Origin of the sequence: Streptomyces sp. MUSC 14 (genome assembly GCF_001866675.1) — a bacterium.
Lineage (GTDB): Bacteria > Actinomycetota > Actinomycetes > Streptomycetales > Streptomycetaceae > Streptomyces.
The window spans coordinates 1-57,671 of sequence record NZ_MLYN01000042.1 but is presented as its reverse complement, the minus strand read 5'-3'; the positions used below and the strand labels follow the sequence as shown (position 1 = coordinate 57,671).

Below are 57,671 nucleotides of genomic sequence, written 5' to 3'. Positions count from 1 at the left end.
ATTTCCACAGACGGTGTACGGGCGACCGTGGTCTGTGGATCCTCCCGGTTCACCCTGCACACCCTGCCGGTGGAGGAGTACCCGGCGCTGCCGCAGATGCCGAACGCCACCGGCACCGTCCCCGGCGAGGTCTTCGCGGCCGCCGCGTCCCAGGTGGCCATCGCCGCCGGCCGGGACGACACGCTGCCCGTCCTCACCGGTGTGCGCATCGAGATCGAGGGCGACACGGTCACCCTGGCCTCCACCGACCGCTACCGCTTCGCGGTCCGCGAGTTCCTGTGGAAGCCGGAGAACCCCGAGGCCTCCGCGGTCGCCCTGGTCCCGGCCAAGACGCTGCTGGACACCGCCAAGTCGCTCGGCGCCGGTGACACCGTCACGCTGGCGCTGTCCGGCTCGGGTGCGGGCGAGGGCCTGATCGGTTTCGAGGGCGCGGGGCGGCGTACGACGACGCGGCTGCTCGAGGGCGACCTGCCGAAGTACCGCACGCTGTTCCCGACCGAGTTCAACTCCGTCGCCGTGATCGAGACCGCGCCCTTCGTGGAGGCCGTCAAGCGTGTGGCGCTGGTGGCCGAGCGCAACACCCCGGTGCGGCTGAGCTTCGAGCAGGGCGTGCTGATCCTGGAGGCGGGCTCCAGCGACGACGCACAGGCTGTGGAAAGGGTCGACGCGCAGCTGGAGGGCGACGACATCTCGATCGCCTTCAACCCGACCTTCCTGCTGGACGGTCTGAGCGCGATCGACTCCCCGGTGGCCCAGCTGTCGTTCACGACGTCCACGAAGCCGGCACTGCTCAGCGGCAAGCCGGCGCTGGACGCCGAGGCGGACGACGCGTACAAGTACCTGATCATGCCGGTGCGGCTGAGCGGCTGACCGTCGTCCACAGCGCCGGGTGCCCCTGTGGGTACCCGGCGTTTGCGACCGCTGGCGGCAGCGTCCGGGGTTTCCGCAGGTGAGCGCGTATGCCCACAGCTGTGCACGAGGGGCCGGGACTAGGCTCGGACCGGGTACGCAGGTGCCCCTCACGCCACACAGCAACCTAAGGAACCAACTGATGGAGCTCGGTCTCGTCGGCCTCGGCAAGATGGGCGGCAACATGCGCGAGCGGATTCGTCGCGCGGGCCACACCGTCATCGGATACGACCGCAACGCGGACCTCGCGGACGTCCACAGCCTGGAAGAGCTTGTGGGCAAGCTCAGCGGGCCGCGCGTGGTCTGGGTGATGGTGCCGGCCGGTGAGCCGACCCAGTCGACCGTCGACCAGCTCGCCGAGCTGCTGGAGCCGGGCGACGTGGTCGTGGACGGCGGCAACTCCCGCTGGACCGACGACGAGAAGCACGCCGAGGAGCTGGCGGCCAGGGGCATAGGTTTCGTCGACTGCGGCGTCTCCGGCGGCGTCTGGGGCCTGGAGAACGGCTACGCGCTGATGTACGGCGGCGACGCCGAGCACGTCGCGAAGGTGCAGCCGGTCTTCGACGCGCTCAAGCCCGAGGGCGACTTCGGCTCGGTGCACGCCGGCAAGGTCGGCGCGGGCCATTTCGCGAAGATGGTCCACAACGGCATCGAGTACGCGATGATGCAGGCCTACGCCGAGGGCTGGGAGCTGCTGGAGAAGGTCGACTCCGTCACGGACGTCCGTGAGGTCTTCCGCTCCTGGCAGGAGGGCACGGTCATCCGTTCCTGGCTGCTCGACCTCGCCGTGAACGCGCTCGACGAGGACGAGCACCTTCAGGGCCTGCGCGGTTATGCACAGGACTCCGGTGAGGGACGCTGGACTGTGGAAGCCGCGATCGACCACGCGGTGCCGCTGCCCGCGATCACCGCGTCGCTGTTCGCGCGCTTCGCCTCCCGTCAGGAGGACTCGCCGCAGATGAAGATGATCGCCGCGCTGCGCAACCAGTTCGGCGGTCACGCCGTAGAGAAGAAGTAGTCCAGGGATCCAGGTACCGGGAAGGCCGGCGGAACGATCATGCACGTCACGCATCTTTCGCTGGCCGACTTCCGCTCGTACGTCCGGGCCGAGGTTCCGCTCGACCCGGGCGTCACCGCCTTCGTCGGCCCCAACGGCCAGGGCAAGACGAACCTGGTCGAGGCCGTCGGGTATCTGGCGACGCTGGGCAGCCACCGGGTCGCCTCCGACGCGCCCCTGGTCCGCATGGGGGCCGAGCGGGCCGTCGTACGGGCACAGGTCCGCCAGGGCGAGCGGCAGCAGCTGGTGGAGCTGGAGCTGAACCCCGGCAAGGCCAACCGCGCCCGCATCAACCGGTCCTCGCAGGTCAGACCCCGCGACATCCTCGGCATCGTCCGCACGGTCCTGTTCGCGCCCGAGGACCTCGCGCTCGTCAAGGGCGACCCGGGTGAGCGGCGGCGCTTCCTCGACGAGCTGATCACCGCCCGGTCGCCGAGGATGGCGGGTGTGCGGTCCGACTACGAGCGGGTGCTCAAGCAGCGCAACACGCTGCTGAAGAGCGCCGCCCTCGCGAGGCGGCACGGCGGCAGGTCCATGGACCTGTCCACACTCGATGTGTGGGACCAGCATCTGGCGCACGCGGGCGCCGAGTTGCTCGCCCGGCGGCTCGATCTCATCACCGCGCTCCAGCCGCTCGCGGACAAGGCGTACGAGCAGCTCGCCCCCGGCGGCGGGCCGCTCGCGCTGGAGTACCGGCCGTCAGCGCCCGGTGAGGCGCACGCGCGCGAGGAGCTGTACGCCCAGCTGATGGCGGCGCTGGCCGACGCCCGCAAGCAGGAGATCGAGCGCGGGGTGACCCTGGTGGGGCCCCATCGCGACGACCTCGTCCTCAAGCTCGGCCAGCTGCCCGCGAAGGGGTACGCCTCGCACGGCGAGTCCTGGTCGTACGCGCTCGCCCTGCGGCTGGCCTCCTACGACCTGCTGCGCGCCGAGGGCAACGAGCCGGTGCTGGTGCTGGACGACGTCTTCGCCGAGCTGGACGCGCGCCGGCGGGAGCGGCTGGCCGAGCTGGTCGCGCCCGGCGAGCAGGTGCTGGTGACGGCGGCCGTGGACGACGACGTACCGGATGTCCTGGTGGGCGCGCGGTACACGGTGTCCGGCGGGGCGGTGGAGCGCGTATGAGCGCCGAGGAGCCCGGCCCCAAGGCCCCGAAGAAGAGCACCGAGGAACCCTCCGGTGTCGACCTCGCGCGCGTGGCGTTGCGCGCGGCCAAGGAACAGGCACGCGCGCGGGGGGACGCGGCCCGGCAGAAGAAGCAGGCCCGGCGCGGCGGCGGGCTGCGCTCCGGCGCGCGTGCGGACGGCCGGGACCCGATGGCGCTGGGCGCCGCGATCAACCGGCTGCTGACCGAGCGCGGCTGGGAGACCCCGGCGGCGGTGGGCGGGGTGATGGGCCGCTGGCCGCAGATCGTCGGCGAGGACCTGGCCAAGCACTGCGTTCCGCAGCGCTACGACGAGGACGAGCGCGTGCTGGTCGTGGCCTGTGACTCGACGGCCTGGGCGACCCAGCTGCGCCATCTCGCACCCGCGCTGGTCGCGCGGCTCAACGAGGATCTGGGGCACGGCACCGTACGGATGATCAAAGTGCTCAATCCGGGCGGTCCGGCCCGCCGCTACGGGCCGCTGAGGGCTCCGGGGAGCACCGGACCCGGCGATACGTACGGGTGACGTACCTCACGTCTTGAGGTCCTGCGGCGGGGCGGTCGTACCCCTGTCGTACCCCTTGTCGTGCCTCCACGCGCGTGTGTGCCGCGCCTTCTGACCCCCCAGTAGCCAAGGGTTGACGGCCCGAAGCGCTGAGTGCCGCTGTGAGCCGCTTGGAGCCCCCATCCGTATATCGGGACCCGGCCGAGGACGGTTGAGGGCGGCACATGGGGACTCAGGTACCGGCAAACCCCCATCGATGTCGGCGCTACCGGTAGACTGGAAGCCAATCCCGCCCCAACGTGGGGACCGCCCGGGAAAAGCTGAGCAACGCTGATCAAGGCTTACCAACGCAACATGCCGCAGCCGCTCCGGCAACCCGCCGACGAGCTTGGCTCGTGCTGTGCCAGAAAGGGCGCTTCGTGGCCGATTCCGGCAACCCCAACGAGAACATCCCGTCCACCGACGCCGGCGTGCACGGCGAGGCCCCCGAGGCCCCTGTGAGCGGGGAGGCCACCGACTCCGGTGCGGCCTCCGCCTCCTACGACGCCAGCGCCATCACCGTGCTCGAAGGGCTGGACGCGGTCCGCAAGCGACCCGGTATGTACATCGGCTCGACCGGCGAGCGCGGTCTGCACCACCTGGTGTACGAGGTCGTCGACAACTCGGTCGACGAGGCGCTGGCGGGCTACGCGGACACCATCGACGTCACGATCCTGCCCGACGGCGGCGTGCGCGTCGTCGACAACGGCCGCGGCATCCCGGTCGGCATCGTGGCCTCCGAGGGCAAGCCGGCCGTCGAGGTCGTGCTGACCGTGCTGCACGCGGGCGGCAAGTTCGGCGGCGGCGGCTACGCGGTCTCCGGCGGTCTGCACGGCGTCGGCGTCTCCGTCGTGAACGCCCTGTCGACCAAGGTCTCCGTCGAGATCAGGACCGACGGCCACCGCTGGACGCAGGACTACAAGCTCGGCGTCCCGACGGCCCCCCTCGTCCAGCACGAGGCCACGGACGAGACCGGCACCTCGGTCACCTTCTGGGCCGACCCGGACATCTTCGAGACCACCGAGTACTCCTTCGAGACGCTGTCCCGGCGCTTCCAGGAGATGGCCTTCCTCAACAAGGGCCTGACGCTCCGGCTCACCGACGAGCGCGAGTCGGCGAAGGCCACGTCCGGCGCGGACGAGGCGGGCGCGGACGAGAAGGCCGAGGTCAAGTCGGTCACGTACCACTACGAGGGCGGCATCGTCGACTTCGTGAAGTACCTCAACTCCCGCAAGGGAGAGGTGGTGCACAACACCGTCATCGACCTGGAGGCGGAGGACAAGGACAAGAGCCTGTCCCTCGAGGTCGCGATGCAGTGGAACAGCGGCTACAGCGAGGGCGTGTACTCGTTCGCCAACATCATCCACACGCACGAGGGCGGTACCCACGAGGAGGGCTTCCGCGCCGCGCTGACGTCGCTGATCAACAAGTACGCGCGCGACAAGAAGCTGCTCCGCGAGAAGGACGACAACCTCACCGGTGACGACATCCGCGAGGGTCTGACCGCGATCATCTCGGTCAAGCTGAGCGAGCCGCAGTTCGAGGGCCAGACGAAGACCAAGCTGGGTAACACGGAGGCCAAGACCTTCGTGCAGAAGGCGGTCTACGAGCACCTCAACGACTGGCTGGACCGCAACCCGGTCGAGGCCGCGGACATCGTCCGCAAGGGCATCCAGGCGGCCACCGCGCGCGTGGCGGCCCGCAAGGCCCGCGACCTGACCCGCCGCAAGGGCCTGCTGGAGTCGGCGTCCCTGCCGGGCAAGCTGTCGGACTGCCAGTCCAACGACCCCACCAAGTGCGAGATCTTCATCGTCGAGGGTGACTCCGCCGGCGGCTCGGCCAAGTCCGGCCGCAACCCGCAGTACCAGGCGATCCTCCCGATCCGCGGCAAGATCCTCAACGTGGAGAAGGCCAGGATCGACAAGATCCTGCAGAACCAGGAGATCCAGGCGCTGATCTCGGCGTTCGGCACGGGTGTGCACGAGGACTTCGACATCGAGAAGCTCCGCTATCACAAGATCATTCTGATGGCGGACGCCGACGTCGACGGCCAGCACATCAACACCCTGCTGCTGACCTTCCTGTTCCGCTTCATGCGGCCGCTGGTCGAGGCCGGGCACGTGTTCCTCTCCCGTCCCCCGCTCTACAAGATCAAGTGGGGCCGGGACGAGATCGACTACGCCTACTCCGACCGCGAGCGCGACGCGCTGCTGGAGATGGGCCGCCAGCGCGGCAAGCGCGTGCGCGAGGACTCGATCCAGCGCTTCAAGGGTCTCGGCGAGATGAACGCCGAGGAACTGCGCGTGACCACGATGGACCAGGAGCACCGGGTCCTCGGCCAGGTCACCCTGGACGACGCCGCGCAGGCCGACGACCTGTTCTCCGTCCTGATGGGCGAGGACGTGGAAGCCCGCCGCCAGTTCATCCAGCGCAACGCCAAGGACGTCCGCTTCCTCGACATCTGAGTCGGTCTCAGCTGACCGCACCAGGAAGGATCTTCACCAGCAATGGCCGACGAGAACACTCCGCAAACCCCTGAGACCGAGGGCGGCGAGATCGTCATGCGCGTCGAGCCCGTCGGGCTCGAGACGGAGATGCAGCGCTCGTACCTCGACTACGCGATGTCCGTCATCGTCTCGCGCGCGCTGCCCGACGTCCGGGACGGCCTCAAGCCCGTCCACCGGCGCGTGCTGTACGCGATGTACGACGGCGGCTACCGCCCCGAGCGTGGCTTCTACAAGTGCGCGCGCGTGGTCGGCGACGTCATGGGCAACTACCACCCGCACGGCGACAGTTCGATCTACGACGCCCTGGTGCGTCTCGCCCAGCCGTGGTCGATGCGGATGCCGCTCGTCGACTCCAACGGCAACTTCGGCTCCCCGGGCAACGACCCGGCGGCCGCCATGCGCTACACCGAGTGCAAGATGGCGCCGCTGTCGATGGAGATGGTCCGCGACATCGACGAGGAGACCGTCGACTTCACGGACAACTACGACGGCCGCTCCCAGGAGCCGACCGTCCTGCCCTCGCGTTTCCCGAACCTGCTGATCAACGGCTCGGCCGGCATCGCGGTCGGCATGGCGACCAACATCCCGCCGCACAACCTGCGCGAGGTCGCGGCCGGCGCCCAGTGGTGCCTGGAGAACCCGGACGCCTCGCACGAGGAGCTGCTGGACGCCCTCATCGAGCGCATCAAGGGCCCGGACTTCCCGACCGGTGCGCTGGTCGTGGGCCGCAAGGGCATCGAGGAGGCGTACCGCACCGGGCGCGGCTCGATCACGATGCGCGCGGTGGTCGAGGTCGAGGAGATCCAGGGCCGCCAGTGCCTGGTCGTGACCGAACTGCCGTACCAGGTCAACCCGGACAACCTGGCGCAGAAGATCGCCGACCTGGTCAAGGACGGCAAGATCGGCGGCATCGCGGACGTCCGTGACGAGACCTCGTCGCGTACGGGCCAGCGGCTCGTCATCGTCCTCAAGCGGGACGCGGTCGCCAAGGTCGTGCTGAACAACCTCTACAAGCACACGGACCTGCAGACGAACTTCGGCGCCAACATGCTGGCGCTGGTCGACGGCGTGCCGCGCACCCTGTCGCTGGACGCGTTCATCCGGCACTGGGTGACGCACCAGATCGAGGTCATCGTCCGCCGCACCCGCTTCCGGCTGCGCAAGGCCGAGGAGCGCGCGCACATCCTGCGCGGTCTGCTGAAGGCGCTGGACGCGATCGACGAGGTCATCGCGCTGATCCGGCGCAGCGAGACCGTCGAGGTCGCGCGCACGGGCCTGATGGGCCTGCTGGAGATCGACGAGATCCAGGCCAACGCGATCCTGGAGATGCAGCTGCGGCGCCTCGCGGCCCTGGAGCGGCAGAAGATCGTCCAGGAGCACGACGAACTCCAGGCGAAGATCACCGAGTACAACGAGATCCTGGCCTCGCCGGTCCGCCAGCGCGGGATCGTCAGCGAGGAACTGGCCGCGATCGTCGAGAAGTACGGCGACGACCGCAAGACCATGCTGGTGCCCTACGACGGTGACATGTCCATCGAGGACCTGATCGCCGAGGAGGACATCGTCGTCACCGTCTCGCGCGGCGGCTACGTGAAGCGGACCAAGACGGACGACTACCGGGCGCAGAAGCGCGGCGGCAAGGGCGTGCGGGGCACGAAGCTGAAGGAAGACGACATCGTCGACCACTTCTTCGTCTCCACCACCCACCACTGGCTGCTGTTCTTCACCAACAAGGGCCGGGTGTACCGGGCGAAGGCGTACGAGCTGCCCGAGGCCGGCCGGGATGCGCGCGGCCAGCACGTGGCGAACCTCCTCGCCTTCCAGCCGGACGAGGCGATCGCCGAGATCCTGGCCATCCGGGACTACGAGGCGGCGCCGTACCTGGTGCTGGCCACCAAGTCCGGTCTGGTCAAGAAGACGCCTCTGAAGGATTACGATTCGCCCCGCTCCGGCGGCGTGATCGCGATCAACCTGCGCGAGCGCGAGGACGGCGGCGACGACGAACTGATCGGCGCGGAGCTGGTCTCGGCCGACGACGATCTGCTTCTGATCAGCAAGAAGGCGCAGTCGATCCGCTTCACCGCCACCGACGACTCGCTGCGCCCGATGGGCCGCGCCACCTCCGGCGTCAAGGGCATGAGTTTCCGTGAGGGCGACGAACTTCTCTCGATGAATGTGGTGCGACCCGGTACGTTCGTGTTCACTGCCACCGACGGCGGGTACGCGAAGCGGACCGCCGTCGACGAGTACCGCGTCCAGGGCCGCGGCGGCCTCGGCATCAAGGCCGCCAAGATCGTGGAGGACCGCGGCTCGCTCGTCGGGGCGCTGGTCGTCGAGGAGAGCGACGAGATCCTCGCGATCACGCTCTCCGGCGGTGTGATTCGTACGCGAGTCAGCGAGGTCAGGGAGACGGGCCGTGACACCATGGGCGTCCAACTGATCAACCTGGGCAAGCGCGATGCCGTGGTCGGTATCGCACGTAACGCCGAGGCCGGACGCGAGGCGGAGGAGGTCGACGGTGAGGACACCGTCGACGAGACCGCCGAGGGTGCCGAGGCCACCGGCACGGACGAGGGTGAGGCGCCCTCGGCCGAGTAGGCACGAGGAGTGAGTCATCGTGAGCGGAGCCACGGGCGCCGGATCGGCTGGTACCTCCACGGGTACGGAATCGGACGGCGGCGGCCGTGGCTCCGCCGCGCGTGCGGGGAGCGCGAGTGACCCGCACACGACCAACCTGAAGCCGGTGAAGGACTCCGAGGTCCCGGGCCGGGCTTCTTCCGGCACGTCGGCATCCCAGGGGGGAACTGTGACGGACACCCGAGGCCCGGTCCCGGTCGGCGAGCCGCAGCCCTCGTCGCCGCTCCCCCACGAGCGCACCCCGGAGCAGCCCTCGGGGCCGTACCACCCGCCGCAGGCCTACCCGGCGCAGGCGCCCGCCGGCGCGGTGCGCCGGCCGCGCACCGGGGTGCGGACGACGCCGCGCACCCGCAAGGCGCGGCTGCGGGTCGCCAAGGCCGACCCGTGGTCGGTGATGAAGGTCAGCTTCCTGCTCTCCATCGCGCTCGGCATCTGCACGATCGTCGCCTCGGCGGTGCTGTGGATGGTCATGGACGCGATGGGCGTGTTCTCGACGGTGGGCGGCACGATCTCGGAGGCGACCGGGTCGAACGAGGCGAACGGCTTCGACCTGCAGTCCTTCCTGTCCCTCCCGCACGTCCTGACGTTCACGACGATCATCGCGGTCATCGACGTGGTGCTGGCCACGGCGCTCGCGACGCTCGGCGCGTTCATCTACAACCTCTCCGCGGGCTTCGTGGGCGGCATCGAGCTGACCCTCGCAGAGGACGAGTGATCCGCCCGGCAGCGCGCTGGTGAGGGGCCCCCGACAACCGATTTTGGGACTGACGTGGTCGTGCGCTAATCTTCAGGAGTCAGCGCGCGGGAGACACACCGCAAAGCGCGGCGGGGCTATAGCTCAGTTGGTTAGAGCGCATCCCTGATAAGGATGAGGCCACAGGTTCAAATCCTGTTAGCCCCACTTCGTATGAAGACCCCCGGTCCGGTGGACCAGGGGTCTTCGTCGTTTCCGGGCCTGGTGGGCGGCAGGCCGTGTGGGTGGGCTGGATGCGCGGGCGCGGATGCAAAAGACCCGATCGCTGGCGACGGGGGATGCACCAGCGATCGGGTTATGGCCAAGGGTAACAAGGTTGAGCGGATTGTGGGGCCAAGTCGGCCGGAAATCGGGGAGGTTGGCCGATCAGCGACTGCACGGGGGGTCGTAGGACAGGCGCGGGAGGTACTCGTGCCACTTCTGCGGGGTCAGGACGCCCCGGGTGACCGCACAGATGTGGCTGATCGCCGCGGCGTCGTCCAGGCTCCACAGACGGAGCGTGTCGGTGCCGCTGGAGAGCCCGAGGACGTTGCCCCGGGCGCTGAACGACAGGAACGTGCCCGATCTGGCGTTGGGGCTCATCGACTGGCCCACGGGGGTCGCCGAGGCGGGGTCGGTGACGTTCCACAGCCGGATCGTGTTGTCGTTGCCGCCGCTGGCCAGGGTATGGCCGCTCGGGCTGAACGTCAGTGACTTGACCGCCTCGGTGTGGCCGATGAGCGGCGGGCCCAGCTCGGCCGCCGAGGCGGGGTGGGTGACGTTCCACAGCCGGACCGTGTCGTCGTCGCTGCCGCTGGCCAGAACATGTCCGTCCGGGCTGAAGGCGAGCGTGTTGACCGGCCCGGTGTGCTCCGTGAGCCGGGTGAGCGCGGTCGCGCGGGCGGGGTCGGTGACGTCCCAGAGCCGGACGGTGCTGTCCGAGCTGCCGCTGGCCAGGGTGTGCCCGTCGGGGCTGAAGGCGAGCGCGTTGAGAAAGCCCCGGTGACCGACGAGCGGCCTGCCGAGAGCCACCGGGTGCAAGGGGTCGGCGACGTTCCACAGCTGGATGGTGTCGTCCTGGTAGGCGGTGGCCAGGGTGTGGCCGTCCGGGCTGAAGGCGAGCGAGGGCCCGGCGAAACGCGTTCGCAGGTGGATGGGCTCGCCGGTGACCGGGTGGGACGGGTCGCCGACCTTCCACAGATACACCGAGTGGTTGTCGGTGAGGACGGCGAGGGTGTGGCCGTCGGGAGAGAACAGCAGGGGCGCGCGATGGCCGCCGTCGGCCTGCATGAAGGGTTCGCTCAGCGGCACGGGGCGCCCGGGCCGCGTCACGTTCCACAGCCGGAGCCTGCCGTCCCGTGCCGCCGTGGCCAGTACCCGCCCGTCCGGCCGGAATCCGCCGGTGCGGCCGGTGATGTCCGAGGCCGGCAGCGACCACAGGCGCACGATGCTGTCCCCGCTGCCGGTGGCGAGGGTGTGCCCGTCGGGGCTGAATCCCAGGGCGTACATCTCCCCGCTGCTGCCCGCGAGCGGGCCGCCGATCTGGGAGGGGGACGTCGGGTCGGCCACGTTCCACAGGCTGGCCGTGCTGTCCGCGCTCGCGGCGGCGAGCTGGCCACCGTCCGGGCTGAAGGCCACCGACCAGATCGGGCCGGTGTGTCCGGTCAGCGGCGAGCCGAGCGCGGCGGGGCGGGCGGGGTCGGCGACGTTCCACAGCCGGATCGTGTCGTCCGCGCTGCCGGAGGCGAGGGTGCGGCCGTCGGGGCTGAACGCCACCGAGTGCACGAGGTCGGTGTGGCCCTTCAGCACGGAGGCGTACCGCTGCGCGTGGCGGGGGTCGGTCACGTTCCACAACATGATCGTGTCGTCGTCGCCGCCTGCCGCCAGGGTGTGTCCGTCGGGGCTCCAGGCCACGCTGCGCACGGCGGCGCTGTGCCCGCGCAGGACGTCGATCTGCCGCGGCCGGCGCGGGTCGGCCACGTCCCACAGCCGTACGGTGTGGTCCTCGCCCGCGCTGGCCAGGGTGCGGCCGTCGGGGCTGAAGGCGATCAGGTAGATCGTGCCCTTGTGCCCGCTCAGCGGGGCGCCCAGGGAGACCGGATGGGCGGGGTCGGCGACGTTCCACAGCCGGATCGTGGCGTCGTCGCCGGCGCTGGCCAGCGTCCTGCCGTCGGGGCTGAAGACCGCGCTGCTGACCCAGCTGGTGTGCCCGGTCAGCGGCTTGCCCAGCGGCTTCGGGCGGCTCGGGTCGGCCACGTTCCACAGCCGGACCGTGCGGTCGTAGCTGGCGGTGGCCAGGGTCCTGCCGTCGGGGCTGAAGGTGGTGAGGTAGACGGCGCCGGTGTGCCCGGTCAGCGGGGTGGCCAGCGGGGCGTTCACGATCGAGATCAGCCTGCTGTACGTCCCCTCGTCGCCCGGGCGCAGCCGGTGCGCGACCAGGTCGAGCTGGGCGGACAGGGACGGGTCGGTGCTCTGGACCCGGTCGGCCTCGGCGAGTACCTGCTCGAAGACGGCGTCGTCCCGCTGCTGCCGGGCGATCACCGCCGACCCGCCGGCCACCAGGGCCAGCACGACCAGCGCGGCCACCGCGGCCCGGCTCAGCCACACCGAGCGCCGGCGCAGCCGGACCGAGGCGGCCAGGAACTCCACCGCGCTGCGGGTGAGGACGGTGTCACCGGCGGATCTGGCCCAGGCGCGGGCCTGCTCCAGCCGGGAGCCCCGGTAGAGCAGCGAGTTGTCCCGGTCCGAGTCCTCCCAGGAGCGGCCGTCCTCCTCCAGCCGCTGGCGCAGCAGATGGTCGTTGCGGTTGTCGTCGATCCAGTGCCGCAGCCGGGGCCAGGCGTGCAGCAGCGCCTCGTGGGTGATCTCCACGGTGTCCGCGTCCAGCGTCACCAGCCGGGCCCGGACCAGGGCCTCCAGCGACTCCTCCGTCTTGCCGGGGTCGGCCGACTCCGCCGCGAGCTGGCGCCGGGTGCCGCGCCGGCGCGTGGCCTGGGTGTCCTCGCCGAGCCGGACCAGGCGCAGCAGGAGCAGCCGGGCCGCCGTACGGGCCGCGGGGTCGAGCCCGGACCAGGCGCGCTCGGCCGTCGCCGCGACCGCGCCCTGGATCCCGCCGGCCGCGCGGTAGCCGGCCAGGGTCAGCTTTCCGGCCTTGCGGCGCTGCCAGGTGGCGAGCAGGGCGTGCGAGAGCAGCGGGAGCACGCCCGCGTCGTGCGCTCCGCGCGGGCCGTCGGCGCTCACCTCGCGCACGATCAGCTCGGCGAGCCCCGGCTCCAGCTCCAGGCCGACCGCCTTGGCCGGACCGGTCACCGCGTCGCGCAGCTCGCCGCTGGTCAGCGGGCCGAGCACCATGTGCCGGTGCTGGAGGGCGTCGGCGAGTTCCGGATAGCCGAGGCACTGCTCGTAGAAGTCGGCCCGTATGCCGAGCACGACGACGACCGGGGCGGGGCCGTCCGCCCCGACGGGCGGGGTGCAGACGGCGTGCAGCAACTGGATGAACGTACGGCGGTCCGCCTCGTCGGGGCAGAGGGTGAACGCCTCCTCGAACTGGTCGATGATGACGACCGGCCGGGGGCCCGGGGCCGCGGCGCCCGAGGGTTCGCCGTCGGCGGGCAGGCCCTCGCCGTGCGTCTCCCGGCGTGCCCAGGCCGCGGCCGCCTCGCGTGCCGCCCGGGCGATCCGGGGTGTCTCGGAGCCGGGGGCGGCGGGGTTCCGTGTCGCCTCCCGCTCGGCCTCGCGCGCGGCGGCGGCGACCTGGCCCAGCTCGGGGATGCGGTCGACCAGCTCGCCCAGCGGGTCGGCGCCCGGGACCAGCTGGAGCACGGGGCCCGCCGTGCCGGGCCGTGCGGTGCCGGTCCGGCCCGCCACCAGGGACCCGTCCCGCAGCGCGGGCACCAGACCGGCGTTGAGCAGTGACGACTTGCCCGCGCCCGAGGCACCCACGAGCATCACCAGGCCGCCGGTGCGCTCGGCGTCGTTCAGCTGCTCGACGAGCGCGCCGGTGCTGCGCTCCCGGCCGAAGAACCAGCGGGCGTCCTCCCGGCGGTACGGGGCCAGCCCGCGGTAGGGGCAGACGCCACCGGTGACGGGCGGGGCCGGGGCCGGTGGTTGCCGGTCCTCCTCGGCGGGCGGGACGGGCCGGTCACCGACCGGGTCGGCCAGCGCGCGCTCCCACAGGCGCTGCCAGTGCGCGAGGTCGTACAGACCGGTGGAGACCGGTGTGGGCCGCAGCCGGCGCGCCTCCGGGATCAGGATGTGGAGCACGGCCGCGAGGGCGGTGAACTGGGCCGGTACGTTCCTGGCCCGGCGCCAGTCGCTGATCCGCTGTGCGGACACGCGCACGGGCCGGCCGCGCTCGTCGACCCGCTGGAGCCGTACGACCGCCTCGGCGACGCTCTTGAGGGGAGGGTTTCCGGCCTCCTTGTACAGCAGCGCGAGGCGCTCGGCGAAAGCTGTGCGTGTCCCTGAGTCGGAACTCAAGGTCCCTCCCCTTTTCTTTCCCCCCGCATCTGGATGTCCGGACCGGAAAACTCACCCTATACGCCTGACCTGCGCGGAAGCACTGCACCGGACGCCGCGGCCTCCTCCCCGGCGACAACAGATGGCAGGATCCGGACCGGGTAGTGGAGCCGTCACACACCGTCCTGACAGGCCATCGGGCTGATATCCGGAGATGCGGCTCAGGTCACCGAAGGATCTCGGCCAACTTCCGCCGAGAGCAGGCGAGCGGGCTCCACAGCAGGCAGGGGGCGGCTGCGGGGCGTCGCGTGTTTCCGCGACCGGTCCGGCAGCCGGCTCCCCTTCCGCGGCCCGTGGCGAGCCGACGCGCCACGGGCCGGCAGCCCCGCACCGCTCGGCACCGGTCCCCACGAGGGGAGGGACCGGTGCCGGGTGGGCGGCGGACTCATACCGGACTCACACGCTTCGCTGTTGTACGGACATGCCCGCAGATCACCTGAATCGGGACCACTGTCCGACCCGGACGCGGCGGGGTGCGGACGGGCATGGATATCTGACGCTCCGTCAGATACGGTGCGCTCCGCCGGCTGTTCCCGAAGGGGTGAGAGTCATGGAGAAACGTCCCCCGTGCCCGCCCGGTGCTCCGCGCTGGGTCGCGCTGTTCCGTCCGTCCGCACAGGACTCCTGGACCGTGGGGGCCGAGTCCCCGGACCGGGCGCCCGTGCTCTATGCCGTCGCGGAGATGACCCGGACCGTGCGGGCGCGTGGCGAGGAGGTGATGGTCGCGCTGTGGGGGCCGGAGGACGGCGCCTGGCGCCTCTTCGACACCCTGGCCGACCGGACACCCACCGCCTCCGCCGCCTCCACCGATGGGCCCGCGCCCGGTGCCGCCGCACCGACCGTGCTCGCGCAACGCATGACGGGCCGCCGTCACCAGGTGCTGATGGCCGGCCTGGGCAAGGCGGGCCTGCACGACCTGAGCGCCGAGGACGGCGAGGCGGTCCGGGTGCTGGCCGACCGGCTCGACGAGCCGACGGTGCGCCGGGTGGCCCACTGGCTCTCGGTCGCGGGTGGCAGGTCGTAGTCCGCTCCGGTCGTCGCCCTGAGGGCCGTGGCCCGGAATGGGACGGCTCGGGGCGGGGCAGCCGGTTCGGGGTGCGGTCCGCGGGGCAGGGACGTCCTGGAAGCCAGCCGACGTCTGGAGGACGCATGAAGGTCTCCGTCGACCGCTCCCTGTGCTACGGCTCCGCCGAGTGCGCGTACCGGGCGCCGGACGTGTTCGCGTTCGAGGACGGGTACGGCACCGTACGGCCCGGCCGTGCGCAGGCCGCAGACGCCCCGGAGGTCCGGGAGGCGGCCGAGCGGTGCCCCTCGCAGGCGATCACGCTCCAAGAAGGGGCGTGACAGCGGGACTTACCGGGCCGAGGGTTCGGCGGACGCGGAAGGTGGCCGGGCGGGCGGAAGCCGCCCCGCCTCCAGTGGTCGAGCACGACACCGCGTTCGAGCGGGCCGGGGATCCGGGAAGTGGTCCGGGCGACGGCGTCCGGCGGGAACCGGGCGGACGGCCGTGGACAACGGTGACAGCGGTGGCAGCGGTGACAACGGCGTTGTGCCGGCCGTCCTCGTACGAGGCGCGGATGACGACAGCGCTGTACCCCCGGCCTGCCCGGCCGGGGGTTTTCCGTCTCGACTGACTGCTTGGGGTACGCAAGTCGCCCTGGTGTCGTCGAGACGGCTGCGGTGCTGGTGCGCCGCGTCGAGCGGCGGGAGGAACGGAGGGTCAGCAGTCGAGGGGCGCCGACGAGGGATGGTCGGGGGCCGCGTTCTCCGCTTCCGTCGTGTCGAGGGGCCGGTGCCGGCAGGCGGGGGTCTTGCCGTGGGCCTCCGCCCGGATCCGTTGCTTCATCGTGGGGGGGCAGTGCCCTGCCGTAGGACCAGGCCCAGTGGGTTTGCGCCGGGATCGTCGGGACGTTCTGTTCCGCGCTGTCCTTGCTCGGGGTCTCGGTGCGGGGAGCGGCCGAGGCGGTCGTGGCGGTCGCGGTGGTGACGAGTCCGAGCGCCGTGCACAGCGCGAGGAAGGCGGTGACGAAGGCGGTCCACAGCTTCATGACCTTGTTCTGGGTCATGGCCCCTCACTTTCAGGTTGGGCGATTTGCGTACTTTCCTCATGATGTGTATGAGCGTCGCGAAGTGGTGGACCTGCGCCCGTGGCGCGTCGATGTTCCGATGAACACCACCCGGATGGCGGCAAGAGGGTCGGAAACTCCCAAAAGCCGGTGAGGACGAGCGAAGAGGGAGCAAAGTAACGGACCGTGGAGGTGTGATCACCCTCCGATCGGACAGGCCCCGGACCTGGTCTATTGCGGCTCCGGGGGCGGCAGTTGAGCTCCGACGCAGGTCACCGATCGATATCGGCCGGTGTGTATAGTCGGGCGCCAGAGGTCCCCTACGTCAAGGAAAGACGAGGTCGCGCGGTGAAGAAGCTGCTCCTGGTCGCACTGGCCGCCATCGGCGGGCTCCTCGTGTACCGCCAGATCCAGGCGGATCGCGCCGAGCAGGACCTGTGGACGGAGGCGACTGACTCCGTGCCCACGGGTTCGTGAGTGTCGAAACCAGAATCTGAACAGACCCCGGTCGCCGAAGCGGCCGGGGTTCTGCGTTTGCGGGGGTGCATGGGGTGCGGTAGGCGTTCCCTGCACCCCGTCGCGCCGTCGTACGCCGCCCGCCGGGCGATGCGGGGCGTTTCGGACGGCCACCCGCGTTCCCCGGATGGCGCAGGGCCGTGCGGGGCAGGATGGGCCACGGTCCGGTACGGCGAGCGATGACGGGGAGGCCGGGACGTGCGGGGGCGAACGCGACGGACGGTGTGGCGGACGGCGCTGCTGCCGGGGCTGTGCACCCTGCTCGCCCTGTGCGCCCTGTTCGCGTCGCCCGGTGTGCCGACGGCCGCCGCCGCGGGCGACGCGTCGTACGGCTTCGCGCCCGGCGCCCGCACGGTGGAGGGCGGCCAGGGCACCGCGGACGCAGGCCGGCTGGCGCCCGGCGGGGTCTACCGCAGCTCCCTGCCGGGTGCCGGCAGCCTCTCCTACCGGATCCGGCTGACGGCCGGCGACACGGCGTACGTCTCTGTCACCGCCGTACCTCCGGCGGACGCCGCCGTCTCCAGCACCGACGGCATCAGCGTGACGGTCCAGGACGCGACGGGCCTGCGCTGCTCCTTCGCCTCCGCCCGCTTCGGCGCCGCGCTCAGCCCGCACCCGGTCACGGCAGTGGGGGAGCGCGAGACCGGCAGGTCGCTGTGCCAGGGCGGCGGCACGTACTACGTGATCGTCCAGCGCCTCGGCGCCGACGGCTCCGGTACGACGCCCACGGCCGGCTCGGAGCGGCCCTGGGACCTGGAGATCGCGCCCGCGACGGAACCGCGCACGGCGCGCGCCGGGGCCACCGCCGCGCCGCGGACCTGGGACTCCGCCACCCCCGAGCCGCTCGGCGGCACCCCGCGGGAGCGGTCCGGCGGGACGGGCTTCGCCTCCGCCCGTGCGCTCGGCCAAGGCGTCTGGCGCACCGAACTGGTGCCGGGCGAGACCCGGTTCTACAAGGTGCCGCTCGACTGGGGCCGGCAGCTGCACGCCTCCGCCGAACTGGGCGCCGCCGCGGGCCAGGGCTATGTCGGCGGCGCCCTGGACCTCTCCCTCCACAACCCTGTGCGCGACACCGTCGAGGACACCGCCCTCGGCTACACCGGCACCGCCCGGCCCGCCGTCCTCGCCCCGGTCCCGCCGGTGGAGTACGCCAACCGCTATGCCGTCCAGGCCGCGGTGACCTCCGTCCGCTTCGCCGGCGACTACTACCTGGTGCTGCACCTCAGCGAGCGGCTGACCGGCCCCTTCGGGCGGGGGCCGTTCGCCGTGACCCTGCGGGTCCAGGTGTCCGGTCAGGCACACGCGGGCCCGCGGTACGCCGGCCGGCCGGTACCGGCGGACGTCTTCACGGCCACGGGCCAGGACCCGGTGGCCGCGCTCACCGGGGACACCGGGGCCACCGGGGGTGCGGGCGGCGGGGGCGGTGATCCCGTGCTGAAGCTGGTCGCGGCCGGTGGGATCGGCACGGGGACCCTGCTGCTCGCGGTGCTCGGCGGCTGGACGCTGGTGGCCCGCCGCTCTCAGACGCGGGCCAGCGCCCAGAAGCCCACCGCGTAACAGGCCAGCGCCAGCAGCAGGATCGGTACCGCCACCCTGGCCGACGGCCCGGGCCGCGGCCGGCTGCGCCGCGCCCGGCGCCCACGACGACCGTGCCCGGGGACGGGAGCGGTGGCCGGAGCAGGGGCGGGCACCGGCGGTGCCGGGTCCCGGGCGGTGTACGAGGCGGTGACCGACGGATCGGCGGCGTACGGCTCGGGATCCGTAGCCGGGCTTGCGTACGGGTGCGGGTACGCGTGCGCGTACGGCTGCGGGGTGCGGGACTCGGGCCGGACCTGCGGAGGAAGGGGCGGGGGCGCCGGAGTCGGAGTGCGGGGAGAGACGGCGTACGGCTGAGGCGTGGGGGGCACCGGAGGTTCCGGGGTGTCCGGGGTCTCCTGGGGCGGGGGCAGCCGGAAGCTTCCGGTGTCCGACAGGGAGCCGGTGCCCGTGGCCGGACCGTCGGTGGTGCCGGTGCCGGTGCCGGTGCCGGTGCCGGTGTCCGTGGCGGGCTCGACGGCTACTCCGGAGGCCCTGGTGAGCGGGCCGTCGGGGCCGAACCCCGGGGGCAGCGGGCCGAGTTGGTCGAAGATCTCGATCAACTCGTCGTCGAGGTCCGGCTCCGGCAGGAGTTCGATGGCCGAGGCGAGCGCCTTGCGGGCCCCTGTGGCGGTGCGGAAGCGGGTGGCCGGGTCGGGCTGGAGCAGGCCCGCGACGACCTGCCAGAGCGGTTCCGGTACGCCCTTGGGGGGGCCCGGCGTCCCGTGCTCGGCGAAGTACTGCACGAGCGCCTTGGCGTCCGGCTTGGCGCCTTCGAGGAGGTACAGGGCGACCAGGCCGGCGGCGAACAGATCGGCCGGGAAGTCGGGGTCGCAGCCGAGGAGTTGCTCGGGCGCGAGGTAACCGGGCGTGCCCACCACGAGGTTGGTCTCGGTCAGCCGGGGTTCGCCGAGCCGCATGGCGATGCCGAAGTCGGACAGCCGCAGCCGGGGCCGGCCGGTGCCGGTGGCTTCGAGGAGGAGGTTGGCGGGCTTGATGTCCCGGTGGACGACCCCTTCGCCGTGGACGGCGGCGAGACCGGACAGCAGCTGGTCGAGCAGGGTGCACACGTAGGCCGGCGGCAGGGGGCCGTAGTCGCCGACCAGGTGGACCAGGGACCCGCCGGCGACCAGGTCCATGGTGAACAGCACCTTGTCGTCGTCGGCGGCCCAGCTGGCCGGGGCGAGGACATGGGGATGGTCGATCCGCAGGGCCTGCTCGCGCACGAAGCGCAGCAGGGAGTGGGCGTCGCGCTGCTGGAGCACCTTGGCGGCCACATAGCGCCGCCGGCGGTGGTCCCAGGCACGCCAGACGGCGCCCACGCCGCCGCGTCCGATCGGGTCGGCCAGCTCGTACCGGCCGGCGAAGACCTCACCCATGGCAGCCCGCCGCTCCTCCCCCTGGCTCCGCGATGTCCCCCCGCCCGGTCTCCTCGCCCGGTGTTACGCCCCCACTACCCCCCTGCCGCGCCCGCTATCCCCCGCCCCGCCCGTCTCTGTGCCCGCGGCTCAGTTCTGGTGGGACTGGTAGTGGGCGACGGCGTCGGAGGTGCGGCCGGCGCCGTAGACACGGAGGAACTCCGCGAGTTCGGGGTGGGCCGGGGCGAGGCTGTCCGCGGCGTCGATGATGTCGCCGGCGGCGGCGACCGAGCGCAGCAGCGACTGGATCTCGCGGACCACCCGCTTGACCGTCGGCGCGCCCGAACCGCTCGTGGTCTGGGTCGTGTTGCTGAGCACGGAGCCCCCCTGCGACTTCTTGATCTCTTCCATGCGGTCGGTCGCCTCGGCGGCGCTGACGCTGCCGTCGGCGACCTGGGCCGCCAGCTCCTGCAACAGCTGCACCCGCTGGACCACGGCAGGATTGCCGATCTTGGCCCGCTGGCCGCTCATCAGCTGCGACAGCATCGGAGCGGACAGGCCGAGGACCGCCGCGAGACGGGCCTGGTTGAGGCCGAGATCGTCGATGAGCTTACGGAAGAGCGCCCCCAACGGCTCTCCGTACCAGTTCCGCTGGAGCTCCCGCGCTCTCGCGGTCGCTTCCTGCTGTGCGGCGTCCATTGCGTCTCCCCATCGCTTCCCCTGAAAACCGCGGTTCGCTGTAGCGAACCACGCCGAGCATCTTACGGAGCGTGGTCATGCGCGGGGAGCCCCAATCTTTTTGCGGGAATCCGGGGGTGACCCGGTACTCTGGTCTGCGGCACCCACCGGGCGGCACTGCCCGGCCGGTCGCTGCCTTCCGGGGCCTTAGCTCAGTTGGTAGAGCGCCGTCTTTGCATGGCGGATGTCAGGGGTTCGACTCCCCTAGGCTCCACTCCGGAAGACCCCTCTGACCTGCGGAAACGTGGTTGGAGGGGTCTTTTTGTCCCGATTTTCGAGATCATCGGAGGCAGCCTCGTGATGTCCCCTGCGCCCCGGGGCAGGCACGCGGCACCGTCCGCCGCCTGCGGGCGCCTGGATCGTCCGGTCCCGCGCGACGGCGTATCTGACATCGACGCGGCAGCCCACCGCCTCCGCCGCCTGGCGAATCAGCCTCTCAGCGTGACGGGTGGCCAGGGTTGGCCACGGCGGTCAGGCCGAGTTCTCGCAGTGCCGATTTCGCGGCGTTGTGGCCGCACATGCCGTGCGCGCCCGCGCCCGGTGGCGTTGCCGCCGAACAGAGGTAGACCCCGGGGATGCCCGTCGCGTACGGGTCGAGGGCCGGGCGTGGGCGGAATGCAAGGGAGGCGAGGGAGTTGGCACCTGTGAGGATGTCGCCGCCGACGTAGTGGGGGTTGTACGCCTCCAGTTGGGCCGGGGAGCGGGCGGAAAGGCCGACGACACGGTCACGCAGTCCGGGAGCGTACTGCTCGATCCGGTCCAGGACAGCGGCCGTCGCGTCGCCGTCGTAGCCGTGCGGGACGTGCGCGTACGCCCAGACGGGGTGGATGTCGCCGGCCGAACGCCCGGGGTCGGCGACGTGCTGCTGGGCGACCAGAACGAAGGGACGCCGGGGCATCCGCCCGAGGGACACCGCCTGTTCGGCCTCCGCTGTCTCCTCCGCGGTCCCGCCGACGTGGACGGTGCCCGCCTTGTGGCGCACCTCGGCACGCCATGGCACGCCGCCCTCGACTGCCAGGTCGACCTTGTACGCGGCGGGCCCGTGCCGGTAGCGGGTGTACGCGCGTCGGACATGGGCGGGAAGGCGCGGCCCGCACACCCCCGCCGCCGTGCGGGGAGCCAGGTCGAGCAGAACCGTGCGGGCGGGGGCAGGTCCCGCAGCGAACGGACCGGGGTGCCGGTTTCGATGGTGCCGCCGAGTTCGACGAGACGGGCGGCGAGCGCATGGGCGATGGCCTGCGATCCCCCACGAGCGACGGGCCAGCCGTGTCGGTGCGCCGCGGCGGTGAGCATGAGTCCGATGGCGGAGCTGCCCGGGGACGTTCGCGTCCGGGGCGAGGCCGAGGGCGAGGTCGACGTCGAGGGCCTGCTCACCGGCCCAGGTACGCGGAGGCGCGCATGCGGCGCCGACGTGCCACTGGGCGGGAGTGACCTGCTGGCGGTACTGGCCCGGTCGGAAGGGGCGGTCGCCGACGGACCGGGCGTAGCGGGCGGAGTCCGCGGTCATGTCCGGTGATCCGTAGGCGTCGACCACAGCGATGGTGGCAGCGCGTCCAGTGGCGCCCGCGCCGTAGGCATGGCGGATCTGGGCGGGGGTGTAGGGGCAGGGCGCGTAGGCAGAGATCCTGCCGTACGCCTCGGGCATTCCGGTGGCGGGTTTCTGTCCGAAGTGGTCGGAGCAGACGGGGCCTTCGGCGGGTACGTTCAGGGCGGGCGCCGGGGTGGACAGAGGGCGGGCCGCGCCGGGGGCGGACAGGCCGGAGACACCGAGCACGGCAGAGCCGAGGGAGGCGGGCACGCTGAGGTCGGCCGATGGGGCGTCGCTCGTGCCGCGGCCGGTGCGGTAGAGGTGCAGGCTCGTGCCGAAGGCCTGCCGGACGGCGCGGGCGGGACCCTCGACGGCCAGATAGCGGGAGGTACGGCCGGTGACGCTGAATCCGGATCCGGCCAGCCATGCCGTGACCGCCTTGATCTGACGGTCGGCCGGGCCGAAGCGGCGCTGGTACTCCCCAGGGGTGAGGAAGTGCCGGTAGTGGGGGGCTGCGGGGGTCGGTCACATCGCGCAGGAACGCTGCGAGCCCGCGCGGGTCACGGGAATCGAGGTAGAGCCGCACGCTGACGTGTTGGTCGCCGGAGACCGGTCCCGCGTCGGCGGCAGGTGCCGCATGGGCGGGCGAGGATCCCATGAGTGGATGCCGGTCGGCGGCGTGGGCGGTGGGTACGAAGCCGGCGGTGCCGAGCAGGGCGGCGCAGGAGGCCGCGACCACGGAGCCGCGCAGGCGATGCGGCGGGCGTATGGAGGCATGGAGAGCCACGGATGCGGACTTTCCGGTGTGGGGGCGCCGGGCGGCGCGCAGAGCAGGGCGAAGCACGGCACGGGCTTGCCGTACCGGGCTGGTGGCTGCTGGGACGAACGGAGTGCCTAGGTGCGGACGGACCTGCCCCGGCAGAGCGGGCCCGAGACTCCCTCGAACTCCAGGTCGAGGCCGAGACCGTCGCGTTCGGCGTGGATGTGCAGATGCGGCTCGCTGCTGTTGCCCGAGTTGCCGACCTCGCCGAGCACCTGACCGGCCCGCACGGTCTGGCCCGTGGTCACGGTCACGGTTCCGGGGCGCAGATGGGCGAGCTTGACGATCTCGGCGCCCGTGTCGATCCACACGTGGTTGCCGTAGCGGGGCTGGTAGCGGATGGTGCCGGGTTCCTGGTCCGCGATGTGCTCGGCGGCGGAGACGACCGTACCGTCGCAGGGGGCGTGCACGGGCCGGCCGTACACCAGGTGGCTCTCGTTCCTTCCACGTGCGGCGCCAGGCGCTCCCGGTCGGCGGGCCCGGCGGTGAGGAACTGGTGCAGGGCGTCCGCGGTGGATTGTCCCGAGCCGGCCTCCGGCCCCGAAATCCGGCGTGCGTCCGCGGGGCCCCGGTCTTGTCACCCATCGGCCATGCCCTCCTGTCCGGCCGGTACGGCCCTCATCGCAGTGGGGGCCATGCCGCTCGCGGGCGACAGCGACCAACCGGGGTTCGTCAGGCGCTCCTTGACAGCCCGAAAGCGCCGCGCGAGCGACCGGTAGTCCTCATCGCGTAGACAGACGCAGTCCGCGCCGATCATCAGCAGCCCGAAGCACACCAGGCCCATGAACGCGATGATGCCCACGTGCAGACCCTCCGGGTCCAGCGTGTTGGCCTTCCGTACCCAGGGACGGGCGGAGTGGCGGATGGCCGCAGCAGCGGGTCGACGGCTGCGGCCGGCCGGGCGGCCGCCACCCGGTTTTGGTGTCGAGCGGGACCGAGACGGCTCCCGTGGTGGCGGTCATGCGGAAGCCTCCGGGCCGTCCGGCAGGGCGGGCGGAGTCCAGGGGGCGGTGCCCGTGGGAGCGGTCGGGGTGCGGGAGTGGTCAGCCGGGCGGATGTCCAGGCGGCCCGGTTCGTCCCACAGGCTGAGCAGCACCTCGTCCGGGTCGAAGCGGAACTCGCTGTCCTGGCGGTCGGCGAGCCCGTGCTGACGAAAGCCTCCGGCAGCCCGTGTTCACGGAAGCGTCAGCAGCGCAGAAGGATCATGAAGCCGTAGTCCATGTGGAGCTGTTGGTGGCAGTGGAACAGGGACAGTCCTGGTTGATCGGCGGTGAAATCGAGGTCGAGGGTCTGGTAGCCGCCGAGCATGACGACGTCCTTGTGCAGGCCGTGGGTGGGGGTTCCGGCGATGTGGGTGATCTCGAAGGTGTGGCGGTGCAGGTGGACGGGGTGGATGTCGTCGCTGGCGTTGCGCAGCCGCATCCGGTACCGCTTGCCGCGTTCGACCTGCAGGACCGGCTTGTCGGTGTCCTGGGAGAAGGGGACGCCGTTGAGGGGCCAGATGTTGAAGCCCTTGCCGGCCGCGTTGCGTTTCTCCACCAGCAGGTCGAAGGTGTGGTCGGGGCGCTGGGTGGTGGCGCCGGGGCGGGCGAAGATGCGGTAGTCCCAGGTGGATGCGGGTGGCGTGGACCACTGCGGGGAGCCGCTGCGGCCGGCGTACTCCACGACGGTGCCCATGCCGGCGTTGCGGTCGTCGGAGGTGTCTCCGAGCACCCAGACGCCCGGGTGGTTCATCTCGACGATGGCCGAGACGCGTTCGGCGGTGCCGATCCACAGCACCGGCACGTCGGCCTGGCGGGGTACCGGGTTGCCGTCGAGCGCGACGACTTTGAAGGTGTGTCCGGGCAGGGCGAGACTGCGGATCTCGGTGGCGCTGGCGTTGAGGACGTGGAACAGCACGCGCTGCCCGGACGTGACCTTGATCGGCTGACCGTGGCCGAGTGTGCGGCCGTTGACGCTGAAGACGCGGTACCCGACCTCGAAGCCGCGCGGCATGCCGCGGGCCAGCGAGTCGGCCATGGCCCTCTCGCCCTTGCGTTTCAGATCCGGTACCGGGGTGCCGGCCAGGAAGTTCTGGACGACGTCCCCACCGTGGCTGAGGGAGGGCTCGAACTCCTTCAGCGTCAGGAACACTTCCTGGTCGTAGGCTCCGGGGTTGGACTTCGGCTCGATGTAGACCGGGCCCGCCTGCCCTGAGTACGTGCTCCGGGTCAGGTCACCGTGTGCGGTCACATGGGTGTGGTAGAAGCGGAAACCGGCCGGACCGGGGGTGAACGACAGGCGTCGCGTCCCGTGCGCGGGGATGTACGGGGTGCCCTCCTCGGCGGCCCCGTCCACGGCGGCGGGAACCCGCTGGCCGTGCCAGTGCAGCAGTTCGGGGGTGCCGGTGTCGTTGTGGACGTCGACCACGACCGGGCGGCCCTCGGTGAAGCGCAGCAGCGGACCAGGAAACTGCCCGTTGTACGTCGTGGTCGACACGTCCGTACCTGGCGCGAGTTCGACGGGCCCGGTCGCGATCCGCAGTGTGTGGTCCGCCCTGCCCAAGGGAACCGCGGCGCTCACCGCCGCCCGCGAGTCGCAGCCGGCCACCGCATCGACGCCGACTCCGGCCAGCACGGACACGCCACCCAGCCGGAGGACGTCGCGACGAGAGACGGACACGGCTCTGCTCCCTTCCTCGCTTCCCGACCCGTGCATGAATGTCGTTCAGTGCGGACGGTCAGAGGCGCCCTGCCACGAAGTCGGCCACCCGTACGCCGAGTTGCCGGCCCGCGCGGTTGTCGATCGAGGTGTGCTGGCCGGACCAGAGACGGCTGAGCCACGCTTCGGTGGCCGCCTCCTGGAAGCCTGCATAGGTTCGGGTGGCGCCTTTCGATGTCACCGCGAGGTGATACCGGGCACCGAAGAGGCCGGCGAGCGTCGTTGCCGCCGCCTGGCTGAGGGCGGCGTGGGCGCTGGGATAGGACGGGTCCGGGGCGGTCGTCAGCAGAGGGGTCCAGCCGGGATCGCCGACAACGCGCCGGATCCAGCCTGCCGGGACCCTGTCCACCCCGCAACTTCGGCACGATCGGATCCTCGGAAGCCGAGGATCACAACGCGTGCGACCTGCTGTTCATCCCCGGCAGGTATCGTCTCGCGCCCTGGATGTCGACAGATGGCGGTGCGGGGCGAGCCAGGCGTCGCAGGGCGGCGGAGCCGCTGTACTGGAGCGGAGGCTGGGCGTCTTCGATGCCGTGGTCATCGGGCTGGGCTCGATGATCGGTGCGGGGGTCTTCGCCGCTCTGGCGCCGGCCGCGCGGGCGGCGGGCTCGGGCCTTCTGGTGGGGTTGGCCGTCGCCGCTGTGGTGGCGTACTGCAACGCCACGTCCTCGGCCCGGTTGGCGGCACGCTACCCGCAGTCCGGCGGGACGTATGTCTACGGCCGTGAGCGGCTGGGCGAGTTCTGGGGCTACCTCGCCGGGTGGGGCTTCGTGGTGGGCAAGACCGCCTCGTGCGCGGCGATGGCGCTCACCGTGGGTTCGTACGTGTGGCCGGGCCGGGCGCACGCCGTCGCGGTCGCTGCCGTGGTGGCGCTGACCGCCATCAACTACGTGGGCGTGCAGAAGGCAGCCTGGCTGACCCGGGCGATCGTCACCGTGGTCCTGGCCGTGCTGGCCGCCGTGGCGGTGGCCTGCCTGACCTCCGGCAACGCTCAGGCCGGTCGGCTGGACATCGGAGCGGACGCCTCCGTCACCGGGGTGTTGCAGGCGGCCGGCCTTCTGTTCTTCGCCTTCGCCGGGTACGCGCGGATCGCGACCCTGGGCGAAGAGGTGAAGGACCCGGCCCGCACCATCCCCCGAGCCATTCCCCTGGCCCTGGGCATCACGCTGATCGTGTACGCGGCGGTCGCCGTGTCCCTGCTGGCGGTCCTCGGCCCGGACGGGCTGGCACAGGAGAGCGCGCCGCTGGCCGAGGCGGTACGGCAGGCCGGAGTTCCGGGGCTGGTGCCGGTGGTTCGGGTCGGGGCGGCGGTGGCGGCGCTCGGGTCGTTGCTCGCGCTGATCCTGGGCGTCTCGCGGACCACGCTTGCCATGTCCCGGGACCACCACCTGCCCCATGCCCTGTCCACCGTGCACCCTCGGTTCAAGGTGCCTTGTCGCGCGGAGTTGCTGGTGGGGGCCGTGGTGGTGGTCCTGGCCGCGACCACGGACGTGCGCGGCGCGATCGGCTTGTCCTCCTTCGGCGTACTCGCCTACTACGCCGTGGCGAACGCAGCCGCCTGGACCCTGACCGAGGCGGAGAACCGTCCGCCGCGCATCATCCCCGTCCTCGGGCTGGCCGGCTGCCTGGTCCTGGCCTGCACCCTGCCCGCGACGTCGGTGGCGTGGGGAGCGGCGGTGCTCGCGCTCGGAGCGGCCGCCTACGGGGTACGGCGAAGCCTCACCGCACGGCGGGCGTCGTAGGGCCCGGCTCATGAACGCTGCGCGAGATATCCCGCCTTCTTTGCCGCATACAGACACTTCTTGACGGTCTGATAGCTCTCCGTACCGCCACTGTTCGCCAGTGCGTCGACGGGAGTTGGGAGTGGAGTCGAGATGTGTGTTGCCTGTGGGTGGACAGTGCCCCGGGCGGCGGGGGAGGTCTTCGCCGCGCGTTGCCTTCTGTGAGGGAGCGACATGGCAGGGTTCATACGCGGGCGCAGACAGTGGCGTCTTGCGGCGGGGGCGGCCGTCGTGGGCGCGATCGCCGCGGTCACGCTGGCGCCGGGCTCGGCATCGGCCCATGAGGAGCACCACCCCAAGGCGCACAAGATCGGCCACGTCTGGACGATCATCCTGGAGAACAAGTCGTACGAGGCCACCTTCACCGGCCTCAACCAGAACAGCTACCTGTGGAAGACGCTCCCGTCCTACGGTGAGCTGCTCACCCAGTACTACGGCACCGGTCACTACAGCCTGGACAACTACATCAGCCTGGTGTCCGGGCAGGCTCCGGCGCCGGACAACCAGAACGACTGTCCGCAGTACAAGAACGTCTCCCCGGGCACCCCGGCCGCCGACGGCCAGGTGAACGCCGGTGCGGGCTGTGTGTACCCGTCCTCGGTGAAGACGCTCTTCAACCAGCTCGACAGCAAGAAGGTCCCGTGGAAGGTGTACGCCCAGGACATGGGCAACACCCCCAGCCGCGAGGACGCATACCAGTGCGGCATCCCCGGCAGCCCGGCCGGCAACGGTGTCCCCCTGCCCGGTGGCGCGACACCGGAAGACCAGTACGTGGCCAAGCACAACCCGGCGCCCTGGTTCCACTCGCTGATCGACAACCCCAGGGACTGCGCGAGGGTCGCCCCGCTGAACGGGCTCACCGCCACCGCGGGGCACCGGGCCGTGTCCGGTCTGGCGCAGGACCTGAAGAGCGAGAAGACCACGCCGCGCTTCTCCTGGATCAGCCCGAACAACTGCTCCGACGCACACGACGCCACCTGCAAGGGCGACAACCTCTCCGGTGACCCGAACAACCACCAGGGCGGCCTGTACGCCTCGGACAAGTTCCTGGAGAAGGTCGTCCCCCAGATCATGGCCTCCCCTGCCTACCAGCACGACGGCATGATCCAGATCATCTTCGACGAGGCGTTCCCGCCCTACAAGATGTACGGCAACTCCATCGCCGACTACGCCGGCAACACGGACAAGTCGCTCAACACCCCGACCGACACCGCCCAGTCGGTCGTCGCGTGCTGCAACGAGCTGCCCGGCCCGAACACCACCCAGCCCGGCTTCCAGGCGTTCGGCCAGGACACCACCCCGGGCGGCGGCATCACCGGCGCGGTCTTCCTCTCCCGCTACATCAAGCCGGGCTCCGTCTCCGAGCAGCCCTACAACCACTACTCGTGGCTGCGCAGCATGGAGGACCTCTTCGGCGTCCGCAGCGGCGGCACCGACGGCCGCGGCCACCTGGGCTACGCGGCCGCCGACGGCCTGCGCCCGTTCGGCGCCGACGTCTACAACAACCCCTCCGGCAAGGCCCTGGCCCCGGCACCCTCGGGCAGCACCGTCTACCCGGCCGTGGCCCGCATCGACGACCCCGAGCACCCCGTCACCAAGAAGCCCTGACCCGGGCACCTGACCGGAAGGGAAAGACCTGCCGCCGATGACCGCTGCGCGCATTGCGGCACCACGCCGGGCCGGCCTCCGCCGGCCCGGCACGTGGCGCACCAACCCGAAGACCGCCCTGGCCACGCTCGCCTGCACCGCCCTCACGCTGGCCGCCCTGGCCGGATGCGGCGGACACTCCACGCCGAAGGCGACCGACGACGCGGCGAAGACCGTCAAGAACCTGGGCGCCGTCCCCATCCCCAGCCCGCCGACCGCACAGGCCACCCCCACCGCCAGCGAGAAACGCCTGCAACTGCTGGCCATGGGCTACTCCGTCCGCGCCCAACTCCCTGGCGTGAACGCGGTGGTGACCGCCGGCGGCCCGACCGAGAACCCGATCACCAAGTCAGGCGGCGTTCCCGACCACGCCACCGGCACGATCACCGTGACCGTCCACGAAGCCACCGGCCCGCTCACCCTCCACGCCGCCGACTTCACCTCCCGCGACGAGAACGGCAAGCCCATCCCCCTGTCCGCCGACGGCCCGGCGACCATCACGGCCCGCCCCGGACAGACGGCAGCCCTGACACTGTCCGGCACCTACCAGGCCGGCGCCGCCGAACTCACCTGGCGCCACGACGGAAAGACCATCGCCGTCTGGGACTTCAACATCGAACTCGACTGATGAGTGAACCGGCGCGCACATGCGATTGAAGAGGTTGCCCAGGGCCGATGCGTGCCGGTCGCCGCGCTCCCGTCGGCGTCGGTGGTGGGCGTCTGCTCCGGGACCGTTCCGGAGGAAGGCGATCGCCCACAGGCAGCCGGCGTGGACGAGGCGGTCGATCTTGGCGTGGCGACGTCCGGCGTAGCGCTTCTTGCCGGAGGCGAGGATGACGGGTGCTGATCCCGCGTACGCCTTCAGCACCCGGGCGTCGGCGAACCGCGTCCTGTCGTCGCCGATCTCGGCCCGTACCCAGACGCCGAGCCTGGGCGCCAGGCCGGGAGAAGCCCACGACGATCTCGGCCTTCGCGTGCCGAGCACGCTACGAGCGGGCGAGTGACCACCCCCTCGGCCGGGATCCGGAGACGGCCGCCATCCACCGGGGCGTGGTCCGCGCCATCGACGCCGGTGAGCTGGGCTGGGTCTTCTTCCCGCGCCGCCGCCCTGAAGGACTGCAGCATCCGCGGGTTCGTCATCTCCCACGCCTCCTCCTCCGAGGTCGCCGAGGCGGCCGGCACCATCAACCGGTTGCTCGCGAAGGGCAGTCTGCGCCCGTGGGCCGTGTCGTCCTTCCCGCTGAGTGCGGCGGCTGAGGCGCATCGGGCCTGGAACGGGGGGAGACCCACGCCCGACGCGTCGTGATCGATGTACGGGAAGCACAGTGAACGCGTACCGCATCGCGTACTTCGCGCACCAGGCGAGCCGGTGTGGCGCCCCTGTCCGCACGGCGGCCCGCCGTGGTTTCACGTGAAACGGGCCGTGGGCCGGCGAGCGTACGACACCTCCTAGTCGCGGTCCTCCCCGTTCGTCGCGTCCTTGTCGGCCTGCTTGGCGCGGACCTCGGGGTCCAGGGCGGAGCCGTGGTTGTCCACCGAGGAGAGACGGGCCGGTTCGGGGACCTCGGTCGGGGCCGGCGGTTCGACCAGCCAGTCGGGGTTGGCCTGCTTGTCCCACCACTTCCACGCCGCGAAGGCCCCGCCGGCCAGCAGGGTCAGTGCGGCCAGCCCCCTGAGGGCACGGGCACAGCGGCAGCGGCGCGCGTTCCTGCGGGCCAGTTTGTGGATGTCCTCGGCCGAGACCTGCCCGCGCAGTGCGGCCAGTGCGGCGGCGCCCCGGGCGGCCGCCTCGTCGTACACCGGGCCGGCCGCGGCCACGGCCTGCTCGATCCTCGGGCGTGAGTACTCGGCGGCCTGCCGGGCGGCCTTGCGGGTGCGGACGGCGGCCTCCTGCGCGGCCAGGTCCACCTTCGGCGGCACATGCGCACGGGCCTGCTCCAGACGCGGGGCGAGCCGGGCGTCGTACTGCACGCGGGCCTGTTCGGCGGCCTGCGACATCACCGGCGCCAGCCGTACGCGTGCCTCCTGGGCATAGAGCGCGGCACGCTCCTTGGCCGTGTCGGCGTAGGGCGCCACCACGTCCGCGGCGTGCAGCACGCTGTCCTTCGCCGAGCCGGTCGCGGCGCGCACGCTGTCGATGCGGGTCACGGGATCCTCCTCCATCGGTGGCGTACGGTATTTCGACTTTCCACCCTTTTACGGATCATGCCTGCCAACGGCCCGCCCGGCATGTGAGGGCGTGCATATGGGTGCCCACCGCATGACCGTGCGAGGATCTGGGGGTCACACGAAGACAACGGAAGGTAGATCGTGGCTGAGCAGCTGTACGCCACCCTGAAGACCAATCGCGGCGACATCGAGGTCCAGCTTTTCCCGAACCACGCCCCCGCGACGGTCCGCAACTTCGTCGAGCTGGCCAAGGGTGAGCGCGAGTGGAAGCACCCCAAGACCGGTGAGAAGAGCACCAAGCCGCTCTACGACGGCACGATCTTCCACCGTGTCATCAGCGGATTCATGATCCAGGGAGGCGACCCGCTGGGCAGCGGCATAGGCGGTCCCGGCTACCAGTTCGCGGACGAGTTCCACCCGGACCTGTCCTTCGACCGCCCGTTCCTGCTGGCCATGGCCAACGCCGGCCCGGGCACCAACGGCTCGCAGTTCTTCATCACCGTCTCCCCGACGGCATGGCTGACTCGCAAGCACACCATCTTCGGCGAGGTCACGGACAAGGCCAGCCAGGCCGTCGTCCAGGCCATCGCCGACGTCAAGACCGGCCGCAACGACCGTCCGGCCGACGACGTCGTCATCGAGTCCGTCGTCATCGAGACGCGCGAAGCCTGATCAAGGCTGTCCCCTCCGGGGGAACCAATCGCCCCGCTCGTCCGTACCAAGGGTGAGCGGGGCGGGGCATTGCCGGGCGCAGGCCTACGACGAGCAAGGGGAACCGATGGACCAGGCCGAAGGCAGTACGCAGGGCGCCGCCCACAGCGTGCCCGGGTGCTACCGCCACCCGGACCGCGAGACCGGCGTGCGCTGCACCCGCTGCGACCGCCCCATCTGCCCCGAGTGCATGATCAGCGCCTCCGTCGGCTTCCAGTGCCCCGAATGCGTCCGTGGCGGCTCCGGCACCGGGCACGCCCCGGAAGCATCCGCCCCGCGCACGATCGCGGGCGGCACGATGACGGCCGACCCCCGGCTGCTCACCAAGCTGCTGATCGGCATCAACGTCGCCGTCTTCCTGGCACAGCAGGCCATCGGCGACACGGTCACCGAGCACTTCGAGCTGATCGGCCGGGCCCAGTACTCCCTGTTCGGCCCCGTCGAAGGCGTCGCCGAGGGGCAGTACTACCGCCTGCTCACCGCGATGTTCCTGCACTCGCCGACGAACTTCACCCACATCCTGTTCAACATGCTCAGCCTGTGGTGGATCGGCGGCCCCCTCGAAGCGGCCCTGGGCCGGGCCCGCTACATCTCCCTGTACCTGGTCTCGGGCCTGGCCGGCAGCGCGCTCACCTATCTGCTCGCCGCGCCCAACGAGCCCTCGCTGGGCGCCTCCGGAGCGATCTTCGGTCTCTTCGGCGCGACCGGCGTGCTGATGCGCCGCCTCAACTACGACCTGCGCCCGCTCGGCGCCCTGCTGGTGATCAACCTGATCATCACCTTCACCCCGGGCTTCAACATCGCCTGGCAGGCCCACATCGGCGGTCTGGTCGCCGGTGTCGCCGTCGGCTACGCCATGGTCCACGCCCCGCGCGAGAAGCGGACGCTGATCCAGTACGGCGCCTGTGCCGTCGTCCTCGTCGCCGTGGTGGTGCTCACCCTGATCAGGACCGCCCAGCTCACCTGAGCCCGGCCCGCTGGCGAACCTGATACCGAACCGTTGTCCACAGCGTGTGCCGGATCTTGTGCACCACGTGCGGGCACAGCTGTGCCCCCTGTCGCTCGGATGTGTTTCCGCAGGTCGGACAGGGGGCGAACTGATGTATGGGAGCTGCCGGGGCAGTCATACCGGCGTCAACGCCCGATGGGTTATCCACAGATCGTCGTTCTTTTCCCCATGTGGAAAACGCCTGTGGATAACTCAGTGGACAGCTTTGGGGAGAGCTACGGGAAAGCTACTTCCACTGCGTGGAGACACCGAAGCCGGCGGCGATGAAGCCGAAGCCGACCACGATGTTCCAGTTGTCCAGGGCGTTGATGGGCAGCGAGCCGTCGGTCACGTAGAAGACGACGATCCAGGCCAGGCCGATCACGAACATGGCCAGCATGACCGGGGCGACCCAGCCTCGGCTGCCCAGCTTGATCGCCTGTGCCTGCTTCGCCGGCGGCGGCGTGAAATCGGCCTTCTTGCGGATACGTGACTTCGGCACGAGGGTCTCTCCTGTCGATGCGCTGCGTGGCCGCGCAGGTAACTGGGTCGGGCGCGTCCGTTAGCGTAGTGCTTCCGTGGCGCCGAAAGAGATAAGGGTACGTTGAGCAATTCTGCCGACTCCCCCGGGACGGGATCAACGGGTGCCCGCACGGGACGCCGACCGCGTCCGGTGCGCGTCCTCACGGCCGCCGTCTTCGCTCTCGCGGGGCTCATCTTCTTCACCAGCTTCGACACGGCCAAGGGCACCGACATCCGCCAGGACGGTTCCCTGCTGAAGCTGTCCGACCTGATCCAGCAGCGCAGCCGCAAGAACAAGGGCCTGGACGAGTCCAACGCGGCCCTGCGCGAGAGCGTCGAGTCCCTCGCCAAGAGCGACGCCGGCACCAGCAAGGCCCAGGACCGCAGGCTCAGCGGCCTGGAGTCGAGCGCCGGCACCCAGCCGCTCACCGGCCACGGCCTTTCCGTCACCCTCAACGACGCCCCGCCCAACGCCACCGCCAAGCTCCCCGGCTACCCCGCGCCCCAGCCCGACTACCTGGTCATCCACCAGCAGGACCTCCAGGCCGTGGTGAACGCCCTGTGGCAGGGCGGTGCGACCGGTGTCAAGGTCATGGACCAGCGGCTGATCTCCACCAGTGCCGTGCGCTGCGTCGGCAACACCCTGATCCTCCAGGGCCGCGTGTACTCACCGCCGTACAAGATCACGGCCGTCGGGGACCCGGGGAAGCTCCAGCAGGCGCTCGCCGCGAGCAAGGCGATCCAGACCTACATGGTGTACGTCAACGTCTACGGGCTCGGCTGGAAAGTCACCGACGACGGGACGGTGACTCTTCCCGGCTACTCGGGCACAGTGGATCTGCACTACGCGAAGCCCGTGCAGTAGCCATCCGTCAGCCGTCCGTGAACGGAGGCGCCGGTGCGTGTGATCGTCCGGACCTTCAGCGAACTGTGCATCACCATCGGCGCCCTGATCGTGCTCTTCGTCGCCTACATCCTGTTCTGGACGGGTGTGCGGGCCGACGGCGCCATGAGCGACCAGATCGACCAGCTGCACCGGCAGTGGTCGAAGGGAAGCGTGCAGCCGGCCGCGCACGCATCGGGTGACGGCACGACGGCCACGACGAGGGTGACCGTGCCGGACCCGGCGCCGTACCACTACGGCGAGCCGTTCGCGATCATGTACATCCCGCGGTTCGGTTTCACGTGGAACAAGCCCGTGGCGGAGGGCACCGGCCGGGACGTGCTGGCCAAGGGGCTCGCCCACTACCAGGGCACTGCTCGGCTCGGCCAGGAGGGCAACTTCGCGGTGGCCGGTCACCGGCGTACCTACGGCGACCCGTTCCTGGACTTTCCGGAGCTGCGGCCGGGGGATGCGGTGGTGCTCACGGACGGGACGACCTGGTTCACGTATCGGATCGACAAAGGGCCCTACAAAACCGTGCCGACGGACGTTGAGGTGATCGACCCTGTGCCACGTACGTCGGGTTACACGCGTCCGGGCCGGTATCTGACGCTGACCACGTGCGATCCGGAATGGGGGCACAGTCACCGGCTGATCGTCTGGGCGCACCTGGATTCCACCCAGTCCGTGGAGGCGGGCGAACCGGCGGCCCTGCGCCGTTAGTCGCCGTTAGTCTGGTGGCGTACGGCGTGAGTCAGGTGCCGTGGGGATACGGAAGGAACGGCATGTACGGCTGGATCTGGCGGCATCTGCCGGGGAACGCGTGGGCGAAGGCGTTCATCTCGCTCGTATTGATCCTGGCCGTGGTCTACGTCCTGTTCCAGTACGTCTTCCCGTGGGCCGAACCGCTGCTGCCCTTCAACGATGTGACGGTGAACAACCAGTGAGCGCGCGGATTCTCGTCGTCGACAACTACGACAGCTTCGTCTTCAACCTCGTCCAGTACCTGTACCAGCTGGGCGCCGAGTGCGAGGTGCTGCGCAACGACGAGGTGTCGACCTCGCACGCCCAGGACGGTTTCGACGGTGTGCTGCTCTCGCCCGGCCCGGGCGCGCCGGAGCAGGCCGGGGTGTGCGTCGAGATGGTCCGCCACTGCGCGGCCACCGGCGTCCCCGTCTTCGGCGTCTGCCTCGGCATGCAGTCGATGCAGGTGGCCTACGGAGGTGTCGTGGACCGGGCGCCCGAGCTGCTGCACGGCAAGACCTCACCGGTCGAGCACGAGGGCAAGGGTGTCTTCGCGGGTCTGCCCTCCCCCTTCACGGCGACCCGGTACCACTCGCTGGCCGCCGAGCCGGACACGGTCCCGGCCGAGCTGGAGGTGACCGCCCGCACCCACGACGGCATCATCATGGGCCTGCGCCATCGCGAACTGCCGGTCGAGGGCGTGCAGTTCCACCCCGAGTCGGTGCTCACCGAGCACGGGCACCGGATGCTGGCCAACTGGCTGGTGGAGTGCGGCGACCAGGGTGCCGTGGCGAGGTCGGCGGGGCTCGCCCCGGTGGTGGGCAGGGCCACGGCGTGACCGCCCTGCGCCCGGAGCGCGAGACCGATGCCTCGTACGGGGATCAGTCGTACGAGGCTTCCGGTGCGCTCGGGTCGTGGGATGCGCGGGGGGCGCGGGAGCCGTACGGGGAGTCGTACCGCGACCCCCTCGACGACGAGACGATGGCGCTGCGGGTCCCTGATCCGGCCCTCGGTCCGCTGTCGGGTCCGCAGGGAGAGTCTGTACGCGGCTCTGCGGCCACTTCAGCCGCTGCCGTGTCCGCAGCCGCGACCGGCGGGCGTGCGGCCCGCAGAAAGGCCGCCAAGCGCCGTGGCGGGGGGCGTGGCGGCGGTCGGCACGGCGGCGGCCGGGAGAGTGCCTCCGCGACGGCGGCGTCGGAGGAGCCGGAGCGGCCGCTGTCCCGGGTGGAGGCGCGGCGGCAGGCGCGGCTGCGCAAGCCGTCCCCGGGCGTGCTCGCGAGCCGGGCGATCGGCGAGGTGTTCATCACCACCGGCGTGCTGATGCTGCTGTTCGTCACCTACCAGCTGTGGTGGACCAACGTCCGCGCGCACGCGCAGGCCGGCAGCGAGGCGCACCAGCTCCAGGACGACTGGGCGAGCGGCAAGCGCAACCCGGGCGTGTTCGCGCCGGGCCAGGGCTTCGCCATCCTGCACATTCCCAAGCTGGACGTGGTGGCGCCGATCGCGGAGGGCGTCAGCAACGCGAAGGTGCTCGACAAGGGCATGGTCGGGCACTACGGCGAGGCGCCGCTGAAGACGGCGATGCCGGACGCCAAGACCGGTAACTTCGGGCTCGCGGCGCACCGCAACACCCATGGTGAACCGTTCCGGTACATCAACAGGCTCGTGGCCGGCGACGCGGTCGTGGTCGAGACGCAGGACACGTACTACGTGTACAAGGTGACGTCGACGCTTCCGGTGACCTCGCCGTCCAACACCAGCGTGCTGGACCCGGTCCCGAGGGGCTCCGGGTTCACACAGCCCGGCCGCTACATCACGCTCACCACCTGCACGCCGGAGTTCACCAGCAAGTACCGGCTGATCGTCTGGGGCAAGATGGTCCAGGAACGCCCGCGCAGCGAGGGCAAGCCGGACGCGCTCATCGAGTAGGGGCAGAGGAAGAGAACTGTGTCAGCGACCGCCGACGAGACCGAAGAGCACACGGACGCGTCCGAGCCGGAGCCCGCCGCGCGCCGCCGGCGTCCCGGACGGATCGCGACGGCGGTCAGCGTCTTCGGTGAACTCCTCATCACGGCAGGGCTGTTGCTCGCCCTGTTCGTCGTCTACTCCCTGTGGTGGACGAACGTGATAGCAGACCGCAAAGCAGACAAACAGGCAGACAAGGTCCGTCAGCACTGGGCGCAGTCCCAGGGGTCGAAGGACTCCGGCCCCGGCGCGCTGGACACCCAGGACGGCATCGGCTTCCTGCACGTGCCCGCGATGAAGAACGGCGAGGTGCTGGTCGAGAAGGGCACGGGCACCGACGTCCTCAACGACGGCGTGGCCGGCTACTACACCGATCCGATCAAGGCCGCGCTGCCCATGACCGGCAAGGACGGCAACCTCACCCTCGCCGCGCACCGCGACGGCCACGGCGCGAAGTTCCACAACATCGACAAGCTGAAGAAGGGCGACCCGATCGTCTTCGAGACCCGGGACGACTGGTACGTCTACAAGGTCTACTCGATCCTCCCCGAGACCTCGAAGTACAACGTCAAGGTCATCTCCCAGATCCCGAAGGAGTCCGGCAGGACCAAGCCGGGCCACTACATCACCCTGACGACCTGCACCCCCGTCTACACCTCGGAGTACCGGTACGTGGTGTGGGGCGAACTGGTCCGGGTGCAGAAGGTCGACAGCGAGCGGACGCCGCCGAAGGAACTGCGGGGCTGACAGAGGTTCTTTGAGTACCTCTGTCGTCTATGTGGCGTGACCGTTCCGCCGGACGCCGGTGCGGAGTGCGACGAGTTTCCTTTGGTGCTCGCCTGAGGTCTGGATCAGTGCGTTGAACATCGGGACGACGGTCTTGCCGAGGATGTGGGTGATGCGCTGGTCGAGGGGGCGCGACGCGAGTGGATGGTGAGGCTTCGGGGTGCTTGTGGATGACTGCCGAGCGAGAGTGACATGTTGTCACTCTCGAACTTCCGCAGGTCAGCGCCTCGCAGTACAACCAGTCCGTTGACTTGGAGCTCTTCGCGGTGTCGCTCGGCGAGCTGACGGATGACCTCGACGGTGACCCCGGAGTGCGTCGCCACCATCGCCGTCGTCACATGCATCCCGTCGGGCAGCAGTGACAGCGCGCTGCTGCGTAGTGTCTTCGATCGCGTACGCCTCGGACCAATGGGGTAAATGATCACATAAGCCTGTGGCTGACGGCGTTTGACTCTCGTTCCGGCGGAGCGAGTGCATTCGACGTCGGTGCGTCCCACGAGTGAGCCCTGGCGTCCTCACGGGATGCCAGGGCTCACTCGGTAAGGGACGTCGTCAGCCGTTGTTGCCGCCGAAGATGCCGCCGTTGCCGTTGCCGCCGCCACCGACGTCGATGGTGGTCAGCACGATCTGGGTGCTCGCCGGATCGGCCTGGGTGCCCTGGGGCGGGGACTGGCCGAGGACCCGTGCCTTGCCGTCGTTGGCTCCGTTGACCTGGATGTTCGTGAAGCCGGCCTGCTGCAGGGTCTGCTGGGCCTGCTGCAGGGTCTGACCGACGACGTTCGGCACCTGGCCCTGCGTCTGGCCGCCGCCCTGGAACTTGCCGACGTTGATCACCACGCCGGTGTTCTTGGCGACCTGCGTGCCCGCCGCCGGGTTGGTCGACTGGGCCTTGCCGTCCTGGGTCTGGTCGGTGGTCGGGGTGTCGTTGCAGCTCGGCGTCAGGCCCAGCTGGGTCAGCTCGGACTTCGCGTCGTCACAGGACTTGCCGACCAGGTCGCCCGGGATGGTCACCTTCTCCTCCGGCTTGGCGACGGTGAGGGTGATCGTGGAGCCCTTCTGCTGCTCGGTGCCACCCTGGGGGTCCTGTTCGGTGACGATACCCGCGGGCTGGGTGGACACCACGTCCTTCCGTTCGACGTGGAAGCCCTTGTCCGTGAGCTGGGACTGGGCCTGGTCGAACTGGATGCCACGGACGTCCGGAACCTGGACCTTCGGCGCCCCCGTCGACACCACCAGCGTGATCGTGTCGCCCTTCTTCACCTGGGAGCCCGCCGTCGGGTCCTGGGAGCAGACCGAGTTCTTCGGCTGGTTCTCGCAGGGTTTGCGGGTGGGCGTGCCCAGTTTCAGGTCGGAGTTGATCGCCATCTTCTGGGCGTCGGCGTAGGTGGAGCCGACGAAGTTCGGGGCGTCGAAGGTGTCCGCGGACTTCCCGCTGAACGCCCATTTGCCGATCAGGATCGCGCCGATCAGGACGAGTACGCCCGCGACCACCAGGAGGACCGTGGAGGTGTGGGACTTCTTCGGCTGCTGGCGCCGCCGGCCCGGGGAGTCGTCGTAGCCGTAGCCGTCGTCCGGGTTCATCGGCGGGAGCATGGTCGTCGCCCCCGCGGCCCCGCCGGCGTCCGGGCGCAGGGCCGTCGTCGGCTGGTCGTCGGGGTAGCCGCCGTAGCCCACCGCGCCCAGCGCGGCCGTCGCCGCGACCGGCTGGCCGTCCAGGCACGCCTCGATGTCGACGCGCATCTCGTCGGCCGACTGATACCGGTAGTCCGGGTCCTTGACCAGTGCCTTCAGGACGATCGCGTCCATCTCGGGCGTGATCTCGGGGTCGAAGACCGACGGCGACTGCGGCTCCTCGCGCACGTGCTGGTAGGCCACGGCCACCGGGGAGTCGCCGACGAACGGCGGCCGTACCGTCAGCAGCTCGTAGAGGAGACAGCCGGTCGAATAGAGGTCCGAGCGGGCGTCGACCTGCTCGCCCTTCGCCTGCTCCGGCGAGAGGTACTGGGCCGTGCCGATGACCGCCGCCGTCTGCGTCATCGTCATACCGGAGTCGCCCATGGCGCGGGCGATGCCGAAGTCCATCACCTTGACCTGGCCGTTGCGCGTCAGCATGACGTTCGCCGGCTTGATGTCACGGTGCACGATGCCGTTGCGGTGGGCGTACTCCAGGCCCTGGAGGATGCCGACGGTCATCTCCATCGCGCGCTCCGGCAGGAGCTTGCGGCCGGAGTGAAGCAGCTCACGGAGCGTGGAGCCGTCGACGTACTCCATCACGATGTACGGGATCGAGACCCCGTCGATGTAGTCCTCGCCCGTGTCGTAGACCGCGACGATCGCGGGATGGTTGAGCGAGGCGGCCGACTGGGCCTCCCGGCGGAACCGAGCCTGGAAGGAAGGGTCGCGTGCCAGGTCGGCGCGCAACGTCTTCACTGCCACGGTGCGGCCGAGACGGGTGTCATGCGCGAGGTAGACCTCCGCCATGCCACCACGACCGAGCACCTGGCCCAGTTCGTACCGGCCGCCGAGGCGACGCGGCTCTTCCATAGCTACCTACCAGCCCTCTCCGTCGGTCCTGGCCGCGCACGTCCTGTGCGCCGCCGGAGGCTGCCGTCCGGGCCTACCGTACCCGGCTCGCTTTGTGTGACCTGGCCAAGCCCGGAACCCGATACAGGACCGGTATCGCAACGTGCAACGTTGTGAAGAAGACGTGATGGGTGTCACTTCTTCGACTGGATGACCGCCTGCATGACGCTCTTGGCGATCGGCGCGGCCAGACCGCCACCGGAGATGTCGTCGCGGTTGGCGCTGTTGTCCTCGATCACCACGGCCACCGCCACCGGCGAGCTGCCGTCGGGCAGCTTCGCGAAGGAGATGAACCACGCGTACGGGTTGGCGCTGTTCGCCACACCGTGTTGCGCGGTACCGGTCTTGCCGCCGACCGTGATGCCGTTGATCTTCGCGTTCGTGCCGGTGCCCTGCTCGACCACCGTCTTCATCATGTCCTGCAGGATCTGCGCGTTCTTCGAGGACAGCGGCTGGCTCAGCTCCTGGGGCTGGGACTGCGTGACCGTGTCCAGGTTGGACGACTGGAGCTTGTCCACCATGTACGGCTTCATCAGCTTGCCGTCGTTGGCGACCGCCGAGGCGACCATCGCCATCTGCAGCGGGGTCGCGGCGGTGTTGAACTGGCCGATGGAGGACAGCGCCGTCTGCGAGGCGTTCATCTTGTCCGAGAACACCGAGGGGTAGGCGCGGACCGGGGTGTCGACCGGGGAGTCGAAGCCGAACTTCTTCGCCTCCGCCAGCATCTTGGCGTTGCCGAGGTCCGCACCGACCTTGCCGAAGACCGAGTTGCACGAGTACTGGAGAGCGGCCCGCAACGTGGCGTTCTTGCAGGGGATGTTGCCCTCGTTCTTCAGCTCGGTCGTCGTGCCCGGCATGACCCACGGAAGCGGCGAGTTCGTCGGGGTGTCGGCCGAGGTGTACAGCCCGTTCTCCAGCGCGGCCGCCGCCGTGACCACCTTGAAGGTGGAGCCCGGCGGGTACGTCTCGCGCAGCGCCCGGTTCAGCATCGGGTCGGCCGGGTCGTTGTCCTTCTGGAGCTTGGTCCAGTTCTTGGAGTCCGTGCCCGTGGAGTTGCCCGCGAAGGACGACGGGTCGTACGACGGGTAGGAGGCCAGCGCCAGGATCTTGCCGGTGGACGGCTCCAGCGCGACGACCGCGCCCTTGCCGCCCTGCGCCTTCAGACCGTTGAACGCCGCCGTCTGCGCGGCCTGGTTCAGCGTGGTGACGACGTTGCCGCCCTGCTTCTGCTTGCCCGTGATCATGTCCAGGGTGTTGCGGAAGAAGAGCCGGTCGTCGGTGCCGCTGAGGATGCCGTCCTCCAGGCTCTCCAGCTGGGTGCTGCCGAAGGCCTGCGAGGAGTAGCCGGTGACCGGGGCCCACATGGGCCCGTTCTTGTACGTCCGCTTGTACTTGAAGTCGCCGTGCTGGGACGCGACGGAGCCCGTGATCGGGGAGCCGTCGACGACGATGTCGCCGCGCGGGGACGCGTACCGCTCGATGGCCACCCGGCGGTTGTTCTTGTTGGTCCGCAGCGAGTCGGCCTGGACGTACTGGAGCCAGTTGTCACGGACCAGCAGGGCCATCACGAGGAGGCCGCAGAAGATCGCGATCCGGCGCAGGGGCTTGTTCATGACGGGCGGACCACCTGGGTCATCTCGGCGTCGGGGTTGGCGGCGGGGGCGGGCGCCGGGCGGCGCGCGGTGTCGCTGATCCGGATCAGGATGCCGATCAGGGCCCAGTTCGCGATCACGGAGGAACCGCCGTAGGCGAGGAACGGCATCGTCATACCGGTCAGCGGGATGAGACCCATCACACCGCCGGCCACGACGAAGACCTGGAGCGCGAAGCCACCGGACAGGCCGGCGGCGAGCAGCTTGCCGAACGGGTCGCGGGCGGCCAGCGCGGTACGGATGCCCCGCTCGGCGATCAGGCCGTAGACCAGCAGGATCGCCATGATCCCCGCGAGCCCCAGCTCCTCGCCGAAGGTGGCGAAGATGAAGTCGGAGTTGGCGGCGAACCGGATCAGCTCCGAGTGGCCCTGGCCCCAGCCGGTGCCCAGGGTGCCGCCCGAGCCGAACGCCCACAGCGCCTGCTGGAGCTGGTCGGAGTGCACGCCGGTGACGCCCGGGGTGCGGCTGAGCACGTACTCGTGCATCGGGTTGAGCCAGGCCTGGACACGCACCTGGATGTGCGGCTCGAAGCTCGCCACACCGACGGCGCCGACCGCCGACATCAGCAGACCGAAGACGATCCAGCTGGTCCGCTCGGTGGCGACGTACAGCATGATCACGAACATGCCGAAGAACAGCAGTGACGTACCGAGGTCGGTCTCGAAGACCAGGATGAGGATCGAGATCGCCCACACGACGAGGATCGGGCCGAGGTCACGGCCGCGCGGCAGGTACATCCCCATGAAACGGCGGCTGGCGAGCGCCAGCGCGTCCCGCTTCACCATCAGGTAGCCGGCGAAGAACACCGCCAGCACGATCTTGGCGAACTCACCGGGCTGGATGGTGAAACTGCCGACCGAGATCCAGATCTTCGCGCCGTAGACGTCCGCGCCCAGGCCCGGCACCAGCGGGAGCAGCAGCAGGACCAGCGCGGTCGCCATGGAGATGTAGGTGTAGCGCTGGAGCGTGCGGTGATCCTTGAGGAAGACCAGCACCGCGACGAAGAGGGCGATGCCCATCGCCGTGTACAGCAGCTGGTTGGTGGCCTTGCCGCCCGCGACGTGGATCTGCTGGAGCAGCTTGGACTGGTCCAGCCGCCAGATGGCGACCAGGCCGAGCCCGTTGAGCAGGGTGGCCAGCGGCAGCAGCAGCGGGTCGGCGTACGGCGCGAACTTCCGCACGACGAGATGGGCGACACCGGCCAGCAGACCGAGGCCGAGGCCGTAGGCCAGCAGCCCGGCGGGCACCTTGCCGTCGATGGCCAGACCCACGTTGGCGTAGGCGAACACCGGGATGACCACGGCGAAGACCAGCAGGGCCAGCTCGGTGTTGCGGCGGCTCGGCGCGCCGATCGCGCCGATCGTGGACGTGTGATGTGTCGGCGGGTTAGTCGTACTGCTCATCGTGTGACAGGGCCTCTCGCGGCGGGGCTACTGCTTGCCGCACTGATCGACGACCTTCTGCTCATCCTCGGAGAGGCTCGGGCCGGGGTTGGGAGTGGCGGACGCGGTCGGCGGCTTCGAGGAGTTCTTCGAAGCGGACGCCGAATCGGATGGGTGCGGCGTAGGTGTCGCCTTGGACGCGAAGGAGGTACGGGTGGTTCCCGTGGTCCCCCCGGCCTCGCCCTGGCCCGTCTTCGCGTTCTTCTGCGACTCCGCGGCCGTACGCTCCGCCTGCTTGCGGCACGCGGAGGCCTGCACCGACAGCGCCTCGATCTTCGTCTCGGCCTGCTGGAGACCGCCCGCCGCGATCGTGTTCTTGACCTGCTTCTGCTGGTACGGCGGCAGGTACTTGAGTTCGATCTCGGGGTGGTCCTTCTCCACCTTCGACAGCGACACCCAGGCCAGATCCTGGCTGATGCCGCGGTAGAGCGCCACGTGCTCGTCCTTGGTGCCGACGTAGTACTGCGTCTGCGTCCAGCGGTAGCCGCCGTAGAGGCCGCCGCCGATCACGGCGAGCGCGAGCGCGCCGTACAGCGTTCCCTTCAGCCAGCCGCGCCTGCGCGGCTTGGTGAAGTCGCCCTCGGCGTAGTCGGCGAAGCCGCCCGTCGGGACGTACCCGTCGGTGTCGCCGGAGCCGGGCGGGCCGAACTCGCCGCCGCCGTGCCCCTGGCGGCCCAGGTGCGAGGCGCGGCCGGCCGGGGTCTGCATGATGCCGTTGTCGTGCAGGTGGTGCTGGTTCTCGGCGACCGCGCCGACCACCACCGGCTGGTCGGACAGCTGCCCGGCGAGGGTGTCGCCGGTGTCCAGGTCCAGCACGTCCGCGATGATGACCGTGATGTTGTCCGGGCCGCCGCCGCGCAGCGCGAGCTGGATCAGCTCCTGCACGGTCTCCTGCGGGCCCTGGTAGCTGGCGAGGGTCTCCTCCATCGTCTGGTGCGAGACGACACCGGAGAGCCCGTCGGAACAGATCAGATAGCGGTCGCCGGCCCGGACCTCGCGGATCGACAGGTCGGACTCGACGTGTTCGCCGCTGCCGAGGGCGCGCATCAGCAGCGAGCGCTGCGGATGCGTGGTCGCCTCCTCCTCGGTGATCCGGCCCTCGTCCACGAGCCGCTGCACCCAGGTGTGGTCCTGCGTGATCTGGGTCAGCACCCCGTCGCGCAGCAGATAGGCGCGGGAGTCGCCGACGTGCACCATGCCGAGCCGCTGCCCGGTCCACAGCAGCGCGGTCAGCGTCGTCCCCATGCCCTCCAGCTGGGGGTCCTCCTCGACCATGGCGCGCAGCTGGTCGTTGGCGCGCTGCACGGCGACGCCGAGCGAGGTGAGGATGTCGGAGCCGGGCACGTCGTCGTCGAGCGAGACCAGGGTGGAGATGACCTCCGAGGAAGCGACCTCACCGGCCGCCTGACCGCCCATGCCGTCGGCGATCGCGAGCAGCCGCGGCCCGGCGTAACCGGAGTCCTCGTTGCCCTCCCGGATCATGCCCTTGTGCGATCCGGCGGCAAAGCGCAGGGACAGACTCATGCCCACCTCGCCCGTCGGTTCCGGGTACAGCCGGTCGTGTCGAGCCACACTGCCCACCCTCCGGTCGGGAGCGCGCCGGCGGCCGGGTGGCGGCCTGCCGCTGTGTGCTCGCTCCGCTCGCGCTCACTCATGACGTAGCACTACTTCCGCAGCTCGATGACGGTCTTGCCGATGCGGATCGGCGCGCCCAGCGGGATCGGTGTGGGGGTCGTCAGCCGGGACCGGTCCAGATACGTGCCGTTGGTGGAGCCGAGGTCCTCGACGATCCACTGGCCGTCGCGGTCCGGGTAGATCCTGGCATGACGGCTGGAGGCGTAGTCGTCGTCCAGCACGATCGTGGAGTCGTGCGCCCGGCCCAGAGTGATCGTCTGGCCCTGCAGCGCGACCGTGGTGCCGGTCAGTGTGCCTTCCGTCACGACCAGCTTGGTGGGGGCGCCCCGCCCGCGCCGGCCGCTGCTCTGCTGCGCGCGCTGCTGGCCGCGCTGCGGCGGGGGCGTGGCGGCCTGCTGCCGGGGCGCCTGCTGCTGGCGCCCGGCCTCCCTACGCGATCCGCGCTGGGTGACGCGCGTACCGAACAGGTCGCTGCGGATGACCTGCACGGCCACGATCACGAACAGCCACAGTACGGCCAGGAAACCCAGCCGCATGACCGTGAGGGTCAGCTCTGACATTGCCCCCGCTTCACCCTTCGGCTTGCCTATAGATAACGGTGGTGCTGCCCACGACGATCCGCGAGCCGTCGCGGAGCGTAGCGCGGGTGGTGTGCTGTCCGTCCACCACGATGCCGTTGGTGGAGCCGAGATCCTGGATCGTGGAGGGCGTTCCGGTCCGGATCTCGCAGTGCCGGCGGGAGACGCCGGGATCGTCGATCCGCACGTCGGCGTCGGTGCTGCGACCCAGCACCAGCGTCGCGCGGGAGATCTGGTGGCGGGTGCCGTTGATCTCGATCCAGTAGCGGGTGCGCCCGCCGCTCGCGGGAGCGGCCGCCGGCGGCTGACCGGCGGGCTGCGGGTAGCCGTAGCCGCCGGGGCGGGCACCGCCGGGCGGCGGCGCCGACGGCATCGGGGGCGCGCCGGCCGGCGTGGCCGGGGGCCCGCCGTGACCACCGGCGCCCGGTGCCGCCTGCGGGGTCTGCGGGGCCGCCTGGCTGCTGGAGGAGGCGAGGGTGCGGCTGCGCACCCGGTACAGACCGGTGTCCAGGTCCTCGGCCTTCTCCAGGTTGACCTTGATCGGTCCCATGAAGGTGTAGCGCTGCTGCTTGGCGTAGTCGCGCACCATCCCGGCCAGCTCGTCCCCGAGCTGCCCGGAGTAGGGGCTGAGCCGCTCGTAGTCCGGCGCGCTCAGCTCCACGATGAAGTCGTTCGGTACGACGGTCCGGTCGCGGTTCCAGATCGTGGCGTTGTTGTCGCACTCACGCTGGAGCGCGCCCGCGATCTCCACGGGCTGGACCTCGGACTTGAAGACCTTGGCGAAGGTGCCGTTCACCAGGCCTTCGAGACGCTGCTCGAACTTCTTCAGGACTCCCATGGGGCACCTCCTCCGTCCCTGCCGTTTCCTAGCCGTGCTCTGTACTACTGCGCTCTGCTCACTGATCGTATCTACGCGCCCGGCGATCAGCCGGTTCCTGCCATGGATCGTAGAGGCGCGTGCAGACCAGTGTCCCGCACCCGGCTGTGGACCCGGTCCGCCTCCTGGGCAGACGGCGGGTACCGGTACGAGGTTGATACGTGAACCGGGTCTCGCTGATACGTGCGACGTCGCGCGGGGCGCAAGGGGCTCGCACGGCATGCGGACGGGACGCCGGCACGGGCAGGAACCGGTGGTCAGGGGCATGGGCCGGACCCTCAGGAAGGGATGTGAACCCACCCCGTACGACGTGCTAATGTTCTGCATGTCGGAAGGGGCCAGCCCGCAGGGGAAGGAACCGGAAGACACACCCAATGCGCGGGTGGCGGAATAGGCAGACGCGCTGGATTCAGGTTCCAGTGCCCGCAAGGGCGTGGGGGTTCAACTCCCCCCTCGCGCACAGACGGAATGGGCGGCATCGCAACGGCGATGCCGCCCATTTCTCTTTCTTCACATTGTTCGTGCTGTGACGCTTGTCTCCGGGCGTACTTGAGCGGACCGTCGAGGGCTGGTCGGTCTTCGGCGGTCCGCGTTGCGTTGCGGATCTCCGACGGGGCTCTGCTCGGTGTGTGCGTTGTGTGAGGAAGGTCTCAGGGAATCATGATGGTGCGCTGTGTGCAGCGGGGTGGGTCGGCCGGATCGGGCTCGGGGTCGACGAGGGGGACGTGGAGGCCGCGGTGGAGGGTGCGGGGCTTCAGGGGCACTGGGCGCGGGCTGAGTCCGCGGGGCGCACGGGCAGTACCAGTTTTGCCCCCGATCAACTGGGCGTCGGCGAAGCCTGCCTGGACGCCGAGCGGGTCCGAGGCGTTGTCGTAGACCGGTTCGTAGCCCATGGCGTGGAGGGGGAGCTGGAAGTTCTCCGGCTTCCGGCCGTTGTCGGCGCGGGCGCCGGCCAGGTAGCCGCGGGGGAAAAAGCGGTCATCGATGTACTGGAGGGCTTCGACGCCTGCCTGGCCGGGGCGGTGGCCGGATGTGTCGATGGGGCCTTCTGATCCTGTCCGTCTTCTTCTGCTCTCTGGCTTTCCGCTTGCTCCTGGCTGCCTCGGCGGGGCCGAAGTCGTCCAGCCGGCATCGGGGCTGACCGAGCCTTTCCAACGGTCTTCCAACAGCGGGAAGGCTTCGCGCGGGGACATGGCCAGGATCATGTGGGACAGGCGCAGCAGACCGTGTCGAAGGCCTAGTGGCCGGCGTTGTCGCGGATCCGGTAACGGATGCCGGCGGTGGGCGTGTCGTCCGGATTCCCCAGCAGGTTGCGGGCCCGCTGGATGGCCCATGCGGCGGTGACAACGCGGATGACGTCGGCGATGTGCTCGGCGACCACGACCCGGCGGCGCCGCGACGAGTGGGTCAGGGCCGGGGCAGGCGCTGCCCTGGCCCGGACGGTACTCGCCGCCCACGACCGGATGGCCGGACTGGATCTGGAGGAGCTGTCCGCGGACGGCTGCACCACCAAGTCCCCTTCCGGCGGCGAGTTCCGGAAGTTCCCCGGTGGACCGGGGCAAGCACGGGCTGGACGCTCGGCCGACAGGGCTTGAGAGAGTCCGTATCGGCTCCCCTGCCGTGTGTCTCACTGATCACAGAGCTGTTCACGGAGGCTCACGCGGCCGGCCGGCACGCCGATGCGCGATGCTGTCCGGGGTCGGCGAGATCGTTCTAGGCTGGCCTCTCCTGCCTGGTGGGCCGGGGGAGGCGAAGGGGGCTTGATGGAAGCGGAGTTGGCGGCGCTCGCGGCGTCGGGGGCGACGACTCTGGTCGGGCTGATGGTCTCCGAGTCCTGGACACAGGCCAAGGAGAGGCTGGTGGGATTCTTCGCCCGGCGTCGCTCGCAGGGGGATGCCGAAGGCGAACTGCGGGCCGCCGGCGAGGCACTGGTCGCGGCCCGGGCGGCGGGCGACGCCGCTGCCGAGGAGGAGATCGAGACCGGCTGGCGGCAACGGCTGCTGGAGATCCTTCGGACGGATCCGGTCGCGGCAGCGGAACTGCGCGGCCTTCTGTCCGACCTCGCGTCCACCGCTTCGTACACGGTGATCAGCGGGGGCGTACACCACGGTCCGGCTTTCCAGGGCGCACACATCCACGGCGGAATCACTTTCACCGTTCCGCAGCCGCCCCCGTTCGACCCGGCCGCGCGGCCGGACCAGGTTCCGGCGCTGACCGTTCCGTTCAGCAACCGGGTACGGGAACTCGCTGTGCTGAACGAGGTGTGCGGCGCGGTCGCCCGGCGCCGGGCCGGCGTCGGTGTCGGGGTGCTGGGCGGACTTCCGGGGGTCGGCAAGAGCGCCATGGCCCGTAAGTGGGCCGACATGTCAAGGGAGTTGTTCCCGGACGGGCAGCTGTACGTCGACTTCGCGGGCCTGCGTGCTCCGTCGGCGGCCGGCGGGGAGACCGGGGCCGCCGATGTCTCCGAGGCCCTGGCGATGGTGTTGCGGTCGCTGAAGGTGAGCGACGACAGCATTCCGGCGTCGCTCGCCGAGCGGGCCAACCTCTACCGGTCCCATTCCGCCGGACGACGGATGCTGCTCGTCCTGGACGACGTGAGCCATCCCGCGCAGGTGCGGCCGCTGATCCCCAAGGGTCCGGGCAGCGTGGTCCTTGCCACGAGCCATGGCAGTCTCCGCGAACTGGTCCTGGACGGCGCCCGGTTGATCCCCTTGGCGCCACTGGACGCGGAGGGCGGGCTCGCCCTGCTGGCGGACCGCTGCGGCGAGGAGGCCGTGGCGGCCGGGAGAGACGCGGCCGGGCGCCTGGTGGAGCTGTGCGGCGGGTTGCCGGTGGCATTGCAGATCGTCGCCGCGCGCCTGCTCCTCGACGAGGCTGTGACCATGGCGTCGCTGGTGGAGGAACTGCAGGACGAGGCCGGAAGGCTGGCGGCGATGTCCCTGCCCGGAACGTTCCGCGACGCACTCTCCGGTGAGGAGTACTCCGTGGCAGCGCTGTTCGCATCGTCCTACCGTCCGTTGCCCCCCGCCGCGGCCCGGCTCTACCGCCTGCTCGGATGGCTGCCGACGGACGGTTTCGACGCGGGCGTCGCCGCGGTCGCCGCGGACATCGACACACCCGTTGCCAAGCGGCTGCTGGACGTGCTGGTGGCCGCCGGACTTGTCGAGTCCCGCCGCGACGGCCGCTTTCGCATGCACGACCTGGTGCGCCTGCACGCCCGCGAACGCGCCGCCCGGGAGGAAGCGCCGGGTGAGGAGAAGTCCGTGACGGAGAGGGTGGCCACCCACTATCTCGCCCTGACCGCGTTCGCCGACCGCGCGGTCCGGAAGGAGCGGCTGAGGATCGCCGACCTGTCCGCGCTGCTCGCGACGTCGGAGGACCCCTTCGCGGGCGATCGCGGTCCGAACCCCCTGGAGTGGCTGGACGCCGAGCGCTCCGCCATCCTGGCCGTCCTGCGGGCCGCCTCGCGGCACCGGTTGCATCGCCTGGTCTGGCCGCTGGCGGAGGCGTTCACGGTGCTGTTCCTGCACCGCCGCTACCTCCGGGCGTGGCAGGAGTCGCTGGAACTCGGCATCGAGGCGGCGGCAGCCGCTGCCGGTGCGGCTGAGACCGCGAGCGAGGTCGCCGAGGCCACCCGGGCCGAGGCGCGGCTGCGCAGCCTGCTGTCCCGCCCGCTGATGGACCTCGGCGAGGCCGACCGGGCGGGTGCGGAGCTGCGGACCGCCATCGCCCGTGCCGAGGTGACCGGCCACCTCGTCCTGCGCGCCTCCGTCCAGGAGTTCCACGGCCGGTACCTGGACCGGGTCGACCCCGCACAGGCCGTCGCCGCCTACCGGCGGTCGTACGAGCTGAATGCCGAGGCGGGAGAGACGCGCGGGGCGGCCATCGCCGCCTACTTCCTCGGCTGCGCGCAGGACGTGAACGGTGAGCACAGCCAAGCGCTGGCGACCCTGGGCAGGGCGCGCCACGACCTGCTCGACCGCGAGGAACCCGACCGGCGCATGGCGGCCCGCGCCCTGGCCGCCATCGGGATCGCCCACGACCGCCTGGGCCAGACCGAGGAGGCGGTGTCCGCATTGCGCGAGGCGGCCGGTGTCCTTGAGGAGCAGCGGGCGACGCACTACGCGGCGCAGGCGCTGGTGACGCTCGTCGGCATCGCCGAACGCACCGGGAGCCACCGGGACAGCGTGCGGGAGTGGCTGTCCCGGGCCGTCGAGATGTACGAGGCGAGTGGCAGTCCCCTGGCCGAGGACCTGCGTCGCCGACTGGAGCACCCCGGCCCGTGACGGTGGATCAGCCGGTCACCACGGGCTGCCCGACCGGAGAGCGGGCCGCAGCCGCAGCACGGCGTCCTCGGCCCGCAGATCTCCGGTCCGCACCGTGACGAAGGCGTCGTCCAGCGGCAGCCCCGCGCGCAGGCAGGCGTAGACGACGGCGGCCGACAGCCCGGGATCCGGTACCGGACCCGTGACGGCCACCTCCACGACCCGGCCGTCCCTGAGTCCGACCAGGCAGCCGCTCCCACGGACGGCCGACGCCGCCAGCAGGCATCCGGGCAGCCGGCCCAGGGTGTCGCGGATCCAGTGCAGCGCGCGGATCGTGGTCGGCGCGGGGCGGTGGTCCAGGACGACGGATGCGCTCTCCGCCAGCCGCGGGTCGCGCTCGGCGTCGGTGCAGGCGAGATGGGCGAAGGTCCGCGGCCCGTCCTCACCGCCGGGTGAGCGTACGGAAGCGGGGAAGCGGCGGACGACGACGGCGGGCTGAGCGTCGTCCATGACCACCTCGGTGGTCACCTGCCAGGACGTGACCGGCGCGGCCGGCGGTTCCGGAGACGGCGGTGCCGCGGCCGAGGGAGGAGGGGACGACGGCTCGGGGAGCCTCAGCAGCTGGTAGAGATCGGCACGGAGCCGTGCCAGGGCCTGCCCCGGTTCGGCGAAGGCCTGCCGCGCGACGGCCGCGTACCGCTGGGGACGGTGCTCGCGTACGGTGTCCCCGATCTGCCGGCGTATGTCGCCGCGAGCGTCGAGCCGGGGCGCGACGGCCCCGAGGGCATGGATCGCGGTTCCCGGCACCGCGTCGGCTCCGAACGCGGCCAGCAGTACCGGCGTACCGAGCGACGCCCCGTACAGCGTCACCGACCCGTGATCACCAATGACGACATCGGCCGCCACGAGCGCCGCCCGCCAGGCGTGGACGGGCGGCATCAGCAGCAGCCCCGCGTCCAGCGCGGCAGCCTGGAGAACACCGAGCTGCCACGTGCTGTGGGCCGCCCATACGTTGGGATGGACGATGGCGGCGACGCGGTACTCGTCGCAGGGAAGCTCGCCGAGGACCCGGGCGAACAGGTCCGGGTGGCTTCCCAGAAGGGACGTACGACCCCAGGTGGAACTGATCACGACCAGGACCTGACGGTCGGCGACGCCCAGCGCCTCGCGGTACTGCCTCCGGTGGTCCTGGCCGGCCAGGAGCTCGTCGAAGCAGGGATCGCCCACCAGCAGCGTGCGGCCGCTGACCTTCGGGTGGGAGGCGAGGAGTTGTTCCTCCTGATCCGGATGAGACACGGCCAGCCAGGCCCGCCCGGACTCCAGCAGCGACTCCGGTACGACGCCGGACAGCCGCTCGCGCGGGCTGCGCGAGTCGGGTACCAGCTTCTGGAAGCCCACGCCGTGCGGCAGTACCAGGACCGGGCAGTCGCCTTCCGGCACGTCGATGTTCTCGCTCGCGGTAAGGACGAGGTCGGGGACGACACTCCCCAGCTGTTCCCAGGGCATGACCCGACAGCCGACGTGATGCAGCAATTCGAGCACGCCGGAGTTGAAGGCCGAGGTCGGGTCGTGGGCGAAGACGACGGTCACACGACTGTCGCCGCGCAACAGGGCGGGCAGGGTTTCGAGTACGCGTACGGTCGAGGTGACCGTCCGCGCGGCGACGATCAGGGTGCGTTCGCCGTGGAACGTGTTCCAGCGGTGGGCATCGGGCCCGACCGGCGCGCGAAGAGGCCGGCTACCGAACAAGGCAACCGCCTATGAGGCAGCCATGTCTCCACCGGCTCGCGGCTCGCGGCTCGCGGCTCGCGGCTCGCGGCTCGCGGCTCGCGGCTCGCGGCTCGCGGCTGAACTATCACACTTCAAATTGAGCGGCAACCTTTCACGCCGGGCATGCCCCGAGACGCCTACACCGTACCGAACGGGCCGACCGACCCACCTTCGACCGGGCTCGGCGGCCTGCTCCTGCGCACGGTTCTCCCATGCCCGGACGGCCGCGTCGAGCTGTCCGGGGCCGAGGGCAGGGAGGGATGCAGCGGCAGGTCCTTCTCTCGCACGTCTCCCGCGAGGCGGCCGCAGGACACCTCGACCACATCGACGCGCGCGTGGAGATCGTGACAGGAACGGACCGGGCGCGGATCCGCCGGCTGAGCGCGGAAGCCGACGACTGCACCAACGCCGTACACCCGCAGGACCGGCTCTCGCGCTGCCCGCACCTCAAGCGCATCGCGAGGGAGTTCCGGGGGGAGGGAGGCCGCTTCGACCGCCGTCGCGTCGTCGTCTGCCGGCCGCACCCCGGGGCCGCGCCGTGGCCGACGTCACCCGTGCCCCAACCTGCACGGCCGACTCTGCCTGGCCGACGCTCATCCGCAAAGCCGGTGCTCAGGAAAGCCTGCACGCTCTGAGGCGCGCTCACCGTCGTGCGGCGCCTGCGCGGCTGCCCTCCTTTGCGTGTGTCGTGTGAGGAAGGTCTCTACCCGGAGGGCTCCCCGACGCGTGCTCCACGGCGCGGTTGTCCACAGGGAGTTATCCACAGGGTCTGACGCGTGACGGCCACCGGCTGTACGGTCTGCACGAGTTGATGTTCGTGCGAAGGGTCGTTCGGCGCCCGGTGCTCGCTGTTCGGCGCCGGGCCCCGATGCTCAGTGTTCGGGGGAGGCGGTCGCGTTGACCGGCGTGGAAGTGATGGCGGGCGCGGAGGCGAACGGGCTCGCGGGTGTGGGCGCGCAGACGGAGACGGACGGGTGCGCGGAGGCGCGAGGGAGCCGTCGGCTGCCCCGCGTGCGCGGCTTCGCCGCATGGCCACGGCAGGGCTCGCCCAAGGACGAGGGCAAGGCCCTGCGGACGAGCGTGCCGCGGGACGCACACCGCACCCTCGACCTGGACCCCGCCCGCCCCGACGCGGTCACCGCGGTCGTCGAGTCCAACGCCGGCCGCATCCCGGACCTGACCCCGCTCCGCGTCGGACGCATGGCCGCCACCCCGTTCGCCTTCCTGCGCGGCTCGGCCGGACTCATGGCCCACGACCTCGCCCGCACTCCGATGACCCGCATCGGCGCCCAGATATGCGGAGACGCGCACGCGGCCAACTTCGGCCTGTACGGCGACCCCCGCGGCGACCTCGTCATCGACCTCAACGACTTCGACGAAACCGTGCACGGCCCCTGGGAATGGGACCTGAAGCGGCTCGCCGCATCCCTCGTCCTCGCCGGACGCGAAGCCGGCGCCGGCGAGGACACCTGCCGCTCCGCGGCACGCGACACGGTCGGCGCCTACCGGCGCACCATGCGCCTCCTCGCCAAACTGCCGGTGCTGGACGCCTGGAACGCCATCGCCGACGAGGAGTTGGTCTCCCACACCGACGCCCACGATCTGCTCGGCACCCTCCAGCGGGTCTCGCACAAGGCCCGGGCCAACACCAGCGGCCGGTTCGCCGCCAAGTCGACCGAGGCGGCCGAGGACGGCGGACGCCGCTTCGTCGACGCCGCCCCGGTACTGCGCCGGATCCCCGACACCGAGGCCGCCGCCGTCGCCGCCTCCCTGGAGCCCTACGTCCACACCCTCAGCGAGGACCGGCACCCGCTGCTCGCCCGGCACGCCGTGCACGACGTGGCCTTCCGGGTCGTCGGCACCGGCAGCGTCGGTACCCGGTCCTACGTCGTCCTGCTCCTCGACCACCGCGAGCAGCCACTGGTGCTCCAGGTGAAGGAGGCCCGCCCGTCCGCCCTGGTCCCGCACCTGGCCACCGCCGGCTTCGAGACCCCGGCGGTGGAGCACGAGGGACGCCGGGTGGTCCTCGGCCAGAAGCACATGCAGGTGGTCAGCGACATCCTGCTCGGCTGGACGACCGTCGACGGCCGCCCCTTCCAGGTCCGCCAGTTCCGCAACCGCAAGGGCAGCGTCGACCCCGCCGCCCTCGCCCCCGACCAGATCGACGACTACGGCCGCATGACCGGTGCCCTCCTGGCCCGCGCCCACTCCCACAGCGCCGACCCCCGGCTGATCGCCGGCTACTGCGGCAAGAACACGGAACTGGACGAGGCCATCGCCGCGTTCGCCGTCACCTACGCCGACCGCACCGAGGCGGACCACGCGGCACTGGTGACAGCGGTGCGCGCGGGCCGGATCGCGGCGGAACCGGGGGTGTGAACAGAGGCGGTACGGCCCCGCCCCCAGAGACGTGCGGCCGTACGGACATGCGGTAGCGGCCGTCGAGGGTGGGAGGCCGTGCCGGTGTGCGGCGGCGGCCGGCGAGGGTGGAGGTGGAGGGGGATGCCGCCCTGCCCGCACGAACCCGCGCCAGGCGCATGATCCTCAGCCCTACGGCGGGATGCCGCACCCGCACCACCTACTCTGGTCGGATGACGACCCCGGAAGCCGAAGAGGCGCCCCGGCCCGAGGAACGGCTCGAGCAGGCCGTACGGGCCGCCGAGCAGGCGTTGATCGAGTACGAGATCGCCGTGGAGACCTTCCGCGTCGAGGTCGAGAACTTCTCCCGGCTGCACGAGCAGCGCCTCGGCCCCCTCTACGTCCGCATCGAGGAGCTCGATGCGGAGATCGCCGAGGCCAAGGCGGCCCGCACCAGGGACCCGGAGGACATCCGCCGCGCCGAGGAGGCCCGCGCCCGCGTCCTGCCGATCCCCGGCGTGGAAGAACTGCTGCACGGCTGGATGGATGGCCACGGCCTGTTCCCGGAGGCCGCCGCCATGCTCACCGACCAGGCCGTACGTCCCCCGGAGCGGGTGCGGCCCAGCGAGGAGGCCCGCAAGCTCTACCGCGAGCTCGCCCGCAAGGCCCACCCCGACCTCGCCCAGGAGGAAGAGGAGCAGAAGCGGCGTGAGGAATTCCTCACCCGCGTCAACGCCGCCTACGCCCGCGGCGACGAGGCACTGCTCCGGGAACTGGCCGACGAGTGGGCAGCCGGCCCCGTGCCGCCCGAGCGTCTGCCGAGCGCCGCCGAGGAGCTGTACGCCCGCCTCGAATGGCTCTCCCGGCGCAAGGAACTGCTCACCCACGTCGCCCGTGAACTGGAGGAGAGCGCGATCGCCGGCATGCTCCGGCTCGCCCCCGACGACCCCGACGGACTCCTTGAGGAGATCGCCGGCCGGCTGCGCGCCGACATCGCCCAGCGGGAGAGCGAACTGGCCGCCCTGCTGGGCCAGGCCTGAGCCGCCGCCGGAGCGGGCCGGAGCCGCCACCGGACCCGGCAGGAGTCGCGACGGTGCCTCGATTGGCACGGGGAAGCTTCGGGTAGCGTCGGGGACATGAGTTTTGGAGCTGGTGTGCCCACGGTCGAGGTCACGGACCTCAAGGACGGCGACTTCCTGCTGGACGTCCGCGAGGACGACGAGTGGCAGGCGGGCCACGCCGAGGGAGCGCTGCACATCCCCATGAGCGACTTCGTGGCCCGCTACGGCGAGCTGACCGAGGCCGCCCCGCAGGACGGCCGCGTCCACGTCATCTGCCGCTCCGGCGGCCGCTCGGCCCAGGTCACCATGTACCTGGTCCAGCAGGGCATCGACGCGGTCAACGTCGACGGCGGCATGCAGATCTGGCAGGCCGCGGGCCGCCCGGTGCTCACGGACGAGGGCAGGCCCGGCCAGGTCCTGTAGCTCTCCCCACGGTCCCTGCCCGGGCCCATCCCTGCAGGGACGAATTCTCCGAGGGCCACGCGACCGCGCCACGCGTGCACGATCCCCGTGCCGTCGGCCCGGGTGAGCCCTGGGTACCTGCGCTCGGCCTGTGCCCGCTCGGCTCGTGTCGGCTTTGGGCCCTGCCCGCTCGGCCCACAGGCGCCGGGTCCGGCGCGGTCAGCCCAGCGGATGGGCCGCCAGCAGATCCCCGAGCCTCTCCTCGTACGCCGCCGCCGGGCCGAGCGCCAGCTCCAGGTGCTTGGCCCAGGCGTGATACCGGTGCAGCGGACTGTCGGTGTCGGCGCCGAACCCGCCGTGCAGATGCTGTGCCGTCTGTACCACCCGGCGCACACCCTCGGCCGCCCAGATCTTCGCCACCGCCACATCCCCGGCGGCGGGCAGCGCGCCCGGAGCCCCCGAGGCGATCCGCCACGCGGCCTGCCAGAGGGTGGCCTCCATGGCGCGCAGATCGATGTACCGGTCCGCGGCCTGCACGGCCACCGCCTGGAACGTCGCGATCGGATACCCGAACTGCTCCCGCTTCCCGGTGTACTCGGCCGTCATCCTCAGCACCCGCTCGCCCAGCCCGAGCGCCAGCGCACAGGTGCCGGTGGCCAGCAGCGCGTGCAACCACTCCCAGGCCCCGTCGGCCTCGACGACCTCGTCCGCGTCGACCCGGACCGACGTCAGCCGCAGCTCGGCCAGCCGCTCCCCACTGGTGGACACCTGCTCGGCGAGTACCACCCCGTCCCGCTCGGGCGGCACCAGCGCGAGCACGGTCCGCTCGGCCGCCGTCCCCTCGACGTGCGCCGGCACGACGACGAGGTCCGCGTCGTACGCCCACGGCACCGCCGTCTGCACCCCGTCCAGCACCCACGCCGACCCGTCCCGCCGTGCGCCCACGGCCAGTTCGGCCGGATCGTGCCCGCTGCGGCCGTGTGCCGCGACGGTCAGCACCAGCTCACCCCGCCCCGCCCGCGCGAGCAGCCGCTCCGCCAACCCCGGCCCGCCGTAGGTCTGTACGGCCGCTGCCGCCGCGCTGTGTTCCAACAGCGGCACCCGGGCCAGTACATGAGCCGACTCGCGCAGCACCAGGCACAGCGCGATCGCGTCCAGACCGGAGCCGCCGTGCGCCTCGTCGAGCAGCAGACTCAGCAGGTCCGCCTCGGCGAGCCGGCCCCACAACTCCCGGTCGAAGCCCTCGGCCACGGCGCCGGTGGTGAGTGCCGGACTGGGCACCGCGTCCGGCGCGACGCCCGCGAACACTCCGCGCGCCGCCTCTGCCGCCGCCCGCTGCTCCTCGGTGAAGGTGAAGTCCACGGCCTGTCCCTCCGGCGGATCGAGTGATCTGACGGTGCGTCAAGATAGAACAGGTTCTAGGAGAAGGGAATGGGGGTGGGGGGTGGAGGGGCGGAGGGGCGTTGGTTCTCGGTGGGTTGGGACTCCTTGTGGGGGCCTCCCCC

46 protein-coding genes, 3 tRNA genes and 4 pseudogenes (1 of these 53 running past the window's edge) are annotated in these 57,671 nt (G+C 71.0%); 31 read left to right on the top strand and 22 right to left on the bottom strand.

Going from position 1 to position 57,671, the window contains the following annotated elements:
• From dnaN to BIV25_RS26315, 8 genes are all read left to right on the top strand, one after another.
• Positions 1-870: the 3' portion of a DNA polymerase III subunit beta gene (dnaN, locus tag BIV25_RS26350; RefSeq protein ID WP_071374904.1), read on the top strand. Its footprint begins 261 nt before the window's first position; 870 of the gene's 1,131 nt are visible here — the last part of the coding sequence; its start codon lies off the left edge, out of view; the stop codon is at positions 868-870.
• Positions 871-1,051: 181 nt separating this feature from the next.
• Positions 1,052-1,927: a phosphogluconate dehydrogenase (NAD(+)-dependent, decarboxylating) gene (gene gnd / locus BIV25_RS26345; RefSeq protein WP_071374903.1), complete on the top strand. Its 876-nt coding sequence runs from the start codon at positions 1,052-1,054 to the stop codon at positions 1,925-1,927.
• Positions 1,928-1,966: 39 nt separating this feature from the next.
• Positions 1,967-3,088, top strand: coding sequence for a DNA replication/repair protein RecF (gene recF, locus BIV25_RS26340; protein WP_071374902.1), 1,122 nt, complete (start codon positions 1,967-1,969; stop codon positions 3,086-3,088).
• On the top strand, positions 3,085-3,633 hold the full coding sequence (locus BIV25_RS26335; protein ID WP_071374901.1) for a DUF721 domain-containing protein: 549 nt from the start codon (positions 3,085-3,087) through the stop codon (positions 3,631-3,633). Before recF ends, BIV25_RS26335 begins: the two co-directional genes overlap by 4 nt.
• A 374-nt stretch (positions 3,634-4,007) precedes the next feature.
• A complete protein-coding gene (gene gyrB / locus BIV25_RS26330) occupies positions 4,008-6,116 on the top strand; it encodes a DNA topoisomerase (ATP-hydrolyzing) subunit B (RefSeq protein WP_071374900.1) in 2,109 nt (702 codons plus the stop codon).
• A 42-nt stretch (positions 6,117-6,158) separates the two neighbouring features.
• Complete coding sequence (gene gyrA, locus BIV25_RS26325) at positions 6,159-8,756, top strand: DNA gyrase subunit A (protein WP_071374899.1); 2,598 nt, start codon at positions 6,159-6,161, stop codon at positions 8,754-8,756.
• Positions 8,757-8,775: 19 nt separating this feature from the next.
• Complete coding sequence (locus BIV25_RS26320) at positions 8,776-9,510, top strand: DUF3566 domain-containing protein (protein ID WP_079176899.1); 735 nt, start codon at positions 8,776-8,778, stop codon at positions 9,508-9,510.
• Between the two features lie 112 nt (positions 9,511-9,622).
• Positions 9,623-9,696 (top strand) — tRNA-Ile (locus tag BIV25_RS26315).
• A 219-nt stretch (positions 9,697-9,915) separates the two neighbouring features.
• Here the strand turns inward: BIV25_RS26315 and BIV25_RS26310 are convergent.
• On the bottom strand, positions 9,916-14,007 hold the full coding sequence (locus tag BIV25_RS26310; RefSeq protein ID WP_071374897.1) for a WD40 repeat domain-containing protein: 4,092 nt from the start codon (positions 14,005-14,007) through the stop codon (positions 9,916-9,918).
• 589 nt (positions 14,008-14,596) lie between these two features.
• On the opposite strand from BIV25_RS26310, the gene BIV25_RS26305 reads away from it, so the two are divergent.
• Both BIV25_RS26305 and BIV25_RS26300 read left to right on the top strand, forming a co-directional pair.
• The gene (locus BIV25_RS26305; protein ID WP_071374896.1) at positions 14,597-15,070 is read left to right on the top strand and encodes a hypothetical protein; all 474 of its coding nucleotides are present in this window, start codon (positions 14,597-14,599) and stop codon (positions 15,068-15,070) included.
• A gap of 125 nt (positions 15,071-15,195) precedes the next feature.
• Positions 15,196-15,390, top strand: a complete 195-nt coding sequence (locus BIV25_RS26300) for a ferredoxin (RefSeq protein ID WP_071374895.1) — start codon at positions 15,196-15,198, stop codon at positions 15,388-15,390.
• A 376-nt stretch (positions 15,391-15,766) separates the two neighbouring features.
• Here the strand turns inward: BIV25_RS26300 and BIV25_RS26295 are convergent.
• A pseudogene (locus tag BIV25_RS26295) lies at positions 15,767-16,112 on the bottom strand (DUF6344 domain-containing protein).
• 348 nt (positions 16,113-16,460) lie between these two features.
• Here BIV25_RS26295 and BIV25_RS52080 point away from each other — a divergent pair.
• Both BIV25_RS52080 and BIV25_RS26290 read left to right on the top strand, forming a co-directional pair.
• Positions 16,461-16,589 carry a DLW-39 family protein gene (locus BIV25_RS52080; RefSeq protein ID WP_003999697.1) on the top strand — a complete coding sequence of 43 codons (129 nt, stop codon included), beginning with the start codon at positions 16,461-16,463 and terminating at the stop codon, positions 16,587-16,589.
• A gap of 237 nt (positions 16,590-16,826) precedes the next feature.
• Entirely contained in the window at positions 16,827-18,185 is a 1,359-nt protein-coding gene (locus BIV25_RS26290) for a hypothetical protein (protein ID WP_256256092.1), read from the top strand.
• Here the strand turns inward: BIV25_RS26290 and BIV25_RS26285 are convergent.
• The gene (locus BIV25_RS26285; protein ID WP_071374894.1) at positions 18,149-19,582 is read right to left on the bottom strand and encodes a serine/threonine-protein kinase; all 1,434 of its coding nucleotides are present in this window, start codon (positions 19,580-19,582) and stop codon (positions 18,149-18,151) included. The genes BIV25_RS26290 and BIV25_RS26285 overlap by 37 nt on opposite strands.
• A gap of 129 nt (positions 19,583-19,711) precedes the next feature.
• On the bottom strand, positions 19,712-20,260 hold the full coding sequence (locus tag BIV25_RS26280) for a DNA-binding protein (RefSeq protein ID WP_071374893.1): 549 nt from the start codon (positions 20,258-20,260) through the stop codon (positions 19,712-19,714).
• A 180-nt stretch (positions 20,261-20,440) separates the two neighbouring features.
• Here BIV25_RS26280 and BIV25_RS26275 point away from each other — a divergent pair.
• Positions 20,441-20,513: transfer RNA gene (locus tag BIV25_RS26275), tRNA-Ala, on the top strand.
• A 222-nt stretch (positions 20,514-20,735) separates the two neighbouring features.
• Here the strand turns inward: BIV25_RS26275 and BIV25_RS54540 are convergent.
• The 5 genes and pseudogenes from BIV25_RS54540 to BIV25_RS26245 form a co-directional block, all read right to left on the bottom strand.
• Positions 20,736-22,337: pseudogene (locus BIV25_RS54540) on the bottom strand (protease pro-enzyme activation domain-containing protein); the annotation flags it as partial.
• A 384-nt stretch (positions 22,338-22,721) separates the two neighbouring features.
• A complete protein-coding gene (locus BIV25_RS51310) occupies positions 22,722-23,057 on the bottom strand; it encodes a M23 family metallopeptidase (protein WP_177235422.1) in 336 nt (111 codons plus the stop codon).
• Between the two features lie 167 nt (positions 23,058-23,224).
• Positions 23,225-23,449 carry a hypothetical protein gene (locus BIV25_RS50465; protein ID WP_071374889.1) on the bottom strand — a complete coding sequence of 75 codons (225 nt, stop codon included), beginning with the start codon at positions 23,447-23,449 and terminating at the stop codon, positions 23,225-23,227.
• A gap of 383 nt (positions 23,450-23,832) precedes the next feature.
• A complete protein-coding gene (locus BIV25_RS26250; RefSeq protein WP_218158485.1) occupies positions 23,833-25,308 on the bottom strand; it encodes a multicopper oxidase family protein in 1,476 nt (491 codons plus the stop codon).
• Between the two features lie 58 nt (positions 25,309-25,366).
• Positions 25,367-25,696, bottom strand: a complete 330-nt coding sequence (locus BIV25_RS26245; RefSeq protein ID WP_071374887.1) for a phosphatase PAP2 family protein — start codon at positions 25,694-25,696, stop codon at positions 25,367-25,369.
• 154 nt (positions 25,697-25,850) lie between these two features.
• Here BIV25_RS26245 and BIV25_RS26240 point away from each other — a divergent pair, with 154 nt between their 5' ends.
• The 3 genes from BIV25_RS26240 (at position 25,851) to BIV25_RS53160 (ending at position 29,403) form a co-directional block, all read left to right on the top strand.
• Complete coding sequence (locus tag BIV25_RS26240; protein ID WP_071374992.1) at positions 25,851-27,089, top strand: APC family permease; 1,239 nt, start codon at positions 25,851-25,853, stop codon at positions 27,087-27,089.
• A 213-nt stretch (positions 27,090-27,302) separates the two neighbouring features.
• Complete coding sequence (locus BIV25_RS26235) at positions 27,303-28,736, top strand: alkaline phosphatase family protein (RefSeq protein WP_107486336.1); 1,434 nt, start codon at positions 27,303-27,305, stop codon at positions 28,734-28,736.
• A 37-nt stretch (positions 28,737-28,773) separates the two neighbouring features.
• Positions 28,774-29,403, top strand: coding sequence for a hypothetical protein (locus BIV25_RS53160; protein WP_071374885.1), 630 nt, complete (start codon positions 28,774-28,776; stop codon positions 29,401-29,403).
• A 210-nt stretch (positions 29,404-29,613) separates the two neighbouring features.
• Here BIV25_RS53160 and BIV25_RS54535 read toward each other — a convergent pair.
• Together BIV25_RS54535 and BIV25_RS26220 are read right to left on the bottom strand one after the other, a co-directional pair.
• Positions 29,614-30,039: pseudogene (locus tag BIV25_RS54535) on the bottom strand (hypothetical protein); the annotation flags it as partial.
• A 185-nt stretch (positions 30,040-30,224) separates the two neighbouring features.
• Positions 30,225-30,923 (bottom strand): DUF5324 family protein, encoded by a 699-nt coding sequence (locus BIV25_RS26220; protein ID WP_071374991.1) that lies wholly within the window; start codon positions 30,921-30,923, stop codon positions 30,225-30,227.
• A gap of 162 nt (positions 30,924-31,085) precedes the next feature.
• On the opposite strand from BIV25_RS26220, the gene BIV25_RS26215 reads away from it, so the two are divergent.
• Together BIV25_RS26215 and BIV25_RS26210 are read left to right on the top strand one after the other, a co-directional pair.
• Positions 31,086-31,616, top strand: a complete 531-nt coding sequence (locus tag BIV25_RS26215; RefSeq protein WP_071374883.1) for a peptidylprolyl isomerase — start codon at positions 31,086-31,088, stop codon at positions 31,614-31,616.
• Positions 31,617-31,722: 106 nt separating this feature from the next.
• Positions 31,723-32,622 carry a rhomboid family intramembrane serine protease gene (locus BIV25_RS26210; RefSeq protein WP_071374882.1) on the top strand — a complete coding sequence of 300 codons (900 nt, stop codon included), beginning with the start codon at positions 31,723-31,725 and terminating at the stop codon, positions 32,620-32,622.
• Between the two features lie 268 nt (positions 32,623-32,890).
• Here the strand turns inward: BIV25_RS26210 and crgA are convergent, their stop codons facing one another.
• On the bottom strand, positions 32,891-33,145 hold the full coding sequence (gene crgA, locus BIV25_RS26205) for a cell division protein CrgA (protein WP_071374881.1): 255 nt from the start codon (positions 33,143-33,145) through the stop codon (positions 32,891-32,893).
• 102 nt (positions 33,146-33,247) lie between these two features.
• On the opposite strand from crgA, the gene BIV25_RS26200 reads away from it, so the two are divergent.
• The 6 genes from BIV25_RS26200 (at position 33,248) to BIV25_RS26180 (ending at position 37,504) form a co-directional block, all read left to right on the top strand.
• Complete coding sequence (locus BIV25_RS26200) at positions 33,248-34,030, top strand: DUF881 domain-containing protein (RefSeq protein WP_071374880.1); 783 nt, start codon at positions 33,248-33,250, stop codon at positions 34,028-34,030.
• Between the two features lie 33 nt (positions 34,031-34,063).
• Positions 34,064-34,771 (top strand): class E sortase, encoded by a 708-nt coding sequence (locus tag BIV25_RS26195; RefSeq protein ID WP_071374879.1) that lies wholly within the window; start codon positions 34,064-34,066, stop codon positions 34,769-34,771.
• Between the two features lie 62 nt (positions 34,772-34,833).
• Positions 34,834-34,995 carry a hypothetical protein gene (locus BIV25_RS49535; protein WP_177235420.1) on the top strand — a complete coding sequence of 54 codons (162 nt, stop codon included), beginning with the start codon at positions 34,834-34,836 and terminating at the stop codon, positions 34,993-34,995.
• The gene (locus BIV25_RS26190; RefSeq protein WP_071374878.1) at positions 34,992-35,630 is read left to right on the top strand and encodes an aminodeoxychorismate/anthranilate synthase component II; all 639 of its coding nucleotides are present in this window, start codon (positions 34,992-34,994) and stop codon (positions 35,628-35,630) included. Before BIV25_RS49535 ends, BIV25_RS26190 begins: the two co-directional genes overlap by 4 nt.
• Entirely contained in the window at positions 35,627-36,721 is a 1,095-nt protein-coding gene (locus BIV25_RS26185) for a class E sortase (RefSeq protein WP_071374877.1), read from the top strand. Before BIV25_RS26190 ends, BIV25_RS26185 begins: the two co-directional genes overlap by 4 nt.
• 18 nt (positions 36,722-36,739) lie before the next feature.
• A complete protein-coding gene (locus BIV25_RS26180; RefSeq protein WP_071374876.1) occupies positions 36,740-37,504 on the top strand; it encodes a class E sortase in 765 nt (254 codons plus the stop codon).
• 591 nt (positions 37,505-38,095) lie between these two features.
• On the opposite strand, the gene pknB is transcribed toward BIV25_RS26180, so the two are convergent.
• From pknB to BIV25_RS26150, 6 genes are all read right to left on the bottom strand, one after another.
• Positions 38,096-40,087, bottom strand: a complete 1,992-nt coding sequence (pknB, locus tag BIV25_RS26175) for a Stk1 family PASTA domain-containing Ser/Thr kinase (protein WP_071374875.1) — start codon at positions 40,085-40,087, stop codon at positions 38,096-38,098.
• A 173-nt stretch (positions 40,088-40,260) separates the two neighbouring features.
• Complete coding sequence (locus BIV25_RS26170) at positions 40,261-41,739, bottom strand: penicillin-binding protein 2 (protein ID WP_071374874.1); 1,479 nt, start codon at positions 41,737-41,739, stop codon at positions 40,261-40,263.
• Positions 41,736-43,181, bottom strand: a complete 1,446-nt coding sequence (locus BIV25_RS26165) for an FtsW/RodA/SpoVE family cell cycle protein (RefSeq protein WP_071374873.1) — start codon at positions 43,179-43,181, stop codon at positions 41,736-41,738. Before BIV25_RS26165 ends, BIV25_RS26170 begins: the two co-directional genes overlap by 4 nt.
• Positions 43,182-43,208: 27 nt before the next feature.
• Positions 43,209-44,744: a Stp1/IreP family PP2C-type Ser/Thr phosphatase gene (locus BIV25_RS26160; protein WP_177235426.1), complete on the bottom strand. Its 1,536-nt coding sequence runs from the start codon at positions 44,742-44,744 to the stop codon at positions 43,209-43,211.
• A gap of 140 nt (positions 44,745-44,884) precedes the next feature.
• A complete protein-coding gene (locus tag BIV25_RS26155) occupies positions 44,885-45,415 on the bottom strand; it encodes an FHA domain-containing protein (protein WP_071374872.1) in 531 nt (176 codons plus the stop codon).
• Positions 45,416-45,425: 10 nt separating this feature from the next.
• Entirely contained in the window at positions 45,426-46,271 is an 846-nt protein-coding gene (locus tag BIV25_RS26150) for a DUF3662 and FHA domain-containing protein (protein ID WP_071374871.1), read from the bottom strand.
• Between the two features lie 415 nt (positions 46,272-46,686).
• On the opposite strand from BIV25_RS26150, the gene BIV25_RS26145 reads away from it, so the two are divergent.
• Positions 46,687-46,770 (top strand) — tRNA-Leu (locus BIV25_RS26145).
• A gap of 190 nt (positions 46,771-46,960) precedes the next feature.
• On the opposite strand, the gene BIV25_RS50455 is transcribed toward BIV25_RS26145, so the two are convergent.
• Both BIV25_RS50455 and BIV25_RS53150 read right to left on the bottom strand, forming a co-directional pair.
• A complete protein-coding gene (locus BIV25_RS50455) occupies positions 46,961-47,515 on the bottom strand; it encodes a hypothetical protein (RefSeq protein ID WP_143076705.1) in 555 nt (184 codons plus the stop codon).
• Positions 47,516-47,547: 32 nt separating this feature from the next.
• Positions 47,548-47,691, bottom strand: a complete 144-nt coding sequence (locus BIV25_RS53150; protein ID WP_256256074.1) for a hypothetical protein — start codon at positions 47,689-47,691, stop codon at positions 47,548-47,550.
• Between BIV25_RS53150 and BIV25_RS53145 the strand changes: the two are divergent.
• Together BIV25_RS53145 and BIV25_RS26130 are read left to right on the top strand one after the other, a co-directional pair.
• Positions 47,675-47,882 (top strand): annotated as a pseudogene (locus tag BIV25_RS53145) (IS5/IS1182 family transposase); the annotation flags it as partial. The gene BIV25_RS53150 and the pseudogene BIV25_RS53145 sit on opposite strands and share 17 nt — an antisense overlap.
• Before the next feature lie 191 nt (positions 47,883-48,073).
• Positions 48,074-50,596: an NB-ARC domain-containing protein gene (locus BIV25_RS26130; RefSeq protein WP_177235419.1), complete on the top strand. Its 2,523-nt coding sequence runs from the start codon at positions 48,074-48,076 to the stop codon at positions 50,594-50,596.
• A gap of 15 nt (positions 50,597-50,611) precedes the next feature.
• On the opposite strand, the gene BIV25_RS26125 is transcribed toward BIV25_RS26130, so the two are convergent.
• Complete coding sequence (locus BIV25_RS26125; RefSeq protein ID WP_256256073.1) at positions 50,612-52,324, bottom strand: hypothetical protein; 1,713 nt, start codon at positions 52,322-52,324, stop codon at positions 50,612-50,614.
• A gap of 281 nt (positions 52,325-52,605) precedes the next feature.
• Between BIV25_RS26125 and BIV25_RS26120 the strand changes: the two genes are divergently transcribed.
• From BIV25_RS26120 to BIV25_RS26105, 4 genes are all read left to right on the top strand, one after another.
• Positions 52,606-52,980, top strand: coding sequence for a hypothetical protein (locus tag BIV25_RS26120; RefSeq protein WP_071374868.1), 375 nt, complete (start codon positions 52,606-52,608; stop codon positions 52,978-52,980).
• Positions 52,981-53,260: 280 nt separating this feature from the next.
• A complete protein-coding gene (locus tag BIV25_RS26115; protein ID WP_071374987.1) occupies positions 53,261-54,724 on the top strand; it encodes a DUF2252 domain-containing protein in 1,464 nt (487 codons plus the stop codon).
• Between the two features lie 212 nt (positions 54,725-54,936).
• Positions 54,937-55,743 carry a hypothetical protein gene (locus BIV25_RS26110; protein WP_071374867.1) on the top strand — a complete coding sequence of 269 codons (807 nt, stop codon included), beginning with the start codon at positions 54,937-54,939 and terminating at the stop codon, positions 55,741-55,743.
• A 114-nt stretch (positions 55,744-55,857) separates the two neighbouring features.
• Positions 55,858-56,187 carry a rhodanese-like domain-containing protein gene (locus tag BIV25_RS26105; RefSeq protein ID WP_071374866.1) on the top strand — a complete coding sequence of 110 codons (330 nt, stop codon included), beginning with the start codon at positions 55,858-55,860 and terminating at the stop codon, positions 56,185-56,187.
• Between the two features lie 198 nt (positions 56,188-56,385).
• Here the strand turns inward: BIV25_RS26105 and BIV25_RS26100 are convergent, their stop codons facing one another.
• Positions 56,386-57,528, bottom strand: a complete 1,143-nt coding sequence (locus BIV25_RS26100) for an acyl-CoA dehydrogenase family protein (RefSeq protein WP_071374865.1) — start codon at positions 57,526-57,528, stop codon at positions 56,386-56,388.
• Positions 57,529-57,671: the final 143 nt, after the last annotated feature.

Coding starts and splice junctions, on each gene's coding strand:
- gnd (WP_071374903.1), top strand. CDS start 1,052: ATGGAGCTCGGTCTCGTCGGCCTCGGCAAGATGGGCGGCAACATGCGC.
- recF (WP_071374902.1), top strand. CDS start 1,967: ATGCACGTCACGCATCTTTCGCTGGCCGACTTCCGCTCGTACGTCCGG.
- BIV25_RS26335 (WP_071374901.1), top strand. CDS start 3,085: ATGAGCGCCGAGGAGCCCGGCCCCAAGGCCCCGAAGAAGAGCACCGAG.
- gyrA (WP_071374899.1), top strand. CDS start 6,159: ATGGCCGACGAGAACACTCCGCAAACCCCTGAGACCGAGGGCGGCGAG.
- BIV25_RS26305 (WP_071374896.1), top strand. CDS start 14,597: ATGGAGAAACGTCCCCCGTGCCCGCCCGGTGCTCCGCGCTGGGTCGCG.
- BIV25_RS26300 (WP_071374895.1), top strand. CDS start 15,196: ATGAAGGTCTCCGTCGACCGCTCCCTGTGCTACGGCTCCGCCGAGTGC.
- BIV25_RS26285 (WP_071374894.1), bottom strand. CDS start 19,582: ATGGGTGAGGTCTTCGCCGGCCGGTACGAGCTGGCCGACCCGATCGGA.
- BIV25_RS26280 (WP_071374893.1), bottom strand. CDS start 20,260: ATGGACGCCGCACAGCAGGAAGCGACCGCGAGAGCGCGGGAGCTCCAG.
- BIV25_RS26235 (WP_107486336.1), top strand. CDS start 27,303: ATGGCAGGGTTCATACGCGGGCGCAGACAGTGGCGTCTTGCGGCGGGG.
- BIV25_RS53160 (WP_071374885.1), top strand. CDS start 28,774: ATGACCGCTGCGCGCATTGCGGCACCACGCCGGGCCGGCCTCCGCCGG.
- BIV25_RS26210 (WP_071374882.1), top strand. CDS start 31,723: ATGGACCAGGCCGAAGGCAGTACGCAGGGCGCCGCCCACAGCGTGCCC.
- BIV25_RS49535 (WP_177235420.1), top strand. CDS start 34,834: ATGTACGGCTGGATCTGGCGGCATCTGCCGGGGAACGCGTGGGCGAAG.
- pknB (WP_071374875.1), bottom strand. CDS start 40,087: ATGGAAGAGCCGCGTCGCCTCGGCGGCCGGTACGAACTGGGCCAGGTG.
- BIV25_RS26170 (WP_071374874.1), bottom strand. CDS start 41,739: ATGAACAAGCCCCTGCGCCGGATCGCGATCTTCTGCGGCCTCCTCGTG.
- BIV25_RS26165 (WP_071374873.1), bottom strand. CDS start 43,181: ATGAGCAGTACGACTAACCCGCCGACACATCACACGTCCACGATCGGC.
- BIV25_RS26160 (WP_177235426.1), bottom strand. CDS start 44,744: ATGAGTCTGTCCCTGCGCTTTGCCGCCGGATCGCACAAGGGCATGATC.
- BIV25_RS26155 (WP_071374872.1), bottom strand. CDS start 45,415: ATGTCAGAGCTGACCCTCACGGTCATGCGGCTGGGTTTCCTGGCCGTA.
- BIV25_RS26150 (WP_071374871.1), bottom strand. CDS start 46,271: ATGGGAGTCCTGAAGAAGTTCGAGCAGCGTCTCGAAGGCCTGGTGAAC.
- BIV25_RS50455 (WP_143076705.1), bottom strand. CDS start 47,515: ATGATCCTGGCCATGTCCCCGCGCGAAGCCTTCCCGCTGTTGGAAGAC.
- BIV25_RS26130 (WP_177235419.1), top strand. CDS start 48,074: ATGGAAGCGGAGTTGGCGGCGCTCGCGGCGTCGGGGGCGACGACTCTG.
- BIV25_RS26120 (WP_071374868.1), top strand. CDS start 52,606: ATGCAGCGGCAGGTCCTTCTCTCGCACGTCTCCCGCGAGGCGGCCGCA.
- BIV25_RS26115 (WP_071374987.1), top strand. CDS start 53,261: ATGGCGGGCGCGGAGGCGAACGGGCTCGCGGGTGTGGGCGCGCAGACG.
- BIV25_RS26110 (WP_071374867.1), top strand. CDS start 54,937: ATGACGACCCCGGAAGCCGAAGAGGCGCCCCGGCCCGAGGAACGGCTC.